Annotated in this window: 31 protein-coding genes; 13 read left to right on the top strand and 18 right to left on the bottom strand. The window is 69.2% G+C overall.

All coding sequences use genetic code 11. The annotated features are described in order from the left end of the window. The 5 genes from ACN469_RS21525 to fdhA all read right to left on the bottom strand — a co-directional run. A partial coding sequence (locus ACN469_RS21525; RefSeq protein WP_498770614.1) for a DNRLRE domain-containing protein occupies positions 1-1,213 on the bottom strand: 1,213 nt, incomplete at its 3' end. 299 nt (positions 1,214-1,512) lie between these two features. Next, positions 1,513-1,881 carry a hypothetical protein gene (locus tag ACN469_RS21530; RefSeq protein WP_498770615.1) on the bottom strand — a complete coding sequence of 123 codons (369 nt, stop codon included), beginning with the start codon at positions 1,879-1,881 and terminating at the stop codon, positions 1,513-1,515. A 221-nt stretch (positions 1,882-2,102) separates the two neighbouring features. Beyond that, a complete protein-coding gene (locus ACN469_RS21535) occupies positions 2,103-2,843 on the bottom strand; it encodes an AHH domain-containing protein (protein ID WP_498770616.1) in 741 nt (246 codons plus the stop codon). 152 nt (positions 2,844-2,995) lie between these two features. Continuing rightward, a complete protein-coding gene (locus ACN469_RS21540; protein ID WP_498770617.1) occupies positions 2,996-5,011 on the bottom strand; it encodes a hypothetical protein in 2,016 nt (671 codons plus the stop codon). Between the two features lie 122 nt (positions 5,012-5,133). Further along, complete coding sequence (fdhA, locus tag ACN469_RS21545; protein WP_498770618.1) at positions 5,134-6,336, bottom strand: formaldehyde dehydrogenase, glutathione-independent; 1,203 nt, start codon at positions 6,334-6,336, stop codon at positions 5,134-5,136. Between the two features lie 260 nt (positions 6,337-6,596). Between fdhA and ACN469_RS21550 the strand changes: the two genes are divergently transcribed. Then, positions 6,597-8,477: an RICIN domain-containing protein gene (locus ACN469_RS21550; protein ID WP_498770619.1), complete on the top strand. Its 1,881-nt coding sequence runs from the start codon at positions 6,597-6,599 to the stop codon at positions 8,475-8,477. Positions 8,478-8,495: 18 nt separating this feature from the next. Here ACN469_RS21550 and ACN469_RS21555 read toward each other — a convergent pair whose 3' ends face one another. Together ACN469_RS21555 and ACN469_RS21560 are read right to left on the bottom strand one after the other, a co-directional pair. After that, positions 8,496-9,956 carry a pseudouridine synthase gene (locus ACN469_RS21555; protein ID WP_498770620.1) on the bottom strand — a complete coding sequence of 487 codons (1,461 nt, stop codon included), beginning with the start codon at positions 9,954-9,956 and terminating at the stop codon, positions 8,496-8,498. 55 nt (positions 9,957-10,011) lie between these two features. Next, entirely contained in the window at positions 10,012-11,955 is a 1,944-nt protein-coding gene (locus tag ACN469_RS21560) for a hypothetical protein (RefSeq protein ID WP_498770621.1), read from the bottom strand. A gap of 227 nt (positions 11,956-12,182) precedes the next feature. Here ACN469_RS21560 and ACN469_RS21565 point away from each other — a divergent pair, with 227 nt between their 5' ends. The 8 genes from ACN469_RS21565 (at position 12,183) to ACN469_RS21600 (ending at position 23,302) form a co-directional block, all read left to right on the top strand. Beyond that, positions 12,183-12,656, top strand: coding sequence for a chemotaxis protein CheW (locus tag ACN469_RS21565; RefSeq protein ID WP_498770622.1), 474 nt, complete (start codon positions 12,183-12,185; stop codon positions 12,654-12,656). Continuing rightward, the gene (locus ACN469_RS21570) at positions 12,653-14,494 is read left to right on the top strand and encodes a CheR family methyltransferase (protein WP_498770623.1); all 1,842 of its coding nucleotides are present in this window, start codon (positions 12,653-12,655) and stop codon (positions 14,492-14,494) included. The genes ACN469_RS21565 and ACN469_RS21570 overlap by 4 nt, the downstream gene beginning before the upstream one ends. After that, positions 14,494-15,096 (top strand): chemotaxis protein CheW, encoded by a 603-nt coding sequence (locus tag ACN469_RS21575; RefSeq protein ID WP_498770624.1) that lies wholly within the window; start codon positions 14,494-14,496, stop codon positions 15,094-15,096. The genes ACN469_RS21570 and ACN469_RS21575 overlap by 1 nt, the downstream gene beginning before the upstream one ends. Continuing rightward, the gene (locus ACN469_RS21580) at positions 15,093-16,736 is read left to right on the top strand and encodes a methyl-accepting chemotaxis protein (protein WP_498770625.1); all 1,644 of its coding nucleotides are present in this window, start codon (positions 15,093-15,095) and stop codon (positions 16,734-16,736) included. Before ACN469_RS21575 ends, ACN469_RS21580 begins: the two co-directional genes overlap by 4 nt. Continuing rightward, the gene (locus tag ACN469_RS21585) at positions 16,736-18,940 is read left to right on the top strand and encodes a hybrid sensor histidine kinase/response regulator (RefSeq protein WP_498770626.1); all 2,205 of its coding nucleotides are present in this window, start codon (positions 16,736-16,738) and stop codon (positions 18,938-18,940) included. The genes ACN469_RS21580 and ACN469_RS21585 overlap by 1 nt, the downstream gene beginning before the upstream one ends. Further along, positions 18,937-19,998 carry a chemotaxis-specific protein-glutamate methyltransferase CheB gene (gene cheB / locus ACN469_RS21590; RefSeq protein ID WP_498770627.1) on the top strand — a complete coding sequence of 354 codons (1,062 nt, stop codon included), beginning with the start codon at positions 18,937-18,939 and terminating at the stop codon, positions 19,996-19,998. Before ACN469_RS21585 ends, cheB (ACN469_RS21590) begins: the two co-directional genes overlap by 4 nt. 99 nt (positions 19,999-20,097) lie before the next feature. Further along, the gene (locus tag ACN469_RS21595; protein WP_498770628.1) at positions 20,098-21,786 is read left to right on the top strand and encodes an ATP-binding protein; all 1,689 of its coding nucleotides are present in this window, start codon (positions 20,098-20,100) and stop codon (positions 21,784-21,786) included. 34 nt (positions 21,787-21,820) lie between these two features. Beyond that, entirely contained in the window at positions 21,821-23,302 is a 1,482-nt protein-coding gene (locus ACN469_RS21600; protein ID WP_498770629.1) for a potassium/proton antiporter, read from the top strand. Positions 23,303-23,335: 33 nt separating this feature from the next. On the opposite strand, the gene ACN469_RS21605 is transcribed toward ACN469_RS21600, so the two are convergent. Both ACN469_RS21605 and ACN469_RS21610 read right to left on the bottom strand, forming a co-directional pair. Next, the gene (locus ACN469_RS21605) at positions 23,336-25,759 is read right to left on the bottom strand and encodes an arylsulfatase (protein ID WP_498770630.1); all 2,424 of its coding nucleotides are present in this window, start codon (positions 25,757-25,759) and stop codon (positions 23,336-23,338) included. A 98-nt stretch (positions 25,760-25,857) separates the two neighbouring features. Beyond that, positions 25,858-26,286 carry a helix-turn-helix domain-containing protein gene (locus ACN469_RS21610; RefSeq protein ID WP_498770631.1) on the bottom strand — a complete coding sequence of 143 codons (429 nt, stop codon included), beginning with the start codon at positions 26,284-26,286 and terminating at the stop codon, positions 25,858-25,860. A gap of 75 nt (positions 26,287-26,361) precedes the next feature. Between ACN469_RS21610 and ACN469_RS21615 the strand changes: the two genes are divergently transcribed. Further along, positions 26,362-27,222, top strand: coding sequence for a class I SAM-dependent methyltransferase (locus ACN469_RS21615; protein ID WP_498770632.1), 861 nt, complete (start codon positions 26,362-26,364; stop codon positions 27,220-27,222). On the opposite strand, the gene ACN469_RS21620 is transcribed toward ACN469_RS21615, so the two are convergent. Continuing rightward, on the bottom strand, positions 27,211-27,804 hold the full coding sequence (locus ACN469_RS21620) for a hypothetical protein (protein WP_498770633.1): 594 nt from the start codon (positions 27,802-27,804) through the stop codon (positions 27,211-27,213). The two genes, ACN469_RS21615 and ACN469_RS21620, sit on opposite strands and share 12 nt — an antisense overlap. 129 nt (positions 27,805-27,933) lie before the next feature. Further along, entirely contained in the window at positions 27,934-28,215 is a 282-nt protein-coding gene (locus ACN469_RS21625; protein ID WP_498770634.1) for a hypothetical protein, read from the bottom strand. A gap of 159 nt (positions 28,216-28,374) precedes the next feature. Here ACN469_RS21625 and ACN469_RS21630 point away from each other — a divergent pair, with 159 nt between their 5' ends. Next, positions 28,375-28,839 carry a hypothetical protein gene (locus ACN469_RS21630; protein WP_498770635.1) on the top strand — a complete coding sequence of 155 codons (465 nt, stop codon included), beginning with the start codon at positions 28,375-28,377 and terminating at the stop codon, positions 28,837-28,839. A gap of 96 nt (positions 28,840-28,935) precedes the next feature. Here the strand turns inward: ACN469_RS21630 and ACN469_RS21635 are convergent, their stop codons facing one another. Then, a complete protein-coding gene (locus ACN469_RS21635; protein WP_498770644.1) occupies positions 28,936-31,989 on the bottom strand; it encodes an NAD(P)-binding protein in 3,054 nt (1,017 codons plus the stop codon). Between the two features lie 331 nt (positions 31,990-32,320). Here ACN469_RS21635 and ACN469_RS21640 point away from each other — a divergent pair, with 331 nt between their 5' ends. Together ACN469_RS21640 and ACN469_RS21645 are read left to right on the top strand one after the other, a co-directional pair. Further along, positions 32,321-34,105, top strand: a complete 1,785-nt coding sequence (locus ACN469_RS21640; RefSeq protein ID WP_498770636.1) for a monovalent cation:proton antiporter-2 (CPA2) family protein — start codon at positions 32,321-32,323, stop codon at positions 34,103-34,105. Positions 34,106-34,611: 506 nt separating this feature from the next. Continuing rightward, the gene (locus tag ACN469_RS21645) at positions 34,612-36,132 is read left to right on the top strand and encodes a PAS domain-containing sensor histidine kinase (RefSeq protein ID WP_498770637.1); all 1,521 of its coding nucleotides are present in this window, start codon (positions 34,612-34,614) and stop codon (positions 36,130-36,132) included. On the opposite strand, the gene ACN469_RS21650 is transcribed toward ACN469_RS21645, so the two are convergent. From ACN469_RS21650 to ACN469_RS21675, 6 genes are all read right to left on the bottom strand, one after another. Then, positions 36,093-36,488 (bottom strand): response regulator, encoded by a 396-nt coding sequence (locus tag ACN469_RS21650; RefSeq protein ID WP_498770638.1) that lies wholly within the window; start codon positions 36,486-36,488, stop codon positions 36,093-36,095. The genes ACN469_RS21645 and ACN469_RS21650 overlap by 40 nt on opposite strands. Before the next feature lie 32 nt (positions 36,489-36,520). Beyond that, positions 36,521-37,642: a PilZ domain-containing protein gene (locus tag ACN469_RS21655; protein ID WP_498770639.1), complete on the bottom strand. Its 1,122-nt coding sequence runs from the start codon at positions 37,640-37,642 to the stop codon at positions 36,521-36,523. Positions 37,643-37,802: 160 nt separating this feature from the next. Continuing rightward, positions 37,803-38,768: a fatty acid desaturase family protein gene (locus ACN469_RS21660; protein ID WP_498770640.1), complete on the bottom strand. Its 966-nt coding sequence runs from the start codon at positions 38,766-38,768 to the stop codon at positions 37,803-37,805. A 128-nt stretch (positions 38,769-38,896) separates the two neighbouring features. After that, positions 38,897-39,946, bottom strand: a complete 1,050-nt coding sequence (gene cheB, locus ACN469_RS21665) for a chemotaxis-specific protein-glutamate methyltransferase CheB (RefSeq protein WP_498770641.1) — start codon at positions 39,944-39,946, stop codon at positions 38,897-38,899. Further along, positions 39,943-40,764 carry a CheR family methyltransferase gene (locus tag ACN469_RS21670; protein ID WP_498770642.1) on the bottom strand — a complete coding sequence of 274 codons (822 nt, stop codon included), beginning with the start codon at positions 40,762-40,764 and terminating at the stop codon, positions 39,943-39,945. Before ACN469_RS21670 ends, cheB (ACN469_RS21665) begins: the two co-directional genes overlap by 4 nt. Before the next feature lie 10 nt (positions 40,765-40,774). Next, positions 40,775-41,988: HEAT repeat domain-containing protein (locus ACN469_RS21675; RefSeq protein ID WP_498770643.1), on the bottom strand; the 1,214-nt coding region annotated here is incomplete at its 5' end.

Below are 41,988 nucleotides of genomic sequence, written 5' to 3' on the forward strand. Positions count from 1 at the left end.
CCAGCGAGGCCACCGTGGGCTCCGACAACCGCGAGCGCTCGTTGAGCAACGTGAGGACCGCCGTGTCCGGCGCGTCCCAGTTGGCCGCGTTCAGCAAGTCCCTCAGCAGCGTCGAGGACGTCCCCGCCACCTGGAGGGTGACGGAGGGCACCGTGCCCGTGACGTCGATGGCGAAGAACTTGTAGCGCGAGGTCTCCAGCTCGCCGTCCTTGTTGCGCGCGTGAGAGGCCGTCACGTAGAGGCGATTGCCCACGCGGGCCACGTCCTCCAGGTCCGCCTCGTCCGACGACGAGAGACCGATGGCCGAGCTCACGTCCTGGCTCTTCACCGCGCTGGCGCTCTGGCTCCGAGCGTAGACGCGCACCGTCTGCGATTCGTCATTCACATTCAGGAAGTGCGTCCCGTCCATCCAGGCGCCACCCGAGCCGTCACAGGTGCCCTTGAACGTCCCTGATGCGGGCGCCTCGCCACCGGGTGTCCCCTGCGTGTCCCAGGTCACGGTGAGCTTGGGACGTGACGCCTTCGTTGAGTACTCGCTCGAGCGCAGCTCCAGGCGGTTGTCATTGTCCTTGTTCGCCAGGATGAGGCCCTGGTTGCTCGCGGGCGTGCTCACCCATCGCTGCACCGCCGCGACACCGCTGGCGTTCAGCGCCACGGTGTACGTGCCCGTCGCGGGGGCTCGGAGCGCTCCCAGCACGGTGGTGTCCCGGTCTCCAGACCCATCCGCTCCATTCGACGCCCAGTCCTGGGTGTTGTCCGCCTGCTCCCAGGTGACCTGGCTCTCCGTCCAGCCGCGCGTCAGGGCATACAGTTGATAGTCCTGGTCCGCCTTGTCGGAGACCGTGACGGTGAGCGAGGCGGAGCGGACGACGGCACCGGTGGGAATGGAGGACACGTCCCACGCGAGCAGGACGAAGTTCTCGTTGCCGCTACCGGACGGCGTGTCTCCGCTCGCGGAGAGCTTCGTGTCGCTCCCGTGGTTGGCGTTGGAGTCCTCTTCTTCAATCATCGCGTCCCGGGTGCCCGCGTAGCCCGTCGTCGGGGCCACGCCGTCCTGGAACGACGTGGTCTGGGTTCCGGCCAGGGGCTGGGAGAACGGGAGCGAGTCCTCGACTTCCGTGTCCCGCAGCGAAGGCTCCACCTCTCCACAGCCCCCCAGGAGCCAGGAGCACGCGACGAGCACACCGATGAACGGCCGCTTCCATCCACGCATGTCATTTTCCTCGCGCTTCGTGCGAAGCCACACCGTCCCCCAACTCACGCCCGGCCGTCGTGACGTTTCTGTCGAAACTCCGCGCTCCTGTTCGGCATTCAGCCGGCCGCCCCGCGCAGGACGTCGAGGTCAATCTTCCGGGATGGGGTACCTCCACGAAGGAAACTGAACAGGGTCCGGACACACGGCTCGGCGCCGCGCCATGGGAACCGTCGAACAGACGCTGGGTCGAGTGCTCCCTTGCTCTGAGAACAGAGAGGGGCCGGATACTCGACGCACCTGGGGGCGTGGCAGTCCGTCTATCGAAACGCCACGGAATCGTCCCAGGACTCGAGGGGGATGAATCGGAGCCCCTCTGCTGGTGGAGAGAGCCCGAGCACCCGCTCCACCAATGACGCATGGACCAGGTGAACGACGGCCTCCTTGAGCCTGAACGCCAGTCGCTCGCCCAGGGGAACCTCCCCGAGGACGGATTCGTCGAGTACAAGCCGGTCCAACCCTGTGAGGACGATGCCGCTTCCCGCCAGCCGGTACACGGAGCGCTCCCGGTCCATCACCGGCAACCGCCGCCACATGTGCACCAGCGTGTAGCGGCGGACGTCCCCCTCTCCGACCTGCACGTCCGCGGGAATGAGCTGCACGCCCGGCAGCGGTACCGAGCGCAGCACGTTTGCAACACGCTCAGAGACCACGGGCGCTGGCAATGTGTGGCAGTCCGCCATCACAGGCCGCGAGGGCACGGGCTCGCCGAGACGGAGTTGCACGACTTCGCGCAGGTCCACCTCCCGCCCCTGTCGGAACGCCAGCGAAGACTGGGCCCATGCGAGGAGCGGGTGCCGCTCTGACGGTGCTCGCGTCCATACGAAATAGTCGCGCTGCATGGCGCCTCTCACTCTCCCACCTGGAGCGTCCGGCGCGGGAGAGAATTTCCTATCGTCCCGTGCCGCGCCCCATGGCGGCGGCCATAAGGGCATGGCCGCCGAGGCTTGCTCTGGATGCTGTGCGCGCCAGCACAGCCCACGCCGCCAGCCAGATAATCCCTCCCGTCAGATGTGATTGTCCACGTGCCGGCAGCCAGGCGCGAGAGGATGTCTCGGCTCAGGTCATTCAGGTCTGCGACAAATCGCGCCGGGTCCGAGCAGTAGGCTCCAGTCAGGGCGGCCTCGCCATACGCTTCCACCAGTTCGCGTACCGCGTCCGGGTAGGGCATCTCCATGTCACTGGCCCAGCCCCCAGCGTGGTTCCCTCGGTGAACGGGGACATGAAGTTCACATGCCACCACGAGGAGCATCGGGAGGATGACGCCGTTGCGCCGGTGGTTGATGTCGTAGCCCGTCATCCAGCAGATGGCCGTCCACTCGTCGTCCTCGGCCATCACCTCCGAGCAGATGAGGTGATGAGCCGCGATGGACCACCGCCCGGAGTACCAAGGATGGGCACTCGGCTCGGCGCCACGAAGGATGTTGTTGAGCAGCACCGCCGAGCTTCCCGAACTCCATCCCTGTGTCGCCGCGAACGCGTGCCCCGGCTTACCGCAGTACCTGCACGGCGGAAGCTTCGCGGGCCGAGGGCCATCATCTGGCCCGGCCTTCTCGTATCTGATGCGGTGCCCTCGAATGATGACCGACATGGGCGCAGCAGACCGACCCCCGCGCCAGTTCGACAACGAGACCCCAGGGCACATGTTGGTCACGCAACCCCTGACCACGGCTCCGCGTCATGCCACGGGAGCTGTCTGACGGTAGACACGTCGCGTGCTCCCCTGCTCCTCTCTCGATTCACCTAATCATCCACATGCACCGTGGCCGTGGTGCTCGCCACGATGCCGACTTCGTCCTGGAAGAGCTCCAGACCCACCGTGTGCGTACCCTGGGCATTCGCGGGAATGGCCTTGGTCATCGTGAAGGTGAAGTCACCTCCCGGCGGCAGGTTCACACCCCAGTCGGACCACGTGGTGTTCCAGCCCGTCGTGTCGTTGCTCCAGAAGTCGTACCAGACCCAATTGCACGATGCGGAGTCGTGGTTCACCACGTGCACCGTCCAGGTGACGTCCGTGCCCGGCGCCGCTGTCACCGTCGCGGGCGAGAGCGTGAGCGTGGGCGGAGAGGTGACACAGCGCTCGACGACCTCCTGCTCGGCCGCGCCCCTCACGGTGTGTCCATTGCGCGTGACGTCCACGCCCGCCGTGTACGTCCCGGGCGTCGTGGCATACGGCGAATACAGCTGGAGCGTCAGCGCCGTTGAACCCGACGCGGGGATGGTGCGCTGCGCGGGCAGCGGGTCCGCGCTCCAACCCGGTGGAACGACGGCGGCGAGCTGGAAGACGCTCGGACCACAGCCCGCCGAGTCTCGATTGATGATGACCACATCCATCTCGGGACGACTCCCAGGCCACACGGTGGGCTCGAACGGCGTCACCTCCACCTCGGGCGCGGCGCGGATGCAGGCGGACTGACGGTACTGGAGGCTCACCGTGAGCCCCGTGCTGGTGGCGGACACCACCGTCACCGACAGGTTGCTGTACGGGTCTTCCCACGTCGCGCCTGGGAGCAGGGCCGGGTCGCTCCAGGACGACGTCCCCGGCGTGAAGTCGAGCAGGTGCGTGCCATCCCGCGTGTCCGCGTCCTCGTAGTGGATGAGCGCGCCACCGAAGACCTGGGACGGCAGCGTCGACTCGTAGCTGCCCACCTGCTGACGGTACTCCAACCACAGCCAAGCGTTGTTCCCCTGCCCTCGACGCACCTTGAGCGCCTTCACGCCCCCTGTCGCCACCACGGGCGCGAGCGTGAAGGTGCCACCCACGCCATCCACCTGCGTCACCGCGGACGGAGCGAGCCAGCCGATGCGCGCCTTGTGCGGCACCGCGTAGTGCCCCAGGTTCCAGCGCCCCATCGAGGAGAAGAGGTCGCCGTACTCGTCCAGCGCGCCCCCCAGGTTCAACAGCGACAGCGGCTCCGCGCCGAAGTCTCGCGTCTGTGAGTGGTTCAGCGACAGGTTGTGTCCCGCCTCGTGCGTGATGAGCTGCACGGCGCTGTCGTGGGTGCTCATCGACTGCGCGACGAGCCACGCGGTGGACGCCGTCACGGTTCCGTCCGGCGTCGCGACCTGACCACACGACAGCGTGGCCAGCCCCCCGTAATAGCAACCCGCCTGCGGACGCGGGTGGACGATGAAGATGCGGTCATATTGAGTGAAGTCGACGTCCGCGTTGGCCGCTTGGAGCGCCGCCGCGCGCATCGCGTCCGACTCCTCACAAGCATAGGCGCGGTCCAACGTGTACCAGCCCACCACGTCACCCGTCGTCGTGGTGCGCCCCTCGGAGACCTCACTCCAGTAGCCCGCCAGCGAGCGCCGCGTGGTGGAGAAGAAGGCCTCCTCCACGGCTTGCGGCGAATGGGACGGCGTGGCCATGCCAGGGAATGCCGCCAGGATGACCAGGCTTCGCTGCACGCCCGTGACAGCACAGGCGCTCAGGGTGGCGCCGGCGGCTCGGGGCCTCGGGTCCACTGTCACGGCTTGAGCCGTGAGGTGGCGCGCCGTCTTCTGTCCTCGCAGCGTCACGCGGAGGCCGCTGCGCAGGCCCTTCGGCGCGTCCCCCTGGAACACCACCGGGTGGCGCTCGCCCCCAGTGACGAGGAGGTATTCCTCATACGAGGCGTCGAGCGACGGCGCGTCCACCACCCGCACCTCCAGCTCTCCCTCCCACGTCCGCTGCTCCACTTCGGATGAAACGGAGCCCTGCGTGCCACAGGCCGCGAACCACACGGCCACCACCATGCTCCACCACGTGCGGGACATCTCCCCTCCGGCGAACGGCGTTCCCGAACGGGAATCGCCCGAGGAGCACCGCGCGCCTTGTGCCCCCACCCGCAACTGCTGGCAACAGCGCAGGCGGAAGGCACGAGGAATTCACGCCGGACTCAAGCGGACTTCTTCTTCAACATCCCATGCGGGTCGATGACGAACTTGCGCGCCACGCCCGTGTCGAACTCGTGGTAGCCGCGCGGCGCATCGTCGAGCGAGATGACGGTGGCGTTGACGACCTTCGCGATGGGCAGCCGGCCGTGGAGGATGGCCTGCATGAGCTGGCGGTTGTAGCGCAGCACCGGCGTCTGCCCCGTGTAGAGGCGATGGGACTTGGCCCAGCCCAGGCCGAAGCGCATGCGCAGGTTGCCCTGCTTCGCGGCCTCGTCCTTGGCACCCGGGTCCTCGGTCACGTAGAGCCCGGGGATGCCGATGCCACCCGCCGCGCGGGTAATCGTCATCAACGAGTTGAGCACCGTGGCGGGCGCCTCCGTGGAGGACTGGGCGCCATGACCGCGCGCCTCGAAGCCCACGGCGTCCACGGAGGCATCCACCTCCGGCACCCCGATGACGGCTTCAATCAACTCCTCCAGCTTGTCGCTCTTGGTGAGGTCGATAGGCTCGAAGCCCGAGGCCTTCGCGTGCTTCAGGCGCTCCGGGTTCATGTCGCCCACCAGCACCACCGCCGCGCCCAGCACATGCGCGGAGGCCGCCGCCGCGAGCCCCACCGGACCCGCCCCCGCGACGTACACGGTGGAGCCCACGCCCACGCCCGCCATGACGGCGCCGTGGAAGCCCGTGGGGAGGATGTCCGACAGCATGGTCAGGTCGAGAATCTTCTCCAGCGCCTGCGCCTTGTCGGGGAAGCGGATGAGGTTGAAGTCCGCGTAGGGGACCATGACGTACTCCGCCTGGCCGCCCACCCAACCGCCCATGTCCACGTAGCCGTAGGCGCCACCCGCGCGACCCTTGTTCACGTTGAGGCAGACGCCCGTCTGCTGCTCGCGACACGTGCGGCAGCGACCACAGGCGACGTTGAAGGGCACGGTGACCAGGTCGCCGACGCTCAGGTACTCGACGTCCTTGCCCTTCTCGACAATCTCCCCGGTGATTTCGTGGCCGAGCACCAGCCCCTTCGGCGCCGTGGTGCGTCCGCGCACCATGTGCTGGTCCGAGCCACAGATGTTCGTGGAGACCACCTTGAGGATGACCCCGTGCTCGATGGACTTCCCCTCCGGGTTCACCATCTTGGGGTAGTCGATGGAGCGCACCTCCACCTTGCCGGGACCGAGATAGACGACGCCGCGATTGCTGGCCATGAGCGGACTCCTTCAATGCGGCCGGCCGCGCGCCGCGCCGCGTGCAAAGTCCGGTTAAGGCTGGGGACCCTCGGACTCACTGGCACGCAGCGGCATGGGGGCCTTGAAGGGTGTGTCCTCCCGGCTGCCCTCCCGCCCTTCAACGCACCCTGGATTCTTCTGCTCCACCACAACGGAGAATTTCAGACAAATCTTGAATTACATTGAAGGCGACGAGTCGCTTCAAGAGACTGCGGGCCCCCTCTGCCGGAACCCTCCGCATGCCCCTGCCATCCTTGTCTTCGCTCCCAGCCGCCGTGCTCGTCGCGTCGGTGCTCGCCGTGCCTCCCGCGCTCGCGGCGGGTGAGTCCGTTCAGGTCCATCTCACGACGACGTCCGGCAGCGCCCTGGCCAAGAAGCTGAGCCTGGAGGCGAGCAAGACGTTCGGCCCGGAGAGCAACACGGGCATGGTCATCGACGTGAATGACGGCGTGACGTACCAGACGCTCGACGGGTTTGGAGGAGCGCTCACGGACTCCTCCGCCTGGCTCATCCACGGCTCACCGCACCGCGCGGCCATCATGACCGACCTGTTCAGCGTGAGCGCGGGCGCGGGCTACAACCTCATCCGTCTGCCCATGGGCTCGTCGGACTTCGCGCGTAATCACTACACCTACGACGACACCTGCTGCGACTTGAATGACTTCTCGGTGGGGCACGACGCGGCCTACATCCTTCCGCTGCTCCAGCAGGCCCGCGCCATCAATCCCGAGGTGAAGGTGCTCGCCGTGCCGTGGAGCGCCCCGGCGTGGATGAAGTTCAACAACTCGCTGCTCGGCGGCGGCTACCTGCGCAATGACCTCTATGGCACCTATGCGCAGTACTTCGTGAAGTTCGCGCAGGCCTACGCCGCGCAAGGTGTGCCGCTGCATGCGTTCAGCCTCCAGAACGAGCCGCACAACGCGAACGGCAGCTACGCCACCATGCAGATGGAGTCGAATGACCAGGCAGTGTTCGCCTCGCAGCACCTGCGGCCCGCCCTCAACGCGGCGGGCTTCAATGGGGTGAAGCTGCTCGCGTGGGACCACAACTGGCACGACGGCGCGGGCCCCGCGGGCTTTCCGCATGAGGTCATGGCCTACAACAACGGGCAGGCTCAGTCGTCCGTGGCCGGGGTGGCCTACCACTGCTACGAGAGCCCCGAGGGCAGCTACACGGTGCAGTCCGCCTTCCGTGACGCCTACCCGTCCAAGGAGGTCCACTTCACCGAGTGCACCGGCGGCGCGTGGGCGACGAACGCCGCGGCCAACCTGGAGTGGGCGCTCCAGAACAACCTCTTCGGGCCGCTGCGCCACTGGGCGCGCAGCTCGGTGTACTGGAACCTGGCGTTGGACCCCAACCACGGCCCGCGCGTGGGCGGCTGCGCGGACTGCCGGGGCATGTTCACGGTGAACAACGCCAATGGCACGTACACGCGCAACGAGGAGTACTACGCGTGGGCGCATCTGGCGAAGGTGGTGCGCGCGGGAGCGGTGCGCATCGGCGCCACATCGCTGGGCAACAACAGCATCGAGACGCTGGCCTTCCGCAATCCGGATGGCTCGCACGCGCTCATCGCCCTGAACTCCAACGACGGGAGCACGCTCACCTTCAAGGTCCGCTGGGCGGGACAGTCCTTCGACTACACGCTGCCTCCGCGCTCGGTGGCGTCGTTCTCGTGGGGTGGCGGCTCGAGCGGCCCGTGGTACCGGCTGGTCAACAAGGCCACCGGCAAGTGTCTGGACATCGTCGGCCCGTCGGCGACGGACGGCACCGGGCTGCATCAGTGGGCGTGCCACGGTGGCACGAGCCAGCAGTGGGCCCTCCAGGCCACCGACGGTGGCTACTCACGGTTGGTGTCGCGCTACAGCGGCAAGGCCGTGGACATCGCGGAGGCGAGCACCACGGACGGCGCACGCGTCCAGCAGTGGAGCGTGGCACCGGGATGGAATCAGCAGTTCAGGGCCGTGGCCACCAGTGGCGGGTTCCACCGCTTCGAGGCGCGCCACAGCGGCAAGGTGCTCGACGTGAGCAACTGCTGGACGACCGGCGACGGAGCGCTGCTCCAGCAGTGGGTCTGGGCGTCCAACGACTGCCAGCAGTTCCGGATGGAGGCACAGTAGGACGCTCGTCGCTGTTCTTCAGAACGACGCGGGCGAGGCGAAGTCCAGCCGTTCTCCAGACGAGGGGTGGATGAAGCCCAAGCCCTCCGCGTGAAGCATCAACCGCGCGTCTTCGATTCCGAAGCGCGCGTCACCGACGAGGGGCAGGCCCAGACCCAACGGATGCGCTGCGTGGATGCGAAGCTGCATCGCGTGGCGCGTCCGGGGCCACAGCAGCACTCGGGTGCGCGTGTCGCTCCGCTCCACGACACGCCACTCCGTCAGGGCCTGCTTGTGGTGATTCGGGCCCGCGAGCGCTTCGAGCGCCCCTGACGTGGTACCTCGCAGGGGCACGTCGATGCGGCCTTGCTCGGCGGAGAGGAGTCCTTCGACCCTGGCGAGGTGCCGGTGCTCGGCTTCGCCTCGCGCGAGCTGGCGCTGGAGCGCGGACTGCGTGGCGGTGTCCCTGGCAATCACCTGGAGCCCCGACACCTCCGTCTCGAGTTCGTGGACGAAGCGCGCGGCGGTCAGGTCCGGGAAGCGCGACTGGAGCCTGACGAGCACCGAGTCCCTTGTGGGGGAGTGACGTCCTGGCACCGACGACAGGCCGTGAGGCTTGTCGATGACGAGCAACGCCGCGTCCTCGTGCAGCACTCGGACCGTGTCCTCGTCGCGGGAGGTCGCTGGCACCGCTGGCCGGGGGTCCACCTCCAATCCCTCCAGCATGAACGGCAGCACCGTTCCGCACTTGTTGTCACAGGCCGGGTAGTACTCGCCTGACTGTCGTCCTCCTCCGAGCGGCTCCGCGCCCCACCAGAACTCGGCGAGCGCCAGGGGCCTCCACCCGTGAAGGTAGGCACAGGCGAGCAGCTTGGGCGCGGCGCAGTCTCCCGCGCCTCCTGGCGGCGGACGCGGCGCGAACAGCTCGGACATGGACCGGTGCCCGCCTCGCGCGTTGGGGACCTCGAAGCCCACGGACAGCTGTCGCCACAGGGAACGGGAACGCTCGGCCCGCTCGTGCGCGACCTCACGCCGGTGCGCTTCGAGCGCTCTCAGCTCCGCCTCTCGACCCTTGGGTTGTTGGGCGAGGCGTGCGGACTGTTCCTTCAGCGCCTCGTGCCTCCGTCCCAGCTCCGCCAGCTCGGCCTCGCCCGCTGGCCAGAACGCGGCGCGTGCCACGGGGTCGAACAAGGGCGGGACGAAGCCATCCACTTCCCAGCGGCCCCCCAGCATCCCGGAGAACGCGCACAGGTAGCCTGTCCGCCCCTCCGGTGTGGCGACGACCAATACCCCGAACATCTTTCCGCCACCGGGTCGCCACAGCTCCTCCCACCGCGCATGCTCGCGTCGCAGTCGCTGTTGCAGCGCCTCCGCGGCAAGCCGGGCCAGTCGCACCGGGGGGCCTGAAGCGAACGGGCTCGGGAGGCGCGCCGGCACGTCGCCGGGCAGCGGCGGTGCGTCGAAGGACAGCGGAGTCTGGGAGTAACGCGCCTCGCTCACGGTGCGTGAGCACCCCTTGCCAGCCACCCGTGCGGTACTTCGGGGCAGGACACTTCTATTTTCCCTTTTTCGTGGGCTTCTTGGCGCTCACGAAGAGGCGATCCAGAACGAGCACCGGAAGGATGCGAGCGTTCCCCTTGGGGTCGGAGTACTCGACCTCATAGGCATCCAGGCCAGATGCCAGCAGCGGCTTCGCTCTCTTCCGAAGAGTGCCAGAGCGAGGTGCATCACCAGCCTCTGGCAACTCCCCCGTGCTGGACACGCTCCAGCAAATAAAGGCATCAATCGCGTCAAAGAAGTGATTGATGGCGCGGCTCCCTTGAAGCGTGAACTTCAGCTCCACGCGGGCACACGCTCTCGGCGGGTCGAACAGCTTGTGTTCGACTACCTGCGCTATCGCGTCAACGCCCAGGCGGGTGTCGTATTCGATCACGCGAAGCGGGACACGATACCGTCCTGACAACACCATGTAGAGCAGGAAGACCTCCTGCTCATTCGTGGGCTTTGGCAGGCGCAATGAGGCTTCATCATCAAGCAAATCCAGCGCCGTGACCTGCGTAGGCTGAACGTCGCCCCCGTTCTTCTTGAACCACTGGGTGACGGTTTCCTCCCGCACATTCATGGCGTCGATTTCCTTCGAGCGCCGCCCATGTACAACGGCGGCCTGAAGGTTTTGGATCCACTCTCGGAACGCATCCTCCTTGAGCGCTTCCGCGATTCTGTCGGAAACCAACGACACAATCCGCTCCTCATGCTCGCGGACGTTCGCCATTCCATTGCGATTCGCGGTGAGAACCAGCGCCTGATGATTCACAAATACCTGCCAGAAGCGCGTGCGGCTCAAATCAAAACGCAGCCTCTTCTTAACCTTCTCAGTGGCGCTGGTCAGCGCTTCCTGAAGCAGGTCGTTGCGCTGGACCGCCGGCACGAAATCCTTGCACAGCCACAGTCCAAAGCGCTCATCGAAGTCGTACTCGCCACCCACCGGCTGACGCGACCCCTCCAGATAGGAGTTCAACTGCCGCCGCTGCCCTTCAACCCGAATCACCATGGCGTAGGGTGACTCGTCCATGAAATCGTCGACCGTTGTCAGGCACAGGGCGGTCAAGTCATCACGGACTCGCACCGCGCCACGTTCAGCCTCGTGATGATCCGCGAACCGATGACCGAAGGCAGCCAGCCCGGGATTCACCTTGGACCAGCGGTCCTTGTCATCCTTCCAGGCCAACAGGAAGTCGGAGGCCGGTTTGATGGGCCCGAAACCCAGGGGACGGTATGCATCCTCACCGTTGATGCGAAGATGGACCGTCATCGGCACGAGGGGTGACTCGTGGGTGCGCAGGCGCGCAAGGTCCTTCTTCTGATGGACGGCATCGTGAAACTCCGCGCGCGAGCGGAACACTCCGCTGCGGATGTCACCGTTGACCGTGAACCAGTCACAGTAGGTCTCGATGGCGCGACGAGACATGAACCGCTCGGCCGCGTCACGAAAGTGGCAGCCCTCCACGAAGATCGCCACCCCCTTCCCCGCAAGCAGTCCCAGGCTCGAAAGCTCCTTGTAGAGCGGATGCTCGGAGGGCAGGGAGACCTGCTCTACGTCTTTCGAGTCTGATTCCAGGGGGTTGTCGAGCGTCGTCAGGGTCCATTCAGTGGCCCCCTCGACTCGAGACGCGACACTCAAGCGTCTAGCGGCGAAGTAGAGCTTGGTGCCATGCCCCTTGTAGCCAATCGCACTTCCTCCCGGAGGCTTCACGGAGGCCGAGATTCCCCAGAATGCCTCGAGCTGGGCCTCGGTCATTCCGTCCCCGTCGTTGATGAGCATGACGTCGATGGGGAGAAGGGGTGGAGCTCCTCGGGCCGTGCGAATCCAGACTGACGACGCGCCGTGGTCACGGGCATTGGCCAGCGCTTCGCGAATGAGCTCGAGCGCGTCCACTTTGTTGTTCGCGAGTTCGCGGACAAGGTTTCGCTGGTCGATTTTACGGTGGATGCGAGTCATCAGTGCGCCGCAGCATACCCCCGGATGTGTGCTTGACTGAAGACCTTCGGCGTGAGCGCCATCGCGACCCTGGCTCCAACGGCTCGGCCCACGGCGGCGTTCCGCAAGCCGAAAAACGTGCGTTGAGACAGGGGGGACGGCTCGCCAGTGGGGACTGGTGGACAGACGCCATGCGGGGCCCACGCCGTGTTCGACAGCCCGCAGGCCAGCGTCTATGTCCCTCCTACATGGCGCCCGCTCCGCGAGAAGTCCTGCTGTTCACCCTGGAAGGTCAGCGCTACGGCCTCCCCATGGAGGACGTGCGAGAGCTGATTCGCGCCGTGCGCCTGACACCCCTGCCAAGCGCCCCCGATGTCGTGGAGGGCCTGCTCAACCTGCACGGCCAGCTGCTCCCCGTGCTGGACCTGCGCCGCCGCTTCCGGCACCCGGTCCGCCCGCTGTCCGCGTTCGACCACCTCATCATCGCCCAGGCGGGCTCGCGTCAGGTCGCCTTGCGCGTGGACCGCGCCGAGGGCCTGCGAGTGCTCGCTCCGGGCGAATGGGACGAGACACCGCGCGCGCTGCCCGGCGTGGGCTATGTGGCCGGCGCCGCGAAGCTGGAGGATGGACTGGTGCTGGTCCATGACCTGCGCTCCTTCCTCTCCGAAGCGGAGGCGCTGCAGTTGGATGCGGCGCTCGCCACGCCTCCGGAGCGTGCGTGAGACAAGGGCCGTGGAGCCATGAGGGCTTCCCCGCCGTGCTCGCCCTCGTCGAGGAGCGCGCCGGCCTGGCACCGCCGAGCTGCCCCGCCTCCGCCGAGGAAGGCATCTCCCGCGCCATGGCCCGCGCCGGCCTCGGTGACTTCGACGAGTACCGCGCGCGCATCACCTCCGACTCCGCCGCGATGGATGACCTCCTCACCGAGCTCACCATCGGCGAGACGTACTTCTTCCGCACCCACGACCACTTCGAGTTCCTCCGCCGCGTCGTGCTGCCCGAGCTTCGGGAACGGCATGGCCCTGACTACACCGTGAAGATGTGGAGCGCCGCCTGCTCCTCCGGCGAAGAACCCTATTCGATGGCGGCCCTGCTGATGACCGAGGGCTGGGGCGAACACATGGCGGTGTATGGGACCGATGTGTCTCGCACCGCGCTCGCTCGGGCACGCCGCGCGCACTATGGCGAGTGGTCCCTCCGGGGCCCGTGGGCCGAACGGATGCGGGTCCACCTGCGCCCCGAGGGTCGCCAGTACGTCCTGGCTCCCGAGGTGAAGCAGCGCGTGCGGTTCAGCTACCTGAACCTCGCGCTCGATACCTGGCCGTCACCTGAGTCGGGCATCTGGAAGCTGGACGTCATCTTCTGTCGCAACGTCCTCATCTACTTCAACGGCTCCACCATCGAGGCCGTGGCTCGCCGCCTCCATGCCTCACTGGGTGAAGGAGGCGTGCTCTTCACCGGGCCCTCGGACCCGCCGCTCGGGGGGCTCGCTCCGCTGGAGCCCGTCCTCACCGACTGGGGTGTGCTCTATCGACGCCTCCCGCCCGGCGCCTTCGTGGCCGTTCCCGATGCGTCACCTTTCGGTGACCGTGGACGGATGACGTCGCCTGTCGGCGGTGCGGCCTCCGAGGAGGCGGGCAGGTTCGCCGCGGGCACCTCACACGGAGCCACCGCGCGCACCTCGACGGAGAGCGGCGCCGCTGGCCTCTCGCGCTTCACCGGAACATCGGGGGGAGACCCCACCCGCGCGCCGCGCTTCGCTCCTGGTACGGGCGCCGCTGGCTCCGTGCCCGGCACGAGCGCGCCGGGCTTCGCTCCAGGCTCGGGCGCCACTGGCTCCGTGCCCGGCTCGAGCGCGCCGGGCTTCACTCCCGGCTCGGGCTCAACGGGCGCGGCACTCGAACGTGGCACGAGCGCGCCGGGCTTCGCTCCAGGCTCGGGCTCAACGGGCGCGGCGCTCGAACGTGGCACGAGCACGCCGGGCTTCGCTCCCGGCTCTGGCTCGACGAGCGCGGCTTCAGGCGGCGCTCGCGGCACTCCACCTCGCGGCCCCAGTCCCTCCGAGCTGGCCACGGCCCGCCGCGCCTTGGACAGGGGTGACTGGCGCGAGGCCGCGCTTCGCATGGGCGCGCTGGATGCCGACCCCGACACGGCCACATCCGCCGTGCGCGCCATCGCGAACCTCGACACGCAAGCCGCCATCTTCGCCAGCGCCGAGGCCGCCTCCCGCCATCCGCTCGTCCCCGGCCTGCGCTACCTGGAAGCCCTGCTCCTCTTGGGCCAGGGACGCCTGCCCGACGCCGAGCGCGCCGTCCGTCAGGCCCTGTACCTGGAGCCCACCCTCGCCGTGGCGTGGCTCGTCCTGGGACGCGTGCTGCATCGACTCGGCGACACCGCGGGCGCGCTCAAGGCCCTGCGCGAAGCAGAAGTCCTCTGTCATGCCCTTCCTCCCGACGCCCCCGTCCCGCTCGCGGAGGGAGAACTCGCCCGGGACCTTGCTCGCGCCGCTCGCGACGAGCGCCTCCGCATGGAGCTCCCCCTGACTGAAGGCAAGACCCCCTGATGGCCGGCCCCCACGGAATGAACTGGGAAGCGATTCGCGCGCGGCTCGAGGAGCTCGCCGCCTCCCGCGAGTCGGAAGGCGCCCTCACCCCCGAGGAGGAGGCCGCGCTGCTCGACGAGCGCGCCCGCGCGCTGAGCCGCCCTCCCACCCCCGAGGTCGCCCCGGGCACCCTGCGCGAGGTGGTGCGCTTTCGCGCCGCCGGCCAGACCTACGCCCTGGAGTCCCGCTTCGTGCTGGAGGTCGTCCGCACCGTGGACGTGGTGCCGCTGCCCGGCGCGCCGCCGACGTTGCGCGGGCTCACCCTGCTCCACGGCGAGGTCCTCCCCGTGGTGGAGCTGTCACCGCTGTTCGGCCGCCCCCCGATGGACAGCTCGGGGCCCCTGCTGGTGCTGGGAACGAACCGGCCCGAGCTGGGCGTGCGCACCGAGGAAGTCCACGAGGTCACCCTGGTGTCGAGTCAGGACCTGCTGCCCGCCCCACCGGGCCCCGCCGACGAGCTGGTGTTCGCGGCGGACAGGCTGGGAACACTCATGCTGGAGGGCGAGGCACTGCTGGGTGACAGTCGCCTCGTGTTCGATTTGTCCGACGAAGGAGTCGTATGAACATCGGGAACCGCATCACGGTCGGCTTCGGACTGTCATTGTTGGTGTTGCTCGTCCTGGCGGCCGTCGCCTTCCAGGGCGCACGTCAACTGAACGAGACCACCGAGGGGCTGCTCAAGGCCCACGAGAACTTCCGCCTGGTCCGCGAGGTGCGCGCCCTGCTCGTCGACGCGGAGACGGGCCAGCGCGGCTTCCTGCTCACGGGCGAGGAGCCGTACCTGGAGCCCTACGAGGCGTCCCTCTCCTCGCTCCAGCAGGACATCACCATGCTGCGCGACGCGATGGGCCCCTTTCCCGAGCAGCGCAACCGCATGGTGCGCCTGGAGCCGCTCGTGACAGGCCGGCTGGCCCTCCTCGAGGAGGGCATCCGCCAGCGCCGCGAGAAGGGCCTGGAGGGCTCGCTGACCATCGTCCGGAACAACCGGGGCAAGCTGCTCATGGACCAGATTCGCGGCGTCATCAACGAGATGCTCGCGGAGGAGCAGGAGCGTTGGACTGAGCACTCGGAGGCCGCCCGGGACGCCGCGCGGCAAATCATGTGGGTGCTGGGCATCTGCACCCTCCTGGGCCTGCTCCTCGTCTCGGCCGGCAGCTACGTCGTCACCCGCAGCATCACCGTCCCGCTGCGCAGGCTCATGGAGGGCACGGAGCAGCTCGGCGCGGGCAACCTCACCCAGCGCATCGACATCCGGGGCAGCGACGAGACGGCGGAGCTGGCGCGCGCCTTCAACACCATGGCCGAGCGCCGCCAGCAGTCCGAGGCGCAGATCGCCAGACAGTCCGAGCAGCGTGAGCACACGCTGCGCACCGTGGCGGAGTTCGTCAATCAGCTCGCGGGCGCCAGCTCCGAAATCCTGGCCAGCACCACGGAGCAGGTGGCCGGCGCGCAGGAGCAGGGCAGCGCGGTGACGGAGACGGTGAGCACCATCGAGGAAATCACCAAGACGTCCGAGGAGGCCGCCGGCCGCGCGCGCAACGTCAGCGAGTCCGCCCGTCACGCCGAGGAGGTGGGCCGCAGCGGGCGGCGCTCCGTGGAGGAGGCCGTCTCCTCCATGGGCACCGTGCGCGAGCAGGTGGAGTCCATCGCCTCGCGCATCCTCGCCCTCGCCGAGCAGGCGCAGGCCATTGGCGACATCATCACCACCGTCAATGACATCTCAGAGCAGACGCACATGCTCGCGCTCAATGCCTCCATCGAGGCCAGCCGCGCCGGGGAGAACGGCCGGGGCTTCGCCGTGGTCGCCGCCGAGGTGAAGGCGCTGGCGGACCAGTCCAAGAAGGCCACCGGGCAGGTGCGCCAGATTCTGGGCCAGATTCAGAAGGCCACCCACGGCGCGGTGATGACCACCGAGGAGGGCACCAAGAGCGTGGCGACGACCACGCGCATCGTCGCCGAGGCGGGCTCCACCATCCAGACGCTGTCGGACCTGCTCGCCCAGGCGTCGCTCACCGCCGCGCAAATCGCCGCCTCCGCCAACCAGCAGGCCACCGGCATCGCCCAGATTCGCCAGGCGATGCATGACGTCAACCAGGCCACGCAGCAGGGCCTGATGTCCTCGCGCCAGACGGAGCGGGCCATGCAGGACATCAACGGCATGGGCCAGAAGCTCAAGAACCTGCTCGAAGAGTACGGGCGCTGATGGACCGCGACAGGCTCGCCCAGGCACTGCTGGCCACGTTCCTCGAGGAGCTCGAGGGGCACGTGGCCTCGCTCAACCGGGACCTGCTCGCGCTGGAGCGGGAGCAGGGCACGTCGCGCGCCGCCGAGCGCGTGGCCTCGCTGCTGCGCACCCTGCACAGCGTGAAGGGCGCCGCGCGCGCGGCCAGCGCCATGCTGGTGGAGACGGCCTGCCACCGGCTGGAGGAGGTGCTGGAGCCGCTGCGCGACGGGCGCACGGCGGCACCCGAGCTGTACGAGCTGTGCTTCTCCGCCGTGGATGCGCTGGACGACGCGGGGCGCCGGCTCGCCACGAAGCAGGAGCTGGCCGGCTCGCCGCTGGAGAAGCTGTTGCCGGACCTGGAGCGCGCGGCGGGCCCGGCCGAGGCGGCGCCTCGTCCCGCCGCGGCCTCCGACGCGGCTCGCGCGGCGAGGACTCACACCTCGGAGCCCCCTCGCACGGCGAGGACGTCCGCCCCGGAGCCGGCTCGCGCGAGCGAGCCCCCCGCGCCGGAGCACGTGCCCACCGGCCTCGCGCCGGAGGCAACGTTGCCGGTGCGGGTGTCCGCGCAGAAGCTGGACGCGCTGCTGTCGCGCAGCGGCGAGCTTCGGGTGGCCTCGCTGCGGCTGGAGGGACGCACGGAGACACTGGAGGGCGTGCGCGAGGAGCTGGCGCGCATGCGCGAGGCGGTGCAGGGCACGGAGGCCGAGGGCGCGCTGCGCAGGGCCGAGAAGGAGCTGGCGCGCGTGGCCCGCGAGCTGGCCGCGGACCAGCGGACCTTGAGCGGCGTGGCCACCGGCATGGACGACGAGGTCCGCCGCGCGCGCACCCTGCCCTTCATGGAGGGCTGCGAGGGCCTGGAGCGCGCCGCGCGCGACGTGGCCCGCTCCGAGGGGAAGAAGGCGCGGCTGGAGGTGAATGGCGGCGCGCTCGAGCTGGACCGCTCGCTGCTCCAGTCCCTGCGCGAGCCCATGCTCCACCTGGTGCGCAACGCGGTGGCCCATGGACTGGAGACCCCCGAGGAGCGGGTCCGCGCGGGCAAGCCGGAGGAGGGCCGCGTCACGCTGTCGGCCCGCCTGCGCGGCAGCCGCGTGGAGGTGACGATGGAGGACGACGGGCGCGGGTTGGACCTGGAAGCGCTGCGCGCGCGCGCCGTGGCCCGGGGACTCGACGCGCCCGAGGACGACGAGGACGCCGCGCGCCTCGCCTTCCACTCCGGCCTGTCCACCTCCACTCGCGTGACGGAGGTGGCCGGCCGAGGCGTGGGCCTGGACGTGGTGCGCACGGAGGTGGAGGCGATGCGCGGCACGGTGGAGGTGGCCACCTGGCCCGGGCAGGGCGCGCGCTTCACGCTGGACGTGCCCCTCACGCTGAGCACCCTGCGCGTGCTGCTGGTGTCCGCGGGAGGACAGACGCTCGCGCTGGCCATCGAAGGCGTGGCGCGGCTGGTGCGGCTGGCGCCCGAGGAGGTGCGCGACGTGGAGGGCCGCCCGACGTGGGTGGCCCCGGACGCGCTGGTGCCCCTGGCCTCGCTGGCGGACGTGCTGGGACTGCCCCCGGGTCCCCCGCGTCAGCGCCGGGGCGCGGTGGTGCTCGCGGCCGGCACCGCGCGGGCCGCGCTGGTGGTGGACGAGGTGCTGGAAGAGCAGGAGGCGCTCGTCCGGTCGCTCGGTCCTCGCGTCCGGCGCGCTCGCCATGTGTCGGCGGCGGCGGTGCTGCCAGACGGGCGGCTGTCGCTCCTGCTCAACCCCGTGTCGCTGGTGCGGGCGGCGGGAGGGCGGCCTTCCACGGCGCTGTTCCCCGTCCCGGCCACCCAGCGGGCGCGCCGGCGCGTGGTGCTGGCGGACGACTCGCCGACCACCCGCGCGCTGGAGCAGAGCATCCTGGAGGGCGCTGGCTACGACGTGGTGCCCTGCGCCGACGGCGCCGAGGCCTGGGAGCGACTGCAGGCGGGCGGCGCCGACGCGCTGGTGCTGGACGTGGAGATGCCGCGCATGGACGGCATCGCCCTCACCGAGGCCGTGCGAGCCTCCCCGCGCTTCGCGCGGCTGCCGGTGGTGCTCGTCACCGCCCGGGGCCGACCGGAAGACAAGGCGCGTGGGCTGCAAGCTGGCGCCAGTGCCTATCTTGTGAAAAGCGCCTTCGACCCCACGAGCCTGCTGGAGACCTTGAGACGACTGCTATGAGGACCGAACCGTTGCGCATCGTGGTGGCCGAGGACTCGCCCACCGCCCGCCGGCTGCTGGTGGAAATCCTCCGCGCCGACCCGGCGCTGAGCGTGGTGGGAGAAGCCAAGGACGGGGTGGAGGCGGTGGAGCTCACCCAGCGCCTGCGGCCCCACCTGGTGACGATGGACATCCAGATGCCGCGCATGGATGGCCTGGAGGCCACCCGTCGCATCATGACGGAGGTGCCCACGCCCGTCGTCGTCGTCTCCACGCTGGTGGAGCGCGACATCCAGACGTCCATGGCCGCGCTGCGGGCCGGCGCGCTCGCGGTGCTCCAGAAGCCCCTGGGCCCGGAGACTCCGGACTTCGACGCGGACAGCCGCCGCCTGCGCGACACCCTCAAGGCCATGGCCGAGGTGAAGGTCGTCCGCCGCTGGCCGGACCGGAGCACCCCGCAGGCCATGCCCGCGCCCATGCCCGCCCCCCGCGCGCAGACGTCGCGGACAGCGGTGGTGGCCCTGGCCGCGTCCACGGGGGGGCCCGCCGCGCTGTTCCGGCTCCTGTCGGAGCTGCCCGCGAACTTCCCCGCGCCGCTGCTGGTGGTGCAGCACATCGCGCTCGGCTTCGGGCAGGGCCTGGCGTCCTGGCTGGCCACGGCCGGCCCGCTGCCCGTGCGGGTGGCGGAGGAGGGAGAGCTGCTCCTGCCAGGGCACGTCTATCTCGCGCCGGACGACCGGCACCTGGGCGTCCAGGACGGCCGGGCGCAGGTCTCCAAGGCGGCGCCCGTCAACGGCTTCCGGCCGTCCGCGACCTGGCTGTTTCGCTCGGTGGCGCGCGCGCACGGCTCCGAGGCCCTGGCCGTCATCCTCACCGGCATGGGGCAGGATGGCCTGGAGGGGGCGCGGGAGCTGCGAGAGGCGGGGGGCCGGGTGCTGGCCCAGGACGAGGAGTCCTCCGTCGTCTTCGGGATGCCCGGCGTCGTGGTGAACGCCGGCCTGGCGGACGAGGTCGTCTCCCTGGCCGCCCTTCCTTCCCGCGTGTTGCTCGCCGTCCGAGCGGACACGCAGCCAGGGTGAGCCCCATTATCCGGTAGTGAATCCTTGAGCGGCGCCCCCCGGGCCCGGAATGGCCTCGGGGGCGAGCGGTGTCAATATCCCGTCAGCCTCTTCAACTCGATGAGTACCCACCTGCCCTCCTTCCTCTCCGCCTTCTCGGCGCTTCCCGACCCGGCCTACGTGCTCGACGCCACGGGCCGAATCCTGGCGTGCAGCGCGTCGGGAGCGCGGGCCTTCGGCCTGGGCCCTGATGGGCTGGAAGGCCGGCAATGGGGCGAGCTGGGGGTGCCCGTGGAGGACGCCGCGCGGCTGAACGCGGCGCGAATCCAGGCCTCGGCTCGCGGCGACACCGTCACCGTGGAGCTGCCGTGGCCGGTGGACGCGGGGCTGCGCCGCCATGCCCTGGTGCTCACGCCGCTGCCCTCCGAGGACAGCGCCAGCACCGTGCTGGTGACGGCCAGGCCGCTCACGGAGGCCGAGGCCGTGTACTCGCGCGCGCTGGAGCTGGAGCAGGCCGCGCGCGCGGAAGTCGAACAGGCCGAGCGCCGCCGCTCGTTCCTGTATCAGGCGATGACGACACTGTTCACCCATCCGCCAGACCCCCAGGGCATGTACACGCTGCTGGCGCATCTGGCGGTGCCGGACCTGGCGGACTGGTGTCTGGTGGACGCGCTGGAGCAGGGCCCGTTCGTGTCCCGCGTGGCGGTGGCGTACCTGGACCCGACGCAGCAGCAGCGCGCGGGCGAGCTGCCCCAGCGAATCGAGAAGCGCGACGACGCGCCGGTGGGCCTGTTGCGCGTGCTGCGCACCGGGGAGTCGGAGCTGGTGCCCGCGGTGACGGACTCGCTGTTGCGCGCGGCGGCGGCGGAGCCCGCGCACCCCACCCTGCTGCGTACGCTCCAGGCGCGCTCGTACATGATCATCCCGCTGCGCGCGCGCGGGAACACGCTGGGCGCGGTGACGTTCGTCTCCTCGGGCTCCGGGCGGCGGTATGGACCGGATGACCTGGCGCTGGCGGAGGACCTGTGCCTGCGCGCCAGTCTGGCCATCGACAACGCGCGGCTGGTGGGCGAGTCGCGCCGGGCCGCGCGGGCGCGCGAGGACCTGCTGGCCGTGGTGTCCCACGACCTGAAGAACCCGCTGGGCGTGGTGCAGCTGGGCGCGGCGCTGCTCTTGCGCGGGCCGGGCGCGCGGCCGGGCGGAGAAATCGTCACCAAGCAGGCCACGCGCATCCAGGACGCGACGGACCGGATGTCGCGCCTCATCTCCGACCTGCTGGACTGGGGTCGGCTGGAGGCGGGCGGACTGCCGCTGGAGCTGGGTGAGCACTCGGTGGCGGAGCTCGTCGCGGAGGCGATGGAGTCCATCCGCCCCCTGGCGGAGGCCAAGGGGCTGCACCTGCACCCCCAGCCCCCGCCCGAGGACGTGCGCACCCGGTGCGACCGGACGCGAGTGCTCCAGGTGATGGGAAATCTTTTGGGCAACGCGGTGAAGTTCACCCCGTCGGGGGGAGACCTGGACGTGGGGGCGGCCGTGCGCAACGGCGAGGTGTGCTTCCACGTCAGGGACACGGGCGCCGGCATCGACGCGGAGGCGCTGCCGCACATCTTCGACCGGTACTGGCAGGCGCGCGACGCGGCCAGCCGGGGCACGGGCCTGGGACTGGCCATCGCCAAGGGGCTCGTCGAGGCCCATGGCGGGAGCATCCAGGCCCGGAGCACGCCGGGCAAGGGCAGCACCTTCTCCTTCACGCTGCCCCTGTCCTCCGCGACCCACTCCACCCGCACGTCGTCGCGCGTGGACGCCTGAGTTTCTCCGGGGACGAGTAGAGTCCTCCCCGGACATGCTCACCACGGAGCCGCTTCCCACCGCATTCCTGCTCGCTGTCTGCGGCGCGTTGCTCGCGCTCAGCGTGCTGTTCAGTCGCGCGTCCGGCCGCTTCGGCATCCCCGTCGCGCTGCTGTTCCTGGGCGTGGGCATGGCGGCGGGCTCGGACGGGCCCGGAGGCATCGCCTTCGACAACTACGGCTTCGCCTTCCGCCTGGGCACGGTGGCGCTGGTCCTCATCCTCTTCGACGGCGGCCTCAACACGCCGCTGTCCGCCATCCACTCCGCGCTGCGCCCCGCCGCGGCGCTGGCCACGGTGGGCGTGGTGGTGACCGCCGCGCTGATGGGCGCGGCGGCGCACTTCCTCTTCGGCTTCGGGTGGACGCAGGCGCTGCTGTTGGGCGCCATCGTCTCCTCCACGGACGCGGCGGCCGTCTTCTCCGTGCTGCGAGGCAGCGGGCTGCACCTGAAGCGGCGGGTGGGCACCACGCTGGAGCTGGAGTCGGGGCTCAACGACCCCATGGCCGTCATCCTCACCATCGGCCTGACGCAGAGTCTGGCGAGCGGGAAGGCCCCCGGGTGGGAGCTGGTGGGGGCGGCGCTGGTGGAGATGGTGGTGGGCGCCGGCCTGGGCCTCGCCATGGGCTGGGGCGCGCGGCTGCTCCTCAAGCGCCTGCGCCTGCGCGTGGCGGGGCTGTATCCGGTGATGACGCTGGCGCTGGCGCTCCTGTCCTTCGGCCTGCCCACGCTCCTGCACGGCAGCGGCTTCCTGGCCGTGTACATCGTCGGAATCGCGCTGGGCAACGAGACCATCCGCTACCGCACGGGCCTGTTGCGCGTGCACGACGCGCTGGCGTGGCTGTCCCAGGTGTTGATGTTCCTGGTGCTCGGGTTGCTGGTGTATCCGCGCCACCTCATCGACGTGGCCTGGGTGGGCCTGGGCCTGGGCCTCATCCTCGCCTTCGTCGCGAGGCCGCTGGCGGCGCTGTTGTGCCTGCTGCCCTTCCGGTTTCCGTTGGGGGAGATCATCTACACGGGCTGGGTGGGGCTGCGCGGCGCGGTGCCCATCATCCTGGCCACCTTCCCGGTGCTGTCCGGCACGGAGGGCTCGCGAGACATCTTCAACATCGTGTTCTTCATCGTGGTGGTGAACGGGCTGGTGCCCGGCGCCACGGTGCCGTGGGTGACGCGCAAGCTGGGGCTGGCGGCCAACGTGCCCGAGCCGCCCCAGGCCGTGCTCGAAATCGCCTCCACCCAGCTCCTCAAGGGCGAGGTCAGCTCGTTCTACATCCACCAGGCCTCGGCCGTGGCGGGCGAGCGGCTGGCGGACCTGCCCTTCCCCCCGGGCTCCTCCGCGATGCTGCTGGTGCGAGGCCAGGAGCTGGTCGCGCCCAAGGGGGACACCGTGTTCCAGCAGGGGGACCACGTGTATGTGATTGGCCATGCCGAGGACCTGGCCCTGCTGCGGCTGCTCTTCGGCCAGCAGGAGGACGAGTAGCCACACCCGTCCTCCCGCGGCCGGGGTGGCGCGCTACTGCCGCATCATCTCGTGCTGGAAGCGGGCCTCGGCCTTCTTCGTCGGGTCCGCGTGGTCCGGGTGGAAGTCCGGCTTGAGGTCGAAGTCCACGCGCAGGACGCGGCCGGTGAAGCGGGAGTTGGAGGGGTACTCGGGGCTCACCGCCGTGCCCTTGTCCCAGCCGACGTCGAAGGTCTCATCCATCGAGTAGCCCACCGGCACCGTCCGGGGAATCGGCGCCTCCGCCACCTTCTTCCCGTCGACGAAGAGCCGCCCCGTGCCACCCGCGCCGAAGGGCTCCGGGCCGGTCTTCTCGAACTCGTAGCGCAGCAGGTGCTTGCCGGGCTTCAGCGCCTCCTTGCCTCGGAGGTACGTCAGCTCGGGCCCGGGGAAGTTGTAGCAGAACACCGGCACCCCTTCCTTGAGGTACAGCGAGAAGCCCGCGGAGCTTCCGCCGAGCGCGACGACGGGGCCGCGCGCGTCGCCCGCGGGCACCTCCACCTCCGCCGTCATCTCCCAGGAGCGGTTCTTCGTGTCCGGCCCGGCGAACTCCTGGATGCGCACGGCGCCCTCGTAATACGTCATGCGCTCGCGCTCCGCGTAGAGCCCCGCGCGGCCCAGCGCGCGAATCTGGAAGCGGTCATCCAGCGGCAGCACCTGGTAGCGCCCCGCCTCCGCCCACCACATGCCCACCAGCTCGATGAGCTTCTTCACCATCGGGTCGCTCAGGTTGGCGCGGTCCCTGTTCTTCATCAAATCGTTCGACTCGGTGGGGTCGTCGACGACGTTGTAGAGCTCCCAGTGGTCCTCGTCGAAGCTCCACTTCGCCTTGTTCTCCCACGGCTTGCGCCCGTGGTACGTCACGACCTTCCAGCCATCGTGATACAGGCCCCGGTTGCCGAGCATCTCGAAGTACTGGGTGGCGTGGTTGGTGGGCGCCTCCGCGTCGTTGAACGAGTAGTTCATCGGGAAGCCCTCGACGGGCGCCTGCTGCACCGTGTTGATGAAGCGGGGCTCCTCCACGCCAATCGCTTGCAGAATCGTCGGGACGATGTCGATGCAGTGGTGGTACTGCGTGCGCAGCTCGCCCTTGGCTTCGATTCCGCGCGGCCAGTGGACGATGAGCGGGTTTCGCACGCCGCCGAAGTGCGTGTATTGCTTGCAGAGCTGGAACGGCGTGTTGCCCGCCATGGCCCAGCCCACCGGGTAGTGGTTGTACGAGCCGGGCTGGCCGAACTGGTCGATGCGCGCCAGGTTTTGCGCCACCGTCTCCTGCGCGTTGTTCGCCACGGACTGCTCGTTGAACAGGCCCGTCAGCGTGCCCTCACCGGAGGAGCCGTTGTCGCCGATGAAGACGAACACCAGCGTGTTGTCGAGCTGCCCGGTGCGCTCCAGGAACTCCTTCAGCCGGCCGAGCTGCGCGTCGGCGTGTTCGATGAAGCCGGCGTACAGCTCCGCCATGCGCGCGAAGAGGCGCTTCTCGTCGGCGGAGAGCGAGTCCCACTGCTGCACGCCCTCCAGCATGGGCGCGAGCTTCGAGTGCTCGGGGATGATGCCCAGCTTCTTCTGCTGGGCCAGCACCTTCTCGCGGTAGGCGTCCCAGCCCAGGTCGAACTGGCCCTTGTACTTGTCCGCCCACTCGGGCGCGACGTGGTGGGGCGCGTGCGCGCACCCGAGCGCGAGCCACGTCAGCCACGGCTTCGCCGGGTCCGCCGAGTGGTGCTGCGAAATCCAGCTCATGGCCCGGTCCACCAGGTCCGCGGACAGGTGGTAGCCCTCCTCGGGCGTGGCCGGCGCGTCAACGGCCTCGCGGTCCAGGAAGAGCTTCGGCTCCCACTGGTCGCAGTCGCCACCGAGGAAGCCATAGAAGCGGTCGAAGCCGAAGACGGAGCCCGTGGGCCAGCGGTCATACGGCCCGGCGATGGTCGTCTCCTCCGAGGGCGTGTTGTGCCACTTGCCGATGCAGTAGCTGGTGTAGCCGTGTTGATGGAGCATGGCGGGAACTCCCGCCTTGTCCTGCGGCTGACGACCGTTGTAGCCGGGGAAGCCCGTGGCCAGCTCGGTGATGTTGGCCATGCCCACGGAGTGGTGGTTGCGGCCCGTGACGAGACAGGAGCGCGTGGGCGAGCACAGCGCCGTGGTGGTGAAGTGCGTGTAGCGCAGGCCCTGCTGCGCCAGCTTCATCAGCGTGGGCGTGCGAATCATACCGCCGAAGGGCTCACACCAGCCGAAGCCGACGTCGTCCAGGATGACATAGAGGATGTTGGGCGCGTCCTTGGGTGCCTTGGGCGGCATCGGGAAGGCCGGCTCGGATTCCTCGTACGTGCGGCCGATGCGGCCCGGGAAGCGCTCTCCCTCACGATAGGTCTTCATCGGCGTGTCCGCTTTCACACCGCCGCTACCGTTGCCACCCTGCTTCTTGCGCTTGTCCTTGCTCATGCGGGCCTCCCGGGCACCGCCTGAAGGTGAAAGGGCACGAGCGCTTCGGCATCGTCCCCGTGGCTCGGGCGTTCGAGGGGGCGGGCGGACGGTGCGGACTAACGCCGCGCTTTCGGTGGCGTTCGCTTGCTTCGCGCGGCGGGTGCGGTGGCGCGCAGGAGGCGGCGGAAGGTGGGGCACTCCAGGTGGCTGGGCGCGGGGCAGACGGCGGCGTGGCGGAGACCATCGCGCAGGGCGCCGAGCTCGCGAATCGTCCTGTCCAGTTCGTCCGCTCGGGTTGAGAGCAGCTTCCGGTCCAGGCGCAGCCGCCCGTCCGGCGCGAACATGCGCGCGATGTCCTCCAGGGAGAAGCCGGCGGCGCGCCCCAGGGCGATGAGCGCCAGCCGCTCCAATACGTCGGGAGCGAACAGTCGGCGCAGGCCGCGCCTGCCGGTGGAGGACAGCAGCCCCTTGGCCTCGTAGAACCGGAGTGTCGAGGCGGGAACGCCGGACCGCCGCGCCACCTCCGTGATGTCCAGGTCTCTCACCCGCTTGACCTCAAGTCGACTTGAACTGGCACAGTTGAGCTTCCGCTGCCCGAAGGCAAGTCGAAGGAGACACCCATGAGCGCCACGAAGCCGCCCGAGAACGAGCAGACGAAGATGTGGAACGGCACCTCCGGGAATGCCTGGGTCGACCTGCGGGAGGTGCTCGATGGGATGTTCAAGCCGTTCGAGGACCTGCTCGTCGCGGCGGTGTCCCCGGACTCCGGAGGCCGGGTGCTGGACATCGGCTGTGGCACTGGCGCCACCACGCTCGCGGTCGCACGGCACCTGGGAGAAAAGGGCCACTGTGTCGGCATCGATATCTCGGACCCGATGCTCGCCGTCGCCCGGGCGAGGGCCGAGCAGGACGGCACGCCGGCACGGTTCATCCACGCCGACCCGCAGAGTCACGCGTTCGAGCCCGCGAGCTTCGACGTACTCATCTCGCGCTTCGGGGTGATGTTCTTCGACGACCCGGTCCGGGCGTTCACGAACCTGCGGGGGGCCCTGAGGGACGGCGGCGAGGTCAGGTTCATCGCCTGGCGGGGTGCCTCGGAGAATCCGTTCATGACCACGGCCGAGCGCGCGGCGGCGCCGCTGTTGCCGGACCTTCCCGCTCGGAAAGCGGACGGACCGGGGCAGTTCGCCTTCGCGGACCCGAGCCGGGTCCAGGGACTCCTGGAGCAGAGCGGCTGGGGCGACGTCGAACTCCGTCCCATCGACGTGAACTGCGCCTTCCCGGAGAAGGACCTGGTTCGCTACTTGAGCCGGCTCGGTCCCGTGGGCGCGTTCCTGCAAGGAGCGGATGACCCGACACGCACGCGGGTCCTCGGCGCACTGCGCGCGGCCTTCGAGACCTTCGTGCAAGGCAACGAGGTCCGCTTCACGGCGGCCTGCTGGTGGATTACCGCGCGGGCTCCGGCCGCGTCAGTCGGCTAGCAGTTTCAACAACATCGCCTGGGTTTGTGGAGACAAGTCGTTGGTCTCCTTGCCGACCCGGACCTGGGCGCGTCGAGCCTCGCCGAGCTGCTTCAGTCCGGCGGCGGTCACGTCACCATACAGACTCTCTTCGATGCCAATCTTCACGCTCCGCTCGAAGTAGTAGGGGTCCTCCGCCGAGCCGTCGGAGTAGGACACCTTCACGGGCTTGCCATCCGCCAGCAGGTGGAAGAACTGGGAGGGCTTCCACGCCGCATCCCTGCCCACGCGTATCAGCGTGACGGAGAACTCTGGCGGGGACTTCCTCACGGCATGGCCCGCGGCGTCGACCTCCGAGGAAAGCGTCACCTCGAGCCGGACATGGCCGTCCTGCTCGTCGTACCAGCTCTCGCTCGTCGCGGAGATGAAGGACGGCTTCCCTGGCGTCCCTGGCCCGGTGTGCAGGATGGGCTCGTGCACCATGCCATCGTAGAACTGGGGAACCATGATGGTCCGCGCCCGCAGGTACCTGTACACCCCCAGGCACGCCACCGCGAGGACCAGGCCCAGTGCGATGCCGAGATAGAGCCACTTTCGTTTCATGGCCTGACTCGATAGCGCGTTGCGAGCCGTGGCTCCACCGAGTCGCGCTGCCTTCCTGAAGCTCCAGGACGGACAGCGGCCCGCCCCGGGAAATCCCTGGGCGAGCCGCTTCAATTCAAGACAACCCCATCACGGGCAGGGAACAAAGTTGTAGATTTCGTAGAAGGGCGTCGCATCTTCGATGACGGGAACTGCCTGTCCGCATCGACAGAAGGCAACGGCCACCTTCTGACGGTGGTCGCTGGCACTGTAGTAGGTAATCCTGTAGCTCGCCGTACACATCTCCACGAGGGGTGCGCCCTCCGTCACGGGACTCACCGGGCCTTGAGGCTCGTTGACATCGACTCCACAGCCGACCGACAGAAGACCCGCGGTGAGCACGAGCCCCCGGACAAACGCCTTGGATTGCATGTGCGCCTCCTTGAATCCCATTCCAGATGGGAAGGGCAGCCAGCATTGCACCAACGCCCCCACGACGGACCAAGGGGTTCCCACAACATGTCATTCCTGACTCGACTGTTCCCAGACACCGAGGTCAGGCATATTCGCTTCCTCCCTGGAGGACCCACAATGCCATACTCTGCGATTCCCCGCCGGAGCCTTGTCGCTGTCCTTGCAGCAAGCCTGTCGCTGACCGCCTGTGGTGGTGCGCCTGAGTTGGAGTCGAGCCCGGGCGAGTCCATTCCCGAAGAGGTGGGCACCACGACCGAGGCCCTGGGGACGAACCTGGCGACCCCCGTGGTGACCTTGACCTGTACTCCGCCTCCGGTGGGGCACCTCGACTGTGTCGCCTCTGCTTCCGGTGGCGTCCCGCCGTACACCTTCTACTGGGGGCAGCAGACGTACCGCTACGACACCCACAGGATATACACCTCGCTCTTCTATCCATTTGCCGCGCAGCATAGCTATGGCTGCTACGTTCCAACCGAAACGATCCCCGCAGAAGAAGCCGTCAAGCCCAAGGTGTATGCGGTCGACTCCACGGGAGCCCAGTCGAGCATCGTCTATTACCCAGTCCTGGTTCCCTGCGCCTGAGCTCACTCGTGGGCCGCCGCATGTCATCGCGGCGTCCCACGCTTGATTCAGATTCCCCGCGCTGGCGTCTAGTCGCGCGTCTCGTGGCTCCATCGCTCAGGCATCGTGCTCGCCTTGAATCACCGCCGGATGGCCTGTCATCGCGCGTGACGTCTGCATGCCCGCCATCACCGCCGCCTCGATACAACCGACGTTCAAGCCCGTCCTGATCCAATCGCCCGTCAGGAACAGATTGGAGAACCCGGACTCGTCGGTCGCCAGCCGGTAGCGCGTACTGCCCACCACCGACATCACATACCGCTCGGACGGGTCGACGTTGACACGCCAGAACTGGCTGTCGAAGCGGGCGGGCCCGGTCGCGTCGTTGATATCGACCAGCCATTGCCACGGGAAGGTGCCAGGTCGAGCGACCACGGGCCACAAGCCCGTCACATCGTGCGTCAATTGATGGAGGGCATCTTGTCTGGCTCGTTCCTCGCAGCGTCCCGGGAAATCACTGTCGCTGTAGGGCGGGTACTCAGGGACATGGAGCGAACCGCAAAAATACGACACGCTCTTCGGCTCGTGCCCCACCGGCCACGCCTCACGCACCAGCAGATGGTCCATCAGCGCCCAGGTATCAAAGGGCGCCGAGAAAGCCGTCAACACGGGCCCCTGGCCCCTCGGAAGATACGTCCAGCCGAGCTGCTCGATGCCCTTTTTGAGCCACACCTGCCAGGCCTGGGTGGACACGGTCTTGACCTTCTCCGACAAGGTCTTCAGCGCCGGGCTCAGCTCCAGCAATCGCGGACACAGGGTCGGCAGCGCGCCGACCGAGATGCCGAACACCACCCTGTCGAAATCCACGCCTCGCGTCAGGAGGGTCGTCGGCAAGGGCTCGCCGAACCTCTCCTCATGCAACCGAGGCCAGTTGCTCCAGGATGACTCCAGGTTCACCTGCTTCTCTTGCAGCAGGGCTGCCTGTTCCGGGTCGAGCTGTCGGTAGTCCGGCTGGCTCGGCCAACACTCCAGGTCCTTCACCGTCACCAGGGGCTCGTAAGCCTGTCGCGAGTCGGCCAACCTCACCTGCTCCGTCAGCCGGATGACGCCAATCGTGTCGCCGTCCGGCACCAGCTCCTCGACGCGCTGGAAGAACTTGAACTTCACGCCGCGCTGCTTCAACACCTGATACAGCGGCGTCAGGACGGTGTCGCCCATTCCGGCCTGCATCTTGTACATGATGCCGCCCTTGTAGGCCAAACCGATGCGCGCCATCGAGCGCAGCAAGGTGCCTGCTTCGATGTTCGGTCTGCGGGTATCGCCGTCCTCATAGGCGAAGACCAGGTTGTACAAGCCGCGCACCGGCGCCGAATTGACAGACAACTCCTCATCTCCGCCATGCTTGCGGAGCCACTCCCGGAAATCGATGTCGTTGAGGGCGTCGAAACCACGCGTGTACACGCCATCCTCGAACAGGCCCTTCATCAGGGTGAGGCCCAGGTCCAGGCCAATCAACAGATGCCGGACCTGGTCATTGCCGTGGACCCGCCCGCGGTAGCGTCGATGCAATGAGCACCGGAGGCGCTCCAGCGTCCCCGTCAGCAGTTGATGCCGGGCCCTGTCCAGGCGCTTGCCGTCCGGCGCCAGCTCGCCGACAGTGCCCGCCAGCACGCCAAGCAATAGCATCACATCCATCCCCAGCTCACCGGCCCGGTCCGCCACGCGTCCCAGCCAGCCGTGCCGGGCCTCGGGTGCCTCGGGCGACGGCTCGGTCTCCGCGGCGACTTCGCGAAGCTGGTGGATCCAGGTCTCAATCCACTTCACCATCGCCACCATCATCTGCAACCAGGTGACGTCTTCGCCCCCCTCCCCCGGCTCGCCCGGCCGGGTCGGAAACAGCAGAGACCAGCCGCGCCAGCGGCCGTCGACCTCCTCCGCCAGCGCCAGGTGGTCGTGTGGCTTGAACGCGTCACTCCAGGTCGCCAGCGGAGAGCCGGCCGGCCTGTCCAGGCTGGCATACGCCTGCTTTATCATCGCGAACGCGTTGGCGTAGAAGCCGAACCAGATGTGAAAGCCGTGCTCTTCCACGCGCCCCCCCATCTCGATATTGCGTCCACTGGCGGCCTTGCCCCCCAGCCGCCAGCCAAGTTGGTACACGGTGATGTCGTACTTGTTCCGCCAGCCGGCCTGGTCGGTCAGGTAGTACGCCGTCGTCATCGAGCCGATGCCGCCGCCAAGAATGGCGATCTTCTCCGGAGCGATGGAGGAGTTATCCACCAGCTCCTCACCTGGCATGGCGGTGAAGTCGAAGTCGACGTTGAACGGAAAAAGCGCCTCTTGCGGCCCCAGCTTCAGGCCCAGCGTCTTGTCCAGCGGAAAGCTGTCGAAGGCATGCAGGGTGCATTCATAGTCGTAGGTGAGCAATCGGCCGCTTCGGATGTGATTGACTTCCGCCGGAGCCACCACCAGCGCCTGATACACCGCCTTGATGCCCGCGCTGTCCGGGAACTGCTTGAGGAAGATCTGGTCGATGCGCGGATGGCGCAACAAGGAGAAGAGGTCCGCCCAGGCCGACCTGTCCAGGTCGAAGAAGTCCGGGAGCGCCGACAGGAGCGTGAGGGCCTCATCGAACAACCCGAGGGCGCCGGTGGCCCGAGGAAGTCGACCGGATGGCGCCGTGGCCGTCACCTCCAGCAACGGATGAGCGGCGCTCGGAGTCTCGCGCGAGAACGACTGGAACCCCTTGGCCGACACCGAGCAGCGCAGCGGCTCTGTATCGGAGCGCGGAATCTCATACTCACAGAGGTACTTGGGATATCCGAACAGCTCGCGACCATTGACGAGGGCCATCGTGTCGTCGACGAAGATGTGGCACGGGTACCAATAGACGTGCATCACCTTGCCGGCTTGATTCAGCTGGCCCACCAGTATCCACGTCACGATGTCGACTTCGGTGATCCACCCCTTGGCCTCGTCGACCGGCTGAGTGGAGTTCGCGTGATTGACGCGGGTGAAGGTCAGCATCACATAGGGCGAAATCACTCTCAGGGTCAGCCGCCCGGAGGCCACGGCGTTCAGGGTGGCATCGACGGTGGCCTGCAACCGGGACAGCTCGCCACGCACGAAGAACCCGTACAGCTCCGCCTGTTTCAAGCGCAGGGGGGAGTGCATCACGACCGAGCCGTCCTGGTGGATATAGGGAGGTCGTACCGGCATCAACTGAAGCTATGTCGCCCCTCCGAGCGTCGGAAGGCGTGAGACCCGCGTGAGCCTTGGCGAGAACGAGCCCCCGGGCGAGCCCTGCTTGAGACAACGTGCACACACGGCACCCAAGGGAGTGCTGCCCGTCGAGAGAGAGAGAGCCGCCATTGCAGCGCGCGGCCCTCCGCGTGTCTGGCTTCAACCGCGCCGCGTCCCAATCCCTTCGTAGTCAAACGACCACACCAGACAAGCCAGCCGCGCTGGATTGCCCGCCACATCCGTCCGTGCGAGGAAGCGGGGCATGTCCTTCCTGCATCAGGCGCTGGTGTTCCTGGGTGCCGCGGTGGTGTCCGTTCCGCTGTTCAAGCGGCTCGGCCTGGGCTCGGTGCTCGGCTACCTGGTGGCCGGTGCCATCATCGGCCCCTCCGGCGCGCAGCTCATCGGCGACGTGGAGAACGTCCTCCACTTCTCCGAGCTGGGCGTCGTGCTCCTCCTGTTCGTCATCGGCCTGGAGCTGCAGCCCTCTCGCCTGTGGAGCCTGCGCCGCTCCGTCTTCGGCGTGGGCGGCGCCCAGGTGCTCGTCACCGGCGCACTGCTCGCCGCAGCCTGCTTCCTCTTCGGACTGCCCCCCGCCGCCGCCGTCATCGCCGGCTTCGGCCTCTCCCTCTCCTCCACCGCCTTCGCCCTCCAGCTCCTCGCCGAACGCAACCAGCTCACCACCGGCTACGGCCGCCTCGCCTTCGGCATCCTCCTCTTCCAGGACCTGGCCGTCATTCCCCTCCTGGCCCTGCTGCCCCTGCTCGGCCACACCGACGCCGCCTCCGCCGAGCCCGGCTGGCACACCGGCTTCAAGGTCGTCCTCGTCCTCGTCGGCGTCGTGCTCTCCGGCCGCTTCCTCCTGCGCCCCCTCTTCCGCGCCGTCGCGTCCTTCCACAGCCAGGAGCTCTTCACCGCCACCGCCCTCTTCGTCGTCGTCGGCACCGCCGCCCTCCTCCACGCCGTGGGCCTCTCCATGGCCCTGGGCGCCTTCCTCGCCGGCGTGCTCCTGTCCGAGTCCGAGTACCGCCATGAGCTCGAGGCCGACATCGAGCCCTTCAAGGGCCTCTTGCTCGGCCTGTTCTTCATCGCCGTGGGCATGAGCGTGAATCTGGGCCTCATCATCGAGCGCCCCGGACTCATCGCCACCCTGGTGCTCGGCCTCGTCGCGCTCAAGGGCGCTGTCCTCTACGGCCTGGGCCGCTTCAGCCTCAAGGAGAACGAGCCCTCACTCAGCCTGGGCGTCGTCATCTCCCAGGGCGGCGAGTTCGCCTTCGTCCTCTTCGCCCTCGCCGTCTCCTTCCACGTCATGTCCACGGAGCTGGCGGACCTGCTCGTCGTCGTCGTGGGCCTGTCCATGGCCACCACCCCGCTGCTCTACGCCGCTTATGAGCGCTGGGGCCGCCCCCTCTTCCAGGCGAAGACGCAGGCCCGCGAGTACGACGTCGCCCCCGAACAGGACCACCCCGTCATCATCGCCGGCTTCGGCCGCGTGGGTCAGGTCGTCGGCCGCCTGCTGCGCGCCAAGCGCATCACCTTCACCGCCATCGACGCCAGCCCCGAGCACATCGACTTCATGAAGCGCTTCGGCAGCCAGGTGTTCTACGGCGATGCCTCACGGCTCGACTTGCTGCGCGCCGCGCGCGCCGACAAGGCCCGCGTCTTCGTGCTCGCCATCGACGACGTCGAGGCCTCCATGCGCACCGCCCAGACGGTGAAGGAGCACTTCCCCCACCTCACCATCTTCGCCCGCGCCCGCAACCGCGTGCACGCCTACCGCCTGCTGGACCTGGGCATCGAACACGTCATGCGAGAGACGTTCGCCGGCAGCATCGAGATGGGCGGCGACATCCTCCAGACGATGGGCCTCACCTTCTCCGAGAGCCACCGCGTCATGGAGCGCCTGAGAGACCACGACGAGAAGCTCCTGCGCGAGTCGGCCCACTTCCACCGCGACGAGCAGAAGCTCGTGGAGGCCGCCGCCCGCGCGCGCAAGGAGCTGGAGAGCCTCTTCGAGCAGGACGACGCCGAGGCGAAGAAGTCCGCCTGAGCCTCCCCTCAAGCCACCGGGACAGACCCACCTCCCGGGTCTCCATGACTCAAGCTCAAAACGGTACATCCCAGGTCGGCTCGATTTTCCAGGCTGTCTGAACCCGCATTCACTCGGGGCGCATTCATCCGTTCGAGTTGCAGCGAGGCCGCACAAGACACCCCTCCAGACCCCGGAATCCGCCAAGCAAGGGGGGGAGACTCCAGGGCCCGCTCGCGGGAGACGGCGAGCGGGGTATGGTTCAGCCCGGATGCGCCCCCGCCTCACCGCAGCCCTCATCCTCGCCCCCTTCCGTGCATCGGCCCACGCGGAAGCTCGCAGCGCCCTCGCGCCAGTGGCACCCTTCGCTCGCGTCCGGGCGGACGGCGCCGCGCCGCGACGGCTTCGCACGCCAGGCGTTCCCCCATGGGCGCCAGAGAACGCGCCGGACCGTCCGCCCACGGGCTGACGGCCCTCCCCGCTCCGCTCACCCCTGGACCCTGGCCCCCCGCGAAACCCCACGACGCATGCCCCCCACCCCCGCCAAGAAGCGCCAGCGTCCCCCGGCCCCGCCCTCGACATCCGAGGCATCCGGCGTACCGCTCCATGCGCTCCTGGAGGGACTGCCGGACGCCTTCTTCACGCTCGACGCGGCCTGGCGCTTCACCTACGTCAGCCCGCGCATGGTGGAGCTGCTGGACGGCACCGCCGGGCCCGGTGACGACGTGCGCCGCGCGTGCCCCGGTCTCCTGGAGCTGCGCCACCACCTGCTCTTCGACAAGCCCGCCACCCAGCAGGCCGCCGCGCGCTTCGAGCACGAGTGGCCGGACCGGGAGCTGTGCTTCGACGTGCGCGCGCGCGCGGTGCCCGGGGGCCTGCTGGTGCACTGCCGCGACATCACCGGAGAGCACCGGGTGCGCGAGGAGCTGCGGCGCGCCAGCGAGGTGTTCCGCGCCATCCATGAGGGCACGACGGACGCCGTCTACACGAAGGATTTGGAGGGCCGCTACCAGCTCATCAACAACGCGGGCGCGCGCGCGGTGGGCTACGAAGTCGCGCAGATGGTGGGCCGCACGGACCTGGAGCTGTTCGCGCCCGAGGTCGCCCGCGTCAACGCCGCCAACGACAGGGAGGTGCTCGCCTTCGGCCGCACCGTCACCTACGAGGACGGCCAGCCGGGCGTCGAGGGCCCTCGGGTGTGGCTGTCCACCAAGGGCGTGCTGCGCGACGCGGAAGGCAAGGTGGTGGGCCTGTTCGGCATCAGCCGCGACATCACCCAGCGCAAGTGGGCGGAAGAAGAAGCGCGCCGGCACTCCGAGTTCCAGGAGCAGCTGATGGGCATCGTCAGCCACGACATCCGCAGCCCGCTGGGCGCCATCATGAACTGGTCCCGCGTCATGGCGGAGTCCGGCACGGCCGAGGACGCCCGGCGCACCAGCCAGCGCATCGCCACCGCGGCGGTGCGAATCGAGCGGCTCACCCGCCTGCTGCTGGACTTCACCCGCACGCGGCTGATGGGCGGCGTGGCGATTGAGCCCCGGCCGGTGGACCTCAAGGACCTGGTGGAGCGCGTGGCCCACGAGTTCCGCGTGGCCTACCCCGAGCGCGTCATCGAGGTGGAGCACAAGGGCAACACCCAGGGCATGTGGGACCCGGACCGGCTGGGCCAGGTGGCCTCCAACCTCTTGGAGAACGCGCTGAAGTTCGGCCCCTCGGACACCCCCGTGAAGCTGGTGGCGCGCGTGGCGCGGGCCAACAAGCTGGTGCTGGAGGTGCACAACGGCGGGCGCCCCATTCCCGCGCACCTGCTGCCCCACCTCTTCGAGCCCTTCCGCAGCGGCCCGCAGACGACGCGCACGCTGAAGATGAGCTACGGCCTGGGCCTCTACATCGTCCGGGAAATCGTCCAGGCGCACGGCGGAGCCATCGAGGTCAGCTCCACCGAGGAGGAGGGCACCACGTTCATGGTGACGCTGCCCCGCCGCTCGCTGCCGGCGCGGCCTCCCGGTCAGCTCCCGCCGCGCGTGCCCCTCTCCGAGCCCAAGTAGCGATTCAAGAGCGCCGCCAGCTCCGAGCCCGCGAAGGGCTTGGTGAGGTAGTCGGTGCAGCCGCTCTCGAAGCCCGCCTGCACGCAGTCCGGCTCCATGCGCGTGCTGCACAGGATGATGGGCGTGTGGCGCGTGGGCTCGCGCTCGCGCAGGGCCCGGCACGTCTCCAGGCCGTCCAGATTCGGCATCAGGATGTCGAGCACGACGAGGTCCGGCGCCTCGTCCCGCACGCGCTCCAGCGCCTCCAGCCCGTCGCGGGCGATGAGCGTCTCGAAGCCGCGCTCCACCATCATCATCCGGTGCAGCATCAGCACCGTGTGCGAGTCATCGACAAGGAGGACCTTCTTGCGTCGCATGACGAAGCACCTCCTGGAGTCGAGCCGCGCCCTCAGGGCGAGGCCGTGGCCTGACAGAGCTGGCGCAAGTGCATCAACCGCGGCGGGCCCATGCCCAGAAACCGCACACCCATGCCATGGGGGAAACACAGCCCTTCGCGCGGCACATAGGGGTTGGCCCACGCCACCACGCCGTGGGACTCCAGCCGCTCGCCCGTCGTGGGCAGGTGGATGCGCAACGTCACCGACGCCCCGGGCCGCGCCGGCACCAGCGTGCGCACGAAGAGGCCCCCGGGACTCAGCGCGAAGGACACGCCCGACGTCCAGGCCAGCCCCTGCGGACCGCTCTCGCCGAACTCGACGGGACAGCAGAAGGGCACCCGCTCCTCCACCCGCATGGACGCGCCCTCGCGGCCCAACATCGCGTGGATGCGCGGCAAGAGCGTCGCCGCCGCGCGCCCGCCCTCGGCCGCCGTCACCGTCAGCGAGGGCACCCCCTCCAGCAGCGCGCGAGAGACCGTGCCCGCGCGCGCCCACACCCCACCCCACGCCCCGTCACCCACGACGACGAGCAGGTGGGGCGCGGCGCCGTGCTCCTCCACCCGCGCCGCGGCGCCCTCCACCGTGGCGCTGTACAGCAGGTGGTGGCCCGAGACTTCCAGCAGCGAGCCCAGCCCCGACCACGTGCGCGCGCCGCCCGCTCCCGCCAGCAACACCACGCGCGGGCTGTAGCGCTCGCTCGCGGCGGGCAGCACCCGCGCGCCCAGCAGCGCGGACAGTCGAGCCCGCACCGACGCCTCACCCACGGGCGTCAACAGACAGTCCTCGATGCCCTCGGCGTCCGCGGCCTCCAGCACCTCGGCGGGCGTCTCCGGCTCCGCCACCAGGATGACGGGCGCACCAGACGCTCCCACGCGGGCCTTGAGGCCCCCCAGCCCTCCCGGGCCCCGCTCCTGGACCTGGCGCCAGTGCACCAACACCAGCCGGGGCCTCGCGCGCGACAGCTCCAGGCTCACCGCGCCCGGCGTCGACGCCTGCACCGGCTCACAGCCCAACGCCCGGGCCGCGCGCGACAGTGCCAGCCACGCCTCCCCGGCTGAGCCGACCCACAGCACCCGAGGCGAGACAAACGCCTCACGGGTCGCTGGACGGACAGGGCCTGGGGCCATCCTCATGTGGTGCCTCCGTGTCTGCTTCCCCCCCAGCCCGCCCGTACCTCTGACCGCGAGATACGAGAATCAGCCACATGGCGAATACTCCCCCTGGTCCGATTCCAGGGAGAGATGGGGAATACAAGACAGAGACACACACAGGCCGCACACGTGTGCGGGTGCGTCAGACGCGCGCGACGTTCACTCCCGAGTCCACGGCCTGCAGCTCGTCGCCGAAGGACACGTCGACCTTGCCGCCCGCAGGCGGGTCATACGGGGCGCGGCCCACCTGCTTGGTGCCGAAGCGGGGGAAGAAGGGCGCCAGCACGTAGGAGCGGAAGCACCAGCCGAAGAAGCTGACGGGCTTGAGCTCCGGGTCGATGTCCGCCGCGATTTTGGAGTGGGCCGCGGGCAGCAGGCTCCAGTGGAGGCCCGGCGTCTCGTGGTGGACGGCGTGCAGGCCGTTGTTGAAGAGGAAGAAGTTGATGAGGCGGCCGGTGAAGCTGCGGCTGTGGTCGTGCTCGCTCCAGGGGTCCGAGTGGACGTGCTGGATGTAGTTGAAGAACATGATGGTCCACAGCGAGAAGAAGGCCGGAATCAGGAACGCGAAGGCCCAGATGCGCAGGCCGCCCCCGACGCCGTGCAGGTAGATCGCCAGCCCGACGAGCGCCGCGTGCGTGCCGCCCCAGACGATGTACTGGAGGACGATTTGCCGGAACAGGGCGCGGTTGCGCGTGCGCGCCTTCTCGATGAAGGCCTTCGTCGGCTCCTGCTGCCAGTACGTGGAGACGAAGGGGAAGAGGAAGGCGACGAGGAAGTTGTGCTTCTTCGAGTAGCGCCAGGTGATGGTGGCGTCGCCCGCCTTGTTCACGAACTTGTGGTGGTTGAGGTTGTGCGTCGGAATCCACACGAAGGTGGGGTAGCCGTAGAACAACGACAGCCACATGCCCATCGCCTCATTCATCTTCCGGTTGCGGAAGGTGGGGCAGTGGTTGTGGTTATGGGCGATGACGCCCGCGGACAGCGCCAGGTAGCACGCGAGCGGGCACAGGTAGGGGATGAGCGAGGGGGCCGCGTACATCGAGAGGGCCACCACGGCCATCGCCAGGCACCAGAGGAGGGTGCGAATGTCGGCGCTGTAACGGAGCATGGCCGCCAGTCTGCCTTACGCCTCTGTCCGGAACCAAAACTATCGCTGCTCCCTCCAGGGCAAGGCCGCTCCCCACCCCACCATGTAGGGGTGCGGGCGACGGCCAACCCACCCGGTTTTTCCCGAAGTCAGCGGAGCTGAGCGAGCAGCAGCGGCACCATGGCGTCCAGGGGCGCGCTGCCGGTGGCGAGGCCCGCTTCGTCGACGGCGCGAGGCATGCCGTAGACGACACAGGAGGCCTCCGACTCGGTGAGCACCGTGCCGCCCGCGGCCCGGATGGCGCGCGAGCCTTCCCGCCCGTCGTCGCCCATGCCGGTGAGCACCAGCCCCACCGTGTCCTTTCCCCACGTGAGGGCCGCGCTCTCGAAGAGGACGTCCACGGAGGGGTGATGCGGCATGTTCACCGGGTGTCGGTCCACGCGGCCGACGGTGAGCGCGCCGTGCCGCTCGATTTTGAGGTGCTGGCCCGCGCGCGCGAGCACGACGCGGCCGGGGCGCAGCTCCATGCCGTCCTCCGCCTCGCGCACCTCCAGCAGACACAGCGCGTCCAGCCGGCGGGCCACCGCCTCCGTGTAGCCCGGGGGGATGTGCAACGCGAGCGCCATGGGCGCGGGGAAGTCCGCGGGCAGCGCCGACAAGAGCCGCGTGAGGGCCTGGGGGCCGCCGGTGGACGTGCCCACCACCACCAGGTTGCGCGCCGGACCGAAGACTTGCGCCGGGGAGGTCGAAGCGGAAGCGGCCGAAGACGGCGCGCGCGGCGGGCGCGGGACGGCGCGCGCGGCCGTGCGCACCTTCTCCACCAGCTCCGCGCCCAGCTCGTAGAGCCGGTCCGTGGCGAGCGCGGAGGGCTTGTGCACCAGCTCCACCGCGCCGGCCTGGAGGGCGGCCACCGCCAGCTCGCTCTCCTCACCCGCGCTGCTGACCACGACGACGCGCGGAGCGGCGGGCATCGCCTCCAGGGCGCGCAACACGCCGAGCCCGTCCAGGCCCGGCATGACCAGGTCCAGCGTGAGGACGTCGGGCTTCAGCTCCGACACCTTCTCCAGCGCGTCCAGGCCGTCGCGCGCGGTGTCCACCACCTCGATGCCTTCCGCGTTGGAGAGCACCTGGCGCAGCACCTTGCGCGCGAAGGCCGAGTCGTCCACCACCAGGACGCGAATAGGAACCACCGCCGTCATCCTCCCGCCTTGCCATAAAAGAACACGCCGCGCCGCTCCTCGCAGGAGAGCGCGGTGCCGAAGCGCAACAGCGACTCGGAGGTGCCCACCACCAGCTGGCCTCCGGGCTTCAGCGCCTCCGTGAGCGACGACACCACCCGGCGCGCCGTCTCATCCTGGAAATAGATGAGGACGTTGCGACAGAGGATGGCGTCGAACTGGCCCAGCTTCGCCACCACCGCCTCGTCCACCAGGTTGATGCGGCGCCACTCCACCGCGTCCACCAATTCCTGCTTCGGCCGGACCCGTCCAGCCACCTGCTCCAGCCAGCGCCCCTCCACCCCGGGAGGCAGCGCGCGCGTGGCGCGCAGGTTGTGCTCGCCGGTGCGAGCGCGCTCCAGCGCCCGGGTGCTCAAGTCACTGGCCAGCAACTCCACTTTGGAGAGCACCCCCCGGTCCGCCAGCATCATCGCCAGCGTCAGGGGCTCCTCGCCGGTGGAGCACGCGGCGCACCACACGCGGGGCTTCTGGCCGGCCCGCACCCGGGGAAGGAGCACGTCCTCCACCAGCACCGACAACGGCCGGGCCTCCCGGAAGAAGTACGTCTCGTGCACCAGCAGCGAGTCCACCAGGGAATCCAGCGCGGTCGAGCCCGCGGGGTCGTACCGGAGGAAGTAGTAGTAGTCGAGCAGCGAGTCGAAGCCCGCTTCCTGCGCCCGGTCGGACACCTTGTCGGAGAACAGCTCGCGGTCTTCTGCCCCATAGTGCAGCCCCGCGCGCTGCTCGATGAGCGCGGCGAGGATGGCGAAGACCTGGGGAGACATCGGCAGGGAAGGCATGACGTCCTTGTCACTTCCCCAGGGCCACGATGCAGGCCCGCCGCACTTCCGGGTCCTCGTCACGCAGAGAGGCGCGCTCCAGCGCGTCGCGGGCCTCCAAGGTCCCCAGCGCGCTCACCGCGGGCACGGCGGCGCGGCGGGCCGAGGCGCTGGAGGTCTCCAGCACCTGAAGGAGCGCGGCGCGCGCGTCCGCCCGGCGCATGCGCGCCAGGGCCGCCACCAGCAGGGGCGCCGTCACCTCGTCCGCCACGTCCAGCGCGGTGAGCAGCCCCGGCAGCCGCCCCTCCATGGGCAGCGCCAGCGCGCTCACCACCCGCTCGCGCACCGTCATGTCTCCCAGGAGTGACACCAGGGCCTGGGTGGCGGGGACGCCCGCGCGCGTGGCGAGGAAGCCCACCGCCGCGCTGCGCACGCTGTCGTCCCTGTCACTGGCCGCGCGCAAGAGCGCGGGCAGCGTCTCCGGGGCCTCGTACTCGGCCACGGCGGACAGCGCGACCAGGCGCGTGGCGGAGTCCTCCGACGACGAGGCCTCCAGCAGCACCGGCAGCGCGTCCTGCCGCCGCGCCACGCCCAGCCCCAGCAGCGCCGCGCGCCGCACGTCCGCGTCGGTGCTGGCCGCCGCGCGGCGCAGCGCCGTCATGGCGCTCTCCGTGTGCATGTGCGCCAGCGCGTCCACCACCGCCACGCGCACCTGCCCCGCGTCGTCGTCCGCCAGCGCGACAATCGCGTCCGCGGCGGCCTCCTCGTTCAGCTTCCCCAGCGACTGGCACGCGTAGTAGCGCACCCACGGGTCCCTATCATTCAGGCCGCCGAGCAGCGTGGAGGTGATGCGCGCCTCCTTCTCCGTCTGTCCCAGCGCGCGCATGGCCGCCGCGCGCGTGCGCTCCGACTCGTGGGTGGCCGCCGTCAACAGCGCGTCCACCGCGCGCGGGTCCTCGATGAAGGGCAGGCCGTAGATGGCCGCGTCACGCAGCCGCTCGTCCGTGTCGCGCATGGCCGACAGCAGCACCTCCAGGCCTCGGGGATAGCCGAAATAGGAGATGATGCGCAGCGCCGCGCGGCGCAGGCGCGCGTCCGGAGAGCGCGCCGCCTGGAGCGCCAGCGCCTCCGTCTGCTCGCTGCCCAGCGACTGGATGGCGCCCGTGGCGGCCTGCACCACGCGCGCGTCGTCGTCCACCAGGCGCTGGAAGAGCACGGGCACCGCGGACGTGTCGCCGATGCGCG

Origin of the sequence: Corallococcus terminator, assembly GCF_049194865.1 — a bacterium.
Classification (GTDB): domain Bacteria; phylum Myxococcota; class Myxococcia; order Myxococcales; family Myxococcaceae; genus Myxococcus; species Myxococcus terminator_A.

Bases quoted from the DNA above. Each gene is read 5' to 3' on its own strand.
- ACN469_RS21535 (WP_498770616.1), bottom strand. From the start codon at position 2,843: ATGTCGGTCATCATTCGAGGGCACCGCATCAGATACGAGAAGGCCGGG.
- ACN469_RS21540 (WP_498770617.1), bottom strand. From the start codon at position 5,011: ATGTCCCGCACGTGGTGGAGCATGGTGGTGGCCGTGTGGTTCGCGGCC.
- fdhA (WP_498770618.1), bottom strand. From the start codon at position 6,336: ATGGCCAGCAATCGCGGCGTCGTCTATCTCGGTCCCGGCAAGGTGGAG.
- ACN469_RS21550 (WP_498770619.1), top strand. From the start codon at position 6,597: ATGCCCCTGCCATCCTTGTCTTCGCTCCCAGCCGCCGTGCTCGTCGCG.
- ACN469_RS21560 (WP_498770621.1), bottom strand. From the start codon at position 11,955: ATGACTCGCATCCACCGTAAAATCGACCAGCGAAACCTTGTCCGCGAA.
- ACN469_RS21565 (WP_498770622.1), top strand. From the start codon at position 12,183: ATGGCGCCCGCTCCGCGAGAAGTCCTGCTGTTCACCCTGGAAGGTCAG.
- ACN469_RS21575 (WP_498770624.1), top strand. From the start codon at position 14,494: ATGGCCGGCCCCCACGGAATGAACTGGGAAGCGATTCGCGCGCGGCTC.
- ACN469_RS21580 (WP_498770625.1), top strand. From the start codon at position 15,093: ATGAACATCGGGAACCGCATCACGGTCGGCTTCGGACTGTCATTGTTG.
- ACN469_RS21585 (WP_498770626.1), top strand. From the start codon at position 16,736: ATGGACCGCGACAGGCTCGCCCAGGCACTGCTGGCCACGTTCCTCGAG.
- cheB (WP_498770627.1), top strand. From the start codon at position 18,937: ATGAGGACCGAACCGTTGCGCATCGTGGTGGCCGAGGACTCGCCCACC.
- ACN469_RS21595 (WP_498770628.1), top strand. From the start codon at position 20,098: ATGAGTACCCACCTGCCCTCCTTCCTCTCCGCCTTCTCGGCGCTTCCC.
- ACN469_RS21600 (WP_498770629.1), top strand. From the start codon at position 21,821: ATGCTCACCACGGAGCCGCTTCCCACCGCATTCCTGCTCGCTGTCTGC.
- ACN469_RS21605 (WP_498770630.1), bottom strand. From the start codon at position 25,759: ATGAGCAAGGACAAGCGCAAGAAGCAGGGTGGCAACGGTAGCGGCGGT.
- ACN469_RS21615 (WP_498770632.1), top strand. From the start codon at position 26,362: ATGAGCGCCACGAAGCCGCCCGAGAACGAGCAGACGAAGATGTGGAAC.
- ACN469_RS21620 (WP_498770633.1), bottom strand. From the start codon at position 27,804: ATGAAACGAAAGTGGCTCTATCTCGGCATCGCACTGGGCCTGGTCCTC.
- ACN469_RS21625 (WP_498770634.1), bottom strand. From the start codon at position 28,215: ATGCAATCCAAGGCGTTTGTCCGGGGGCTCGTGCTCACCGCGGGTCTT.
- ACN469_RS21630 (WP_498770635.1), top strand. From the start codon at position 28,375: ATGCCATACTCTGCGATTCCCCGCCGGAGCCTTGTCGCTGTCCTTGCA.
- ACN469_RS21635 (WP_498770644.1), bottom strand. From the start codon at position 31,989: ATGCACTCCCCCCTGCGCTTGAAACAGGCGGAGCTGTACGGGTTCTTC.
- ACN469_RS21640 (WP_498770636.1), top strand. From the start codon at position 32,321: ATGTCCTTCCTGCATCAGGCGCTGGTGTTCCTGGGTGCCGCGGTGGTG.
- ACN469_RS21645 (WP_498770637.1), top strand. From the start codon at position 34,612: ATGCCCCCCACCCCCGCCAAGAAGCGCCAGCGTCCCCCGGCCCCGCCC.
- ACN469_RS21650 (WP_498770638.1), bottom strand. From the start codon at position 36,488: ATGCGACGCAAGAAGGTCCTCCTTGTCGATGACTCGCACACGGTGCTG.
- ACN469_RS21655 (WP_498770639.1), bottom strand. From the start codon at position 37,642: ATGAGGATGGCCCCAGGCCCTGTCCGTCCAGCGACCCGTGAGGCGTTT.
- ACN469_RS21660 (WP_498770640.1), bottom strand. From the start codon at position 38,768: ATGCTCCGTTACAGCGCCGACATTCGCACCCTCCTCTGGTGCCTGGCG.
- cheB (WP_498770641.1), bottom strand. From the start codon at position 39,946: ATGACGGCGGTGGTTCCTATTCGCGTCCTGGTGGTGGACGACTCGGCC.
- ACN469_RS21670 (WP_498770642.1), bottom strand. From the start codon at position 40,764: ATGCCTTCCCTGCCGATGTCTCCCCAGGTCTTCGCCATCCTCGCCGCG.